This is a genomic window from Sinobacterium caligoides (genome assembly GCF_003752585.1).
GTDB lineage: Bacteria > Pseudomonadota > Gammaproteobacteria > Pseudomonadales > Sinobacteriaceae > Sinobacterium > Sinobacterium caligoides.
In genome coordinates, this window is the sequence record NZ_RKHR01000003.1 from 1,441,046 (window position 1) to 1,492,182 (window position 51,137).

Genomic DNA, 51,137 nt, shown 5'->3' on the forward strand with positions numbered 1-51,137 from the left:
CCCTGACGGTCTGCCGTCAACGCACTGTCCGGCTCAAAACGCACATCGCCCTCACTTAGGTGATGGTCGCCGTAGGCAATATAGGGGGGGTTGCTGATAATTAACTCGAAGCGCCTCTCGGCCAGGGCACCAAACCAATCACTGTGCAGTATCTGTACTTGATTCAGCCCGTGACTATCACGGTTTTGCTTCGCCAAGGCAACGGCATCATCCGCCACATCGACCGCCGTCACTCGCCACTTCGGGCACTCGCTGGCGAGGGCGAGGGCGATAGCTCCGGTGCCAGTGCCGAGATCAAGCAGCTCGATCCGCTGCTCGGGATCAAACAGCTCCAGCGCTTGCTCGACGAGGGTCTCTGTATCCGGGCGAGGAATCAGCGTCGACGGATTCACCGCCAGGCGCAACGTCCAAAAATCGCGATAACCCAATATGTGGGCAATCGGTTCACCGGCAAGGCGACGCCGCATTGCTTGCTCAAACTGCTGCAACTGCGAATCACTCAACTGCCGCTCCGGCCAAGTGCGCAGATAGGTGCGGTCGCGCCCTAGGCTGTCAGCCAGTAACAGCTCGACATCGAGCCGAGCAGTGTCACTATGTGCCTCGAGCTCGGTACTGCGCCGCAGGCAACAGGCGATACTAGACACTAGTCGTCGCTGCTCAAGGCCGCGAGCTGATCAGCCTGATATTCATTGATCAGCGGCTGGATCACGTCGTCTAGACTACCCTGCATCACCTCATCAAGCTTATACAAGGTTAGATTAATGCGATGGTCGGTCACCCTCCCCTGTGGATAATTGTAGGTGCGAATACGCTCCGAACGGTCGCCGCTACCCACTAGCGACTTACGCTCGTCCGAGACCGCCTGATCCGCTTCCTGTTGCGCCGCATCCATCAAGCGAGAGGCCAACAGGCTCATCGCCTTGGCCTTATTCTTATGCTGCGAACGCTCATCCTGACACTCCACGACCACGCCGGTAGGTAGGTGTGTCAAGCGAATGGCCGAATCGGTCTTGTTGACGTGCTGACCACCAGAACCCGATGCCCGGAAGGTATCGATACGCAGGTCGCCCTTGTTGATTTCAATAGCATCGACCTCAGCCGCTTCCGCCATGATCGCCACAGTACAGGCTGAGGTGTGCACACGTCCCTGAGACTCGGTCTCGGGAACGCGCTGTACCCGGTGTGCTCCGGATTCGAATTTCAGCTGGGAATAAACCGCATTACCGACGATCCGAGTGACAATTTCTTTGTAGCCACCGTGTTCGCCCTGACGTTCACTCACCGTCTCTAGACGCCAACCGCATTTCTCGGCGTAGCGGCTGTACATGCGAAAGAGGTCTCCGGCAAAAATTGCCGCCTCATCACCGCCGGTGCCGGCGCGCACTTCCAAGAAGACGTTACTCTCGTCACGGGGATCTTTCGGCAGCAACAGTCGCTGCAATTCGACGCTGAGAGCGTCGCGCGTCACCTCACCCTCTTTGAACGCTTCCTGCGCCATCTCACGCATATCGGGGTCGCTGTCCTTGAGCATCAGCTTGGCTTCTTCGACCTCTTCACTGGCCGCTTGATAACTCGAGAAACACTCCACTACGGGCTGCAGCTCGGAGTACTCCCTGCCGAGCGCACGAAAACGATCCTGGTCGGCGATCACATCGGGATCACCCAGTAGCACACCGACCTCCTCGTGACGCTCAACCAATATTTCTAACTTACTGAGGATGGATGACTTCATGTGTTCTCACTATCTAAAGACTTGTACTCACCGAGAGCAAACAACTCATCGGCAAGGGGGATAACCTCGTCGCGACCGGCGGCACTCGCCCTTTTCAGGTTGGCACTCGGTGCATGCAATAACTTATTCGTTAACGAACGCGCTAGACTTTCCAACACCACCTCGGGCTGGTCGCCTCGCGCCAACAGCTTCAACGCCCGCTGCAACTCGCTCTGGCGAATATCATCGGCATGGCTACGCAGTGCCTTAACGGTATCCACAGCACGATACTCACGCTGCTTCTGCTCAAAACTCAGCACGCCCTGCTCGACCAGTTGCTCGGCGCTCACCGCCTCACTCTGACGACTGCGCTTATTTTCTTCGACAATCTCTTTCAGGTCGTCGACAGTATAGAGGTAGACATCACTCAGCTCCGCCACCTGCGGCTCAATGTCCCGGGGAACGGCAATATCGACCATAAATATCGGTTTGTGCTTACGCCGACGCAGCGCCGCTTCGACGGCGCCCTTGCCCAAAATTGCGATCGGCGCAGCGGTCGACGAGATCACAATATCCGCCGCCACCAGCTCTTCGGCAATGGCATCGAGCGACACCGAGCGCGCACCGACCTCAGCCGCCAGCGACTCGGAGCGACTCAAGGTGCGGTTGGCTATCGTCATGTTGGCGATACCGTTTTCACGCAGGTGACGTGCCACCAATTCAATCGTTTCGCCGGCACCGATCAACAGGGCATTACTACGGTCGAGGCGTGAAAAGATACGCTTCGACAGGCTCACTGCCGCGAATGCCACCGACACGGGGTTGGCGCCGATTGCCGTCTCTGTCCTAATCTGCTTCACCACCGTAAAACAGCTATCGAACATCTGATTAAGCTGACTACCAACAACATTCAGCTGCTGCGCTTGAGCATAGGCCGTTTTAATCTGCCCGAGTATCTGTGGCTCGCCCAGCACCATTGAATCGAGGCCTGCGCCGACCCGTGTCAGATGACGCACCGCCTCAAGATCAACATGTTGATAGCAATAAGGGGCTAAATCGTCCCACGCCAAACCGTGAAAGCGGGCAAGCCAGTGGCCTAGAGCCACACAGTCAACATCACCATCATAGGCAACAAATAATTCGGTGCGGTTACAGGTCGAGAGTATCACCAACTCACTGGCCCCCGAGCGAGCACAACCCTCCCGCAAAGCCTCTTCTAATCGAGACTCCGTAAAGGCAACCTTCTCTCTGATCTCAAGAGGGGCCGAGTTATGGTTCACACCTAAGGCCAGCAGGCTCATTGTCTAGTGTTCTACTCCATCGACAGTAACTACTTCACACCATTAATAATATAACGTGCTCTGCTTCTCACCGTAATATTGACCAGTCACCGCAACACGCTATGCCGTCACCGAAGATCGGCAGTAGCGACACTAGGCTAACAGGTCGAAAATACGAAGGCGGAGATTCTACCAGATCGCGCCCGAAAATAGGCAATCAAAGCGGACAATCAAGCTAAAGTTTTCCCCGGGAAGTATAAATCACCCTGCACTCTATAGGTTTGCGTGACAGTCTATGTCATTATTATTTCTCTCAACCCGTTCCGTAGCAATGTGAGCCATACATGAATCGTACGCTGTACCTGCTTACCGCTCTCTCTACCAGCCTGTTACTTTCCGCCTGTAGCGGCCTCACCGACAAGGCCGAGCCAACGGTCAGCGCCTCGAGCGTTGAGGTGAGTAACGACGTGCCAAGCCGCCCCTTCGAAGCCGACACCCTCTACGCGCTATTAGTTGCCGAGGTCGCGGGTGCCAGACAACAGTACGACATTGCCTTAGGTAACTACCTACAGCAAGCTCACAAAACCCGCGACCCACAAATTGCTGCTCGCGCCGCTCGCTTAGCGCAGTATCTCAACGCCCAACAGGTCGCCCTCGACGCGTCCCAGCTATGGGCGGAGATCGCACCCGACAGCAGCGAAGCCCACTACATGGCGGCGGTTAATCTCAGCCAGGCCGGTCAGGTCGACGCCGCCTTTGACCACATGCAACAGGTCGAGACCCTCGGCGGCACCACCAATTTCCCGCTGATCGCAGCCACCAGCCTCAAGCTCACCAAGACACAGACCAATCAATTGCTGGCGCGCTTCCAGCAAGCCCTCGAGCAGCAGCCGCACAGCGAGCAACTATTACTCGGCAAGGCCATTTTACAGCAGCAACACGACCCCGAGGTTGCCCTCGACACCGTGCAGGAAGTCCTCGACCGCAGCCCGGACAACCTACGCGCACTGAGCATCCAAACGGCAGTACTGTATCAACTAGGCCGAGGTGAAGCGGCAGCTGCCATCTTCGAACAGGCCCTGGCCGACAACCCCGATAACGTCCGACTACGACTACAATATGCTCGCCAGCTCACCAAAACTGACCTTGCACAGGCTCGGCAGCAGTTCACTATCTTGGCGCAACAGGCCCCCGAAGATAGCGATATTCTCTATTCCCTCGCATTGATTGACTACGAGCTAAAAGACTACAACAGCGCAGAGGCCCACTTCCAACAACTGCATAAGCTGCAGGTCCGTGCCGACGATGCCAACCTCTACCTAGGTTTAGTGCAAGAGCAGAAGAAGAACCCCGACGCCGCCATCGGCTTCTATCGCCAGGTTGTGCCTGGGCAGAACTACATGCAAGCACTGCAGTCGATCGCCCGGCTGTGGAACAAACAGGGAAAGAGTGAGCAATTTCATTCGCTGATGACCACGCAACGCCAACAATACCCCGAGCAAGCCGTGCCACTCTTCTTGCTCGAGGCCGACCTGTTACAGCGCCAAAAACATTATGCACAGGCGATCGAGCTATTAAACGACGCCCTCAGTCAGCGCCCCAAGGAGGCCAACCTGCTCTACAGTCGCTCCCTAATCAATGAGAAGCTGGGCAGGCTTGACGATATGGAGGCCGACCTACGCACGCTGATCGCACAAGACCCAGAGAATGCCGCCGCCTTAAACGCGCTCGGCTACGTCCTGATCAACTATACCAATCGCCTGAGTGAAGCCAGCGAACTCATCCACAAGGCGCTAAAACTGCAGCCCAACGACCCAGCCATTCTCGACAGCATGGGCTGGTTGCTGCTCAAACAGGGGAAGACCGAGCAATCACTAAGCTATCTCAAATCCGCCTATCAAGCCTACCCTGATGCCGAGGTTGCCGCTCACTTTGGCGAGGCGCTGTGGCAGGCCAACCTGCGGGCTGAGGCCAAGGCGGTCTGGCTGAACGCCCTCAAACGCCAACCCGACGACAGCACGCTGCTCAAAACCATCAAGCGCCTTGCACCCGATCTACTCAAGCCTTGATATAATGCAGCGTTATCACCGTCACTTTCGGCGATGCTGTCACCAGCATCGCCGAGCTAGCTCATCGTAACCACTGCACAAGAATAGAAGCCCCTGCATGAGACCACTCCTTCCCTGTTTATTACTGATTCTCCTCCTCAGCGGCTGTGTTAGCGGCCCTGCTTTTAAACCGGGCTTTGAACAACCCAAAGACCCCTTAAACGATTGGACGCTACGCGGGCGACTCGGTATCCGTACCGCCGACAACGCCGAGAGCGCCAGTCTCTATTGGCGCCAGACTGGCGAAGCATACAAGATAAAACTAAGCGGCCCCTTCGGTGCTGGCAGCATCGCCATCGACGGCACCCCCCTACACGTAGAGCTGCGCCAACACGGTCACGAAACACTGCAGGCCGACAACGCCGAACAACTGATCTACCAACAAACCGGCTGGCGACTACCCGTTTCCTCAATGCACTATTGGGTACAAGGCCTCGCCAGCCCCGAGCTCAGTGTCGACGACAGCCGTCGGCACACCGGTACAGGCATTGACAACAAGGGCGCACAGCAGCCTCTCGCCATGTTGCGCCAGCAGGACTGGTTGATCGAATATCAGCGCTACAGCTTGGTTGGCGACATCCTGCTGCCAAGTAAGATTGTTATCACCCACCCCGAGCTGCGCCTCACCCTGATCATCAATGAATGGCAGCCACACCAAGCCGGCATTGAAACCCAACTAACAGTGAGCCTATCCACACCATGAGTCTCAACACCCGCCAGAATGCTCCCGCGCATAGCAAGACCTTATGGGCGCTGTCGCTGCCCGCCCCCGCTAAGCTCAACTTGATGCTACACATCACTGGTCGCCGTACGGATGGCTATCACCAGCTGCAGACCGTGTTCCAATTTCTCGACTACAGCGACCAGCTGTACTTCAACCAACGCGATGACAATAGCCTCAACCTACTGACCGAGTTCCCCGGCTTAGCGGCGAGCGACAATCTGATTATCCGTGCCGCCCAGCTTCTCCAGCAGCACACCGGCTGCACATTAGGGGCCGACATTGCTATCGACAAACGCCTCCCCGCCGGTGGCGGCCTCGGTGGCGGCAGCTCCGACGCCGCCACCACCTTGGTGGCTCTTAACCGCCTGTGGCAATGTGGCCTAAACACTGAGCAGCTCGCCAACCTCGGCCTTACCCTCGGCGCCGATGTCCCCATCTTCATTCATGGCTTCGCCGCCTGGGCCGAAGGTGTCGGTGAGCAGCTGCAAGCCATCACACCGGTGGAGCACTACTTCCTGGTCATCCACCCCTGCGTCCACGTCTCTACCGGCGAGGTTTTTTCCCATAAAGATTTGACACGGGATAGTAAACCCATTAAATTTGCCACCGCATTAGTGGGTGAGCCGCGCAATGACTGTCAGTCACTGGTCAGCGAACTCTATCCCGAAGTTGGTCGAGCACTCACATGGGCTAGCCAGTTTGGGCCAACACTAATGACGGGGGCCGGAGCCTGTATTTTTAGCCATTTCGACGATCTATCGAAAGCAGAGGATATACAGCGCCAAGTACCCGGCAATTGGCAGTCGTTTGTCGCCAAGGGAACCAACCGTTCCGCTTTGTACCGTGCTCTTCATACATTAAATGAATGACACGCCAACAAGGTAGCGTACAACTCAGCTATTGCACTGAAATACTCTAGGGGTATCGCCAAGCGGTAAGGCACCAGGTTTTGATCCTGGCATGCGTTGGTTCGAATCCAGCTACCCCTGCCACTCTCTCTGCTTTCTTTCAAATAGGTATACACTATTAAAAGCAAGCATCAGCGTCAGACAGAACCCTCCGAACAGCAAGCCAAGGACCTACTCGTGTCTAAGTTAATGGTATTCACAGGGAACGCCAACCCTGATCTCGCCTATAAAGTCGTCGACAAGCTCAACATCCCAATGGGCGATGCCTCCGTGGGCAAGTTCTCTGACGGTGAAATTTCCGTTGAACTCAACGAGAATGTGCGTGGTAAAGACGTCTTCATCATCCAGTCGACCTGCGAACCTACTAACGACAACCTCATGGAGCTGATCTTCATGGTCGATGGCTTGCGTCGTGCCTCGGCACAGCGTATCACCGCAGTCGTCCCCTACTTCGGCTACGCTCGCCAGGATCGTCGCGTACGCTCTTCACGCGTGCCAATCAGCGCCAAGGCTGTTGCCGAGATGATGGAAAAGGCCGGTGTCGACCGCGTACTTACTGTCGATCTGCACGCTGAACAGATTCAGGGCTTCTTCGATGTTCCGGTCGACAACGTCTACGGCTCGCCAGTACTGCTCGACGACATCTCACGCCAGAACTATGAAAACCTCGTCGTTGTCTCGCCAGACATCGGCGGTGTCGTACGTGCCCGCGCCGTTGCCAAGAGCCTCGAGGTCGACCTCGCTATCATCGATAAGCGTCGCCCACAGGCCAACGTTGCCCAGGTAATGAACATCATCGGTGACGTTGACGGACGTACCTGCTTACTCGTCGACGACATGGTCGATACCGCCGGCACGCTCTGCAAGGCCGCCGAGGCGCTGAAAGAAAAAGGTGCTACTCGTGTTATCGCCTACTGCACCCATCCAGTGCTTTCCGGTAAGGCGCTCGACAACATCACCAACTCGGCTCTAGACGAATTAGTTGTCACAGATACCATTCCTCTTTCGCCTGCGGCGAAAAACTGTGTTAAAATCCGCCAGCTCACGATGGCACCGCTCATTGCAGAGGCTGTTCGTCGTGTATGCAATGAGGAATCCATTAGCGCCATGTTCAGATAAACACCTGAATATTAAGCTAAAGTTGATTCCTCTGTAGAATCTCTAAGTAAACCCATCGGGTCGAACGATGGGTTTACTTTTTTATATCACTCCCAAATTTGGAGTTAGACCATGTCTACTATCACAATTAATGCTGAAGCCCGTACTGATTCAGGGAAAGGTTCGAGCCGCCGCCTGCGTCGCCTAGCGGGCCTTATCCCCGGTGTCGTTTACGGTGCAGGTAAAGAGTCACAGTCTCTGACCCTAATCCACAAGGACCTGCACAAGCAAGTACAAGACGAGAGCGTATTCAGCTCAACTCTGACCCTAAACGTCGCTGGCAAAGAAGAGCTTGTCGTCATCAAGGACCTGCAGCGTCACCCTGCTAAAGACATCCTGATGCACGTCGACTTCCTACGTGTCGATGCCAACGCTGCCCTTAAGGTCAACGTGCCACTACACTTCATCAACGAAGAAGCTTGTGTCGGTGTTAAGACCCAAGGTGGTCGTATCACCCACACCGCCACTACCGTTGAAGTGAGCTGTCTACCAGGCCTACTGCCTGAGTTCATCGAAATCGACATGACTGACGTCGAAGCGGGCTCTAGCGTACACCTTTCAGACATTAAGTTTGCCGAAGGTATCACCAGCGTGGCACTAGCACTGGGTGCTGATCACGATGCCAGCATCGCAACTGTTGTCGTATCAAAGGGTAAGGATGACGAAGACGAAGACGGCGCAGCAGCAGAAGAAGCTCCTGCCGAAGCCTAAGTCTCGGTCGCAAGCACTCTAGTACAAAAGCCAGCATCACGCTGGCTTTTGTCTTTTTTGCAGACAGACAATTATTGTCTCGGGTAGAATACCCAGCCAGATTTCGCGTTAACGCTGACAGAGCAACATCGGCGGTAACCACGTTTCATATTAAGGTGTCGATTTTGAGCATTAAACTAATTGTCGGCCTCGGCAACCCAGGCGCCGATTACGAAGGCACGCGCCACAACGCCGGCGCGATGCTGGTCGAGGAACTTGCTCGACAATATCACGGCAGCCTGCAACCTGAGGCCAAGTTTTTCGGCCTCGCTTGCCGCATCAGTCTCGAGGGGCGCGATGTACGCCTGCTGATTCCGACAACGTTTATGAACCTGAGCGGTAAGTCCATCGCCGCTTTGGCACAGTTCTACAAGATTGACGCAGAAGAGATTCTCGTCGTCCATGACGAGCTCGATATCCCTCCCGGAACCGCCCGCTTCAAACAGGGCGGCGGCCACGGCGGCCACAACGGCCTGCGCGACACCATTAGCGCCCTTGGCAACAACAAAAACTTTCACCGCCTTCGTCTCGGCATCGGCCACCCCGGCAACGCCAAGCTGGTGAGCAGCTTCGTGCTCAAAAAGCCTTCGCTAGCCGAACGCCAACAGCTTGAGGACGTCATCGCCGAGGCGCTGCGTCTGATGCCGCTAGCCATCAACAAAGACTGGGGCAGCGCGATGAACAAATTACACAGTTTCAAAGCCTAAGCGATAGCCTGGTAGAAACGTAAGCAACTTCGACTTTGCCTAAGCGACAGCCTAGGCACACTGTAACAAGAGAGAAAGATTATGGGTATTAACTGCGGCATCGTCGGCCTGCCTAACGTCGGCAAATCCACACTGTTCAACGCACTAACCAAGAACGGCATTGCAGCGGAAAACTTCCCGTTTTGCACCATCGAGCCCAACGAAGGAACCGTCACCGTCCCCGACCCTCGCCAAGATCGTCTCGCCGAGATCGTCAAACCACAAAAGTGTCTCTCCGCCACCATTGAGTTCGTCGACATCGCCGGCCTTGTCGCCGGCGCCTCCAAGGGTGAAGGTCTCGGCAATAAGTTCCTCGCGAATATCCGTGAGACCGATGCGATCGCCCACGTCGTGCGCTGCTTCGAGGACCCGAACGTTATTCACGTCGCCAACAAAATCGACCCCGCCGCCGACATCGACATCATCAACACCGAGCTGGCCATGGCCGACCTAGACAGCCTAGAGAAACAGGCACAACGTCTAAAGCGCTCGGTTAAAGGTGGTGACAAGGTCGCCGTCGCCCAAATGGCACTCATTGAGAAAATGATCCCCCATCTCGAGCAGGCGCTGCCCATTCGCTCTCTCGAGCTCAGCGACGACGAACGCAAGATTTTACCCGGCCTGCATATGCTGACGGGTAAGCCCACCATGTATATCGCCAACGTCGCCGAAGACGGTTTCGACAACAATCCACACCTCGATACCGTACGCGCGATCGCCGAGTCAGAAGGTTCCATGGTGGTTCCCGTCTGCAATGCCCTAGAAGCTGACATCGCCGAGCTCGATGATGAAGACGACATCACCATGTTCCTCGAGGAAATGGGCATGGAGGAGCCCGGCCTAAACCGTGTCATCCGTGCAGGCTATGCGCTGCTAAACCTACAGACATACTTCACCGCCGGCGTGAAGGAAGTGCGTGCTTGGACCATTCCTGTCGGCGCCACCGCACCTCAGGCCGCCGGTGTCATTCACACCGACTTCGAGCGCGGCTTCATTCGTGCCGAGACCATGGCCTATGACGACTTCATCCAATACCAGGGAGAGTCGGGCTGCAAAGAAGCCGGCAAGTTGCGCTCAGAGGGTAAAGACTACATCGTTAAAGACGGTGACGTACTCAACTTCCTGTTCAACGTCTAGCGCGTTTTTTAGCCAATTTAGATCGCAGTCAAGTAACACATCGGCTTTCGTGAAAAACACGAAGTAAAACTCCGATTCAGCGCTTGACTCTTATTATCTAACAGGTAAAATGCGCGACAGATTAACGGGGTAGCCCAGGCTACGATTACCGTTTAGTGGCAAGATAGCTCAGTTGGTTAGAGCACATCACTCATAATGATGGGGTCGGCGGTTCAAATCCGCCTCTTGCTACCATTAATACTAAAAGCCTGAACAGCACGCTGTTCAGGCTTTTTTTATGTCAGGCTATTTCTGCCTACAGCTTTTCCTCTGCTGACAGCGATTATCGCCACGCCCCTGAGGCCGACATTAGAACAACTAACTCTGCAGCTGCTGCACGAGCTCACGCATCACTTCATCATCGGCGGGATCCTCCGGCAGCGGTAGCGTCAAGCGCGTCGCCAGCCCCGCATAGCGCGAACGAATAACCTCCGCAAGCTGTTCATAACGACCGCTGGGGACGAAAGTATCGAGCATCTCATCATCAACCAACCGCGCCATCTGCTGCCAGTCCCCCGCACGCGTACATTGCAGCAGCTGCTCACCTCGCTCCTGCCAACCAAATAGCTCCAGGCTCGGCCAGTAAGCCGGCGTCGAATAAAGGAAGGCCAACAGCTGCCGCTGCTTCTCACGTTGCTGTTGCACCGCCGCATCGTCACGTCCCACCGCCACAATCCCCCCCAACGTCAACTTGAACGCTGCCAGACTGCGGTCGCCCAGCTGCGCCCCCCGCTCGAGCCGAGGTAGGCACACCTCACGCAGATAGCGTGGCGGCGTATTGGTCGGGTGCGTGATCATGCCATCGGCAACACGCGCCGCTAATTGTGTCATCTTCGGTCCAATCGCCCCCATCGAGATTTCAATCTCAGGTTGATCGATCGGGCCCGGATTAAAGAAGGGCTGCAGACGGGTGAAACGATAGTGCTCACCCTCGAAGCTCAGTCGCTCTCCAGTCTGGAAACTGTGAAAGATCGCCTGCAAGGCTTGGATATACTCGCGCATTCTCGGCACCGGTGCTGTCCACGGCACCGAATAACGCTGCTCCATATTCTGCTTAATTTGACTGCCCAGCCCCAGCTCGAAACGCCCCGCCGACATTGCCTGCAACCCCCACGCCGCCACCGCCACGGTCATCGGGCTACGGGGAAAAGCCAGCAATACCGCCGTACCAACGCGCAGGCGCGTCGTCGCCAGCAACGCATTATTGGCCAGTAATAAACCATCGTGGATCGCATCGGGAACATGCAGACCAGTGAAGCCCATCGCCTCTGCCCGTTGTGCGTGGCGACCAATCTCTGCCGGCGACATTCGCTCCGGCGTGGTGGCATACAGTTGAAACATCTCTAGGCCTATTAAGTTATTATTTTCGATGATGATTATAACGTAAACAGCTCCCCGGGTATGCCAAACTCCCCCTCCAAGGCCATCACACATCGCCACTCAGACAAACCGAGTGGTCAAAAAACGAGCAGAGATTAGCGGTAGATCAAAATTCCTTACACCAAGCTCTACTATAATCGCTAGTCATTCTCATCTTCGTAAGTATTATGCTCGACGCCAATACAGTGCAATCGACCGCTAGATCGAGCTATTCCATCGCTCGTACGCTCAGCTGTTGCGTCGCAATGATCATCTTACTCGGACTCGCTGGCTGCTCTTCAAGCCCTAGCACGCGCGTGCCGGTCGTTACCGCAGAAGCCTCGTCAGCCGTACCCCTGCCACATCCACCCAACGCTCAACCACCCTATCAAAATGTACTCAATCAATTGTACATACAGCATAAAGAGTGGCTCGGCGTACCCTACCGCTTCGGGGGCACCACCCGTAAGGGCATTGACTGCTCTGCCTTCGTGCAACGAACCTTTCAAGAGCGTCTACAACTGCCCCTGCCACGCACCACTAGACTGCAATCAACGCAGGGCAAGCAGATCTCTCGTAATGAGCTGGTCCCTGGTGACCTGGTGTTTTTCAAGACGGGGCGAAACAGGCGCCACGTCGGCATTTATATGGGCAGTGGTGAATTTCTACACGCCTCGAGTACCCACGGGGTGATGCGCTCCAAACTCAACAACAGCTACTGGCGAAGGCATTACTGGCAGGCGCGACGTGTCATTCAATAGACGAAAGAGCGCTGTTAAAGCCCATTCCCTGTTCAGGGCCGATAATACACTGACTTGCATCAAACGGATCCGACAGCTTCCGCGTAAACTCACTGCCTGCCGAGCAGCATCCCCCTTGCCAACCATCATCGAAGAGGACCTATTTTGACCGTTAAAGTGATTAAGAGTAGTGATATAGCAGCCGTTGGACTAATGACTTTCGCGCTATTTCTTGGCGCCGGTAACCTCATCTTTCCGCCCACGCTCGGCCAGATGGCTGGTGATCAACTCTGGGTATCAATGCTCGGCTTCTTAATCACCGGTGTCGGCTTACCTCTACTCGGCATCACCGCCTGCGCCATTCTCGGTGGCGGCCTTGGTCAGATCACTCAACACTTGCCCAAGTCCGTGGCTTTAATTTTTACCATCACTATCTACCTCGCCATTGGACCACTGTTCGGCACACCTCGTACCGGACTTGTCGCCTACGAATTCACCCTCGGCGCCGCACTCGGCGACCATGGCAATCACCTTACTCTCGGCCTATTCACCGCCGCCTTCTTCGGTGTCTCGCTGTGGCTGGCCCTCTACCCCGGCAAGTTGGTCGACACCATCGGTAAGGTTATCACCCCGTTACTGATCTTAGTGCTGACGGCCATCTCCTTCGTCACCATCGTCTTCCCCCAGGGTGAGCTCGCCCCCGCCAGCGCAAAGATGCAAGACGCCGCCTTCAGCCAAGGCTTCATCCAGGGTTACCAGACCATGGACACCCTCGCCGCCATCGTCTTCGGCCTCGTGATCATCAACGCCCTGCGCAGCAAAGGTATCGAGAAACGCTCAGAACTCACTCGCTACACCATCTACGCCGGCCTCATGGCCGCTGTTGGCCTGTCTTTTATCTATCTGATCCTTGGCTACTTAGGTGCCACCAGCGGTAACGTTGCTGAAGCGGGCATGAACGGCGCACAGATTATCAGCGCCTATATCGAGCCCACTCTTGGCACTACCGGTCACTGGCTCCTCGGCATCACCATGGCACTGGCCTGTCTGAGTACGGCTATTGGTCTAATCGTCGCCTGTGGTGAATACTTTGAGGAGATTGCGCCACGCTTTAGCTATCGCTTTTACGCTGTCTGCTTTGCCGTCCTCAGTGCAATCGTCGCCAATATCGGGCTGAACGAGCTACTGGCGATCACCATCCCTGCGCTGTTAATCTCCTACCCCGTTGCCATTTGTCTCATTGCATTAAGTTTCATTCAACACCGCTTTAGCAACCCTCAGCGAGCCTACTTGGTTGTGTTGATACCGATCACCCTACTCTCCTTCGTGGATGGCCTCTCCCACGCCAAGCTCAATTGGGCACTGGGTCTACAGAAAGAGTTGCAGCACCTGCCACTGCAAGCCGAGGGGCTCGGTTGGGTCGTTCCCGCCGCCATCTTGATTGTCTTCTGCCTTGTCTTTTTTCATCGTCAACGCCCTCAATAAGCATCGCTACATACAAATGCCTGAGCTCCAGCTCAGGCTTGCACGAAGCACTTCCCCGCTCCGTCGACAGAGTATATTGCCAGCCAGCGATCGGCGACGCATAATAGCGACCATATTCAATCGCGCTACTATTCGAGACCCCCATGGCAAACTCACTACAAGACCAGTTACTCAAGGCCGGACTGGTCGATGACAAACAGCTCAAAACGGCCCACAAGGCAAAGAAAAAACAGCAGAAAATAGACCGACGCGCCCGTACAGAGACTGTCGACGAGACCAAGCAGGCTGCCCTCGAGGCACTGGCCAAGAAGGCCGACAAAGATCGTGGTCTCAACCAACAGCTCAATGAAAAGGCGATGAAGAAAGCCATCAATGCCCAGATCAAACAGCTAATCAGCAGTAATGCACTACCAAAGAATAAGGGCGAAGTAAGCTTTAACTTTACCGATGGTAGCAAGATTAAGAAGCTCTATATCGACGAGAAAATGCAGCGCCAACTCAGCGCCGGCATCCTCTCCATCGTCAAGCAGGGCGACCAGTACGAGATCATCCCCACTCCCGTCGCCAATAAGATCGCCGAGCGCGATCCGCAACGCATCGTCCTGCAGAATACGATGAGCAGCACGGTAGAAGAAACAAGCACAGAGAGTAACGAAGAGGAAGATTGGTACGCTGACTACGAAATCCCCGACGACCTCATGTGGTAGCTGCTGCCATTGCTGCAATGGCAAGCACAACGCGGCTGGTAATGCAGCCGCCGATTAGCTCTATCACGGTTAACGTGTGCCGAAAATCTTATCCCCTGCGTCACCTAAGCCAGGTAGAATATAACCGTGCTCATTGAGTCGCTCATCGATCGAGGCCGTATAAATCTCCAGATCAGGGTGAATATCTAAAACCCGCTCGATCCCCTCCGGCGCCGCCACTAAAAACAAACCGACAATATCTTTACAACCAGCACGCTTAAGAATATTCACCGTCTCGATCAAGGTACCACCGGTGGCCAGCATCGGGTCGATAATGAGCGCCGTTCGTTGCTCGATATCGCTGACCAACTTCTCCAGGTAGACCGTTGGCTCCAATGTCTGCTCATCACGAGCAAGCCCGACCACACTCACCTTGGCGCTGGGTACCAGCTCGAGCACACCATCCATCATGCCAATACCGGCGCGCAGGATAGGCACTACTGTTAGCTTCTTACCCTTAATGCGCTCGACGGTACAGCGCCCCGCCCAAGTCTCTATCTCATATTCTTCCGTTTCAAAGTTGCGCGTCGCCTCGTAGGTGAGCAGCGTCCCCAGCTCACCGGTCAACTCGCGAAATCGCTTCGTACTAATATCACGTTCACGCAGCTTACCCAGCTTATGCTGCACCAGTGGATGACGCACCTCATGTACGGCCATGCGAGTCTCTCCCTCTTCAGGTTAGTGATGAATTTAACAGGTTAAGTATATCGCGAGTTGATGGTCGACCGCCCGCCAAAATCAACAAAGCCTCCTTAACCCGGGCAAAAAAAAGAGCGCCTCAGCGCTCTTCTCTTCTACTTCATTGTGATCACTACGCCGCATCCTCCTTCATCGGATCCTCGACATGCAGGCGCTTATGCATAATCGGACTGGTCGTAGTGTATTGAAGGTGCACCTTCTTGCCTGGCTCTAGCTGCTCTTTGATTGCGAAAGCCGCCAACGCCGTCTCATGAAAGCCACTGAGAATGAGCTTTTTCTTACCTGGATAGTAGTTAATATCACCCACAGCATAAATACCCGGGATAGAGGTCTGGAACTTCTCGGTGTCGACCTCAACCTGACGCTTGTGCAGTGTTAACCCCCAGCTCTGCAACGGTCCTAGATCCGGCACCAAGCCAAAGAACACCAACAAGTCATCCAACTCTAGCCGACGCGTCACTCCATCACTACCTGTGACTTTAAGATGAGTGAGCTTGCCATCCTGTTCGACCAGTTCGCTAACCTGGCCCTGCAAAAATTGCATCTCGAAGTCATCACACAGCTTGAGCATCTTATCCACAGAAGCCTTGGCCGCACGAAATTTCTGTGAGCGGTGGATAACCACCACCGAATTGGCGATCGGCTGTAGCGTTAACGCCCAGTCCAGGGCCGAGTCACCACCGCCGAGAATGACAATATCTTTGCCCCGATAGCGCTCCGGGTCGCGTACGCTATAACTGAGCTGCCTACCCTCGAGCGCCTCGGCACCGTCGACCTTCAACTTGACCGCCTGAAACGAGCCCATGCCTGCAGCGATGATGACTGCAGCAGCAAGAAATTGCTGTTCGCTCGAGGTGGTGACCAGAAAACGACCATCTTGCTGACGTTGCAGGTCTACCACCTCTTGCGAGAAGTGAAAGACCGGTTTGAACGGCTCGATTTGCTGTAGTAAGTTGTCGGTTAGCTGTTGGCCGGAGATCGCCGGGCAGGCGGGTATATCGAAGATCGGCTTATTCGGATAGAGTTCCGCACACTGCCCACCTGGCTGAGCGAGGCTCTCCACCACGTGCGCTTTAATACCGAGCAGGCCAAGTTCGAAGACCTGAAATAGGCCGACTGGACCGGCACCAATGATTAATGCCTCGGTTTCAATAATGGCGGGGGATAACTGCTGTGTCATATGATCTCTCCGTATCAATAGCTTCAAAAGCCCCATAACGCACTCGGCATGCGCGGACTATGCTCTTCTCATCGCTTGTGTGTTCTATAGGCTACGTTACAGGGCGCCATTGAATAAGAGAAATAGGTAGTTTATATTTTATTAATCAAGAAAACTGATAAGCGAAGTCATGTCGATGAAAATTACCCTAAAGCAACTGCGTGTTTTCGATGCTATCGCCCGTCTCGGTAACGTCAGCCGAGCCGCCGAGCAGATCGCTCTCAGCCAGTCAGCGGCTAGCATGTCACTCGCCGACCTCGAGCAACACCTCGGCTCCCCCCTGTTTAATCGCCATGGCAAGAAGCTACAACTCAACGACTATGGACGCTGGCTGCACCCCAAGGTGCATCAGCTACTGCAACAGGCGGAGAACATCGAGCTAAGTGCGCACAGCGGCGAGCTGCACGGTCACCTCATCGTCGGCGCTAGCAGCACCATCGGTAACTATCTACTGGCTGCGATGGTCGCCGAGTTCGTCAAACTACACCCCGACATCCACATCCAACTGCGCGTCGCGAACAGCGAGCAGATCGTCGACGACATGATAAACCTGCGCATCGACCTCGGCCTCATCGAAGGCATCTGTCACAGCCACCAACTCATCGCCCAACCCTGGCGTAGCGATGAGCTCATCACCTTCTGCAGCCCCAGCCACCCCCTCGCACAGCTAGACAGTGTCAGCCTCGCGGAGCTCGAGCAACAGCAATGGATATTACGTGAGAGCGGCTCTGGTACCCGCGAAATCTTTACTCTAGCCACACAACACAAGCTCAAACACCTGATGGTGGCGCTCGAACTTGGCAATAGTATGGCTATCAAACAGGCAGTCAAAACCGGGCTGGGACTAGGCTGCATGTCGCGGCTGACGCTTGCCTCAGAACTGCGTCATGGCGAGCTGGTTGCCCTGCCGACACCGGAACTACAGATCGAGCGTCAGTTCTACCTATTGACCGGAAAACATCAACACCAGAGCGAGCTCAGCCTAAGCCTGCAGCACTTTATTGCCTAATTGAGCGACTATCGGCCGCATCATCCTCAAGCTTGATCAACGGCTCCTCCATCAACGACTGGGTCACCGAGGTGGGCATCTCTTTTTTGGTACGTACTCCAAGCTCCTTAAACTTCTCAGCCTGAGCCACCAAGTTACCACGGCCGCTATACAAGCTCCGCCAGGCGGTATCGTAGGTGGCTTGCGCGGTATTGATCTGACCTCCTAACTTCTCCATTTTCTCAACAAATACCCGAAGACGGTCGTACACTTTGGCCGCCTGATCTGCCAACTGCTCGGTACTGTTATTCTGTTTATCAATGGTCCATAGACTGGCAACAGTACGTAGCATCGGCAATAGCGTGGTCGGTGTAACTACGGCAATGCGCTTATCATAGGCCTTATTAAACAGCCCTGGAGACGCCTCTAGGGCTGCCAAAAACGCCGGTTCGATCGGCATAAACATGAAAACAAAATCCGGCGACTGCATGCCCTCTAACTTCGGATAATCCTTCTCGCTGAGACTGTTAATATGCGCTTCGATACACCCAACATGGGCCTTTAGCTGACGCTGGCGTTCGCCCTCATCCTCGGCGCTAACAAAGGCCGCATAGGCATTCAGCGACACCTTCGAGTCGATGATGATGTGCTTGCCATCGGGAAGGTCAATAATAAAGTCCGGGCGACGGTTCTGCTGCTCCGCATCCTTAAAATTAGCCTCACGACGGTACTCGATGTCGCGGCGCAAGCCCGACTGCTGCAACAATAACTCCGCCTGTTGTTCACCGAAGTTACCCTGCAGTTTCTTATCCCCCTTCAGTGCCCGCGTCAGATTGGCCGCCTCATCGGTAATCTGCTGATTCAAGCGGCGTAAGTTATCGAGCTCATTACGCAGGCCTGCCTGCCCCTGCAGCTGCTCACTGTGCACGTTATCCACACGCTTTCTAAAGCTCTCCAGCTGCGTTTTTAACGGCGCCAACACGCCATCTAAACTCTTGATACTATTACTATCAAACTGTTGGCGCTTGTCCTCAAAAATACGCTGTGAGATATGTTCAAACTCGACCTTCAGCTGCTCCCGGTTCTCCTTCAGTAGGGCAAACTGCTCGCGATAGCGCCGCTCCCCCTGCTCCACGGCAAATTTGAGCTGTGCCACCTCCGCCTGTGCCTCAGCTTCAGCCTGACGACTGTGCCGCAATGCTTGTTCAGCCTCGTCTAGACGCTCCTTCACTTCTTTAAATTGCTCAAGCTGACCGCTGTAGACACCTAGACGCTGGCTTTGCCCCTGTAGCTTCGACCAGAGGTTTTCCGCCGTCGCCTGCTGCTGCTTATACTGCTGCATCAGTGCCTCAAGCTGTTGCTCCAGGTGTTGGCGCTGCTGCTCAGACTGTGAGCCCTGCTGCTGTAAGGCTATCGCCCGACGCCGATACTGTTTTTCTCGAGCCATAAACAGCAATAAAAGTACGAGGGCAATAAGCGCTATTGCACCACCCAACCAATAATAAGACTGTAAATCGATGCTCATATTGCCCCATGCCATCTGCGAAACGCGCCGAGAAATTCTGCGCACACTTAATATATTCTCCACCTAATCCAGCGACACCACAAACAACCAGGTCAAAAACTGTTCGGGCATACGGTGCAACAGGTCACATAACGTCTTTTTAGCGCCATAAAAAAGGCGCCCATAGGCGCCTTTTTCTACTTCAGCCCAGTCCCCTAACGCGGTGGACGGCTGTCGTAAACCTCTGGCTCATCACGACCAAGTAAACCCAGTGTTAAACGTGAGAATAGTGTCGGCTTAGCGCCCTCTTTATTATAGAGCGGCTTGAACTCACCTTCTTTGGTAATGTATGGGCTCTCTGGGTAATTACTCTTCAGTATCGTCAAGCTATCCGCCGCGAGCTCAGGCATATCCAGCAGCTGATATGCCTGCACCATCACCGCTAGGGCGTCGGCAACCGCCGGCGTCTGCTGGAAGTTTTCTACCACAAAACGACCACGATTAGCTGCTGCTAGGAAGGCCCGGCGCTTGAAATAATAGTTCGCCACATTGACCTCATAACGAGCCAGCAGGTTACGCAGATAGATCATCCTTACCCGGGCATCCGCCGCATACTCGCTTTTAGGGAAGCGCGATAATAGTTGCGAAAAATCGTAGAACGACTGTCGTGCCGCACCGGGGTCGCGCTTAGTAACGTCGGTGTCAGTAAAGCGGTCGAAGATACTCTTGCCCGCATTAAAGTTAGCTAAACCCTTCATATAATAGGCATAATCGACATTAGGGTGCCCCGGATGCAGACGAATAAAACGCGCAGCAGCCTCGACAGCAGCCTCGGTCTCATAGGCTTTATAGTGAGCATAGATCAGCTCTAACTGTGCCTGCTCTGCGTAGGGGCCGAAGGGGTAACGAGATTCCAGCAACTGCAGGCTCGATACTGCAGCGCTATAGTTAGAATTCTTTAGCTGTTCCTTAGCACGGCTGTATATCTGCTGCTCTGAAAGGTCTTCTCTTGGCTTTTCATCATTGCCTGAACAACCCGCTAAAATAGTCGTGGCGACAATGATCAGAATGTAAATCAAACGCATGAATGGCTTTCCCAGTGTTACTGCACGTATAATAGAATGTATCAGTTTAACGCTATTCTCTCACAGCCCAAAGAGATATCCACCCAAACAGCCTCTCTTATTTTGCAAAAGTACCTACTATGGCCGAAAAAATTACCCTCCACGCTGTCGCTCCCGTCGACCTTACCGGCAAACGCTGTGATCAAGTGGCTCACTTGTTGTTCCCGGATTACTCTCGGTCTCGCCTGCAGGCATGGATCAAGAGCGGTGAGCTCACCGTCGACGGTAAGCAGTTCCGCGCCAAAGATAAGGTTTACGCAGACATGGTACTGGACATCAGTGCTACCGTCGCCGATGAAGAGGAGTGGAGCGGTGAGGACATCCCTCTGGATATTGTCCATGAAGATGACAGCGTCATCGTCATCAACAAGCCCGTCGGCCTCGTCGTTCACCCCGCCGCCGGTCACGCCAACGGCACGCTGCTGAACGCCTTATTAAATCACTACCCCGACCTAGCCAGCGTACCGCGCGCAGGAATTGTGCACCGCCTCGATAAGGATACCAGCGGCCTGATGGTCGTCGCCAAGACGCTCAGTGCCCACACCGATCTTGTCAACCAGCTACAAGAGCGTAGCGTCAGCCGCACCTATCAAGCCGTGGCCTGCGGTGCGATGACCGGTGGCGGCACGGTAGAAACCATGATGGACCGCCACCCCCGCGACCGTAAGAAGATGGCCGTCGCCCTCGTCGGCGGCAAAGAGGCCATTACCCACTACCGCCTGATGGAGCGTTTTAACGACTTTACCCACATCAAAGTCAACCTCGAAACCGGTCGTACCCACCAGATTCGCGTACACATGGCCCACATCCGTAAACCCTTGGTCGGCGACCAAGTCTATCGTGGCCGCCTACAACTCCCTAAGGGGGCAACACCCGGGCTAATCGAGGTGCTACGTAACTTCAAACGACAGGCACTGCACGCCTACCAGCTGGAACTCTGGCACCCAGAGACCGGCGACCGCGTACTCTGGGAGGCGCAACCGCCCGCTGACTTCCTCAGCTTAATTGCCGCCTTGCGCCTCGACAAAAAAGAGCGCGAGCAGTTATAAGTGGCCTTCTTGCGACCTGATTGGCCTGCCCCTGCGGGCATCCACAGCCTCGTCAGTTTACGATCAGGAGGAGAGAGTCTGCCGCCCTACGACAGCCTCAACCCTGCCCTGCATGTCGGTGACAATAGTGCCCATGTCATCGCCAACCGCAGCCTGATCGAGCAAGAGATTGCAACGATCAGTCGGGCCGCCGACATCCAGTGGCTCAACCAGACCCACTCCACAACCGTAGTCGAAGCACGGCCACAGGCTGACCCCGGTAGCAAAGACTATCGTGACTACCCTGATGCCGACGCCTGTTTTACTCGACAACCGCTAACCGCCTGCGCGGTAATGACGGCTGACTGCCTACCACTACTTTTCTGTCGCCTCGACGGTTCCGCCGTCGCCGCCACCCACGCCGGCTGGAAGGGCCTCGCTAACGGCATCATCGAACAGACTATGCTGAAATTAGGAGGGCAAGGCGAGGCTCTGATGGTGTGGTTAGGCCCCGCCATCGGGCCCGCACGGTTCGAGGTTGGCCCCGAGGTGAAAACCCTGTTTACCGACCGCAGCACGTACGAGCAATACAGCGCTACTGCCGCTTGCTTTCAAGCCAAGAATAACGGCAAGTTTCTCGCCGACATCTATCAGCTTGCCAAGCTTCGCCTGCAGCGCTGTGGTATACAGCAAATTTACGGTGGCGGGCTCTGTACCGTCAGCGACCGTCAGCGCTTCTTCTCCTATCGCCGTGACGGTGTGACTGGCAGGCTCGCCAGCCTCATCTGGATCGATCGATAACCCCCCCTGCTCGACAGCCTCCCTTGAAATACGTCACAGCGCCCGCATCTTTTAAGTATCCAACAGAAACATAGTCAGCGTCACTCAGCTAACCATCGAGGTTTACGGCCGACTACTTCGCGATATGATGATGAGGAATTACGTATGCAACCCGATAAATTTACCCACTCACTGAAACAGGCTCTGGCCGATGCCCAGTCCCTTGCCGTGCGCGGCGACAATAACTTTATCGAGCCCGGCCACCTACTGCTTGCCCTACTGCAGCAGCAAGGCGGTAGCGTGCGCCCGATTCTCGCCCAGGCAGGTACCAACACCGAGCAGCTCAGCGGCAAATTAAAAGAGAAGATAGAGCAGTACGCTAAGGTCGCCGAAAGCAATGGCGACGTTCATCTATCTAACCACAGTGGCCGTCTGTTCAACATTGCCGAACGTATCTCGCACAAGAACCAAGACAGTTTCCTCTCCAGTGAACTACTGTTACTCGCCGCGTTAGAAGACAAAGAGATGTCCGCATTAATCACCAGCTGCGGCGCCAATAAACAACAGATTCAGCAGGCAATAGAGGGCGTCCGTAATGGCGCCACCGTCGATAGTGCCGAGGCGGAGGAAAACCGTCAGGCTCTCGACAAATACACACAGGACCTCACCGCCCTCGCCGAACAGGGCAAGCTAGACCCAGTTATCGGCCGTGATAACGAGATACGCCGTACCATTCAGGTATTGCAGCGTCGCACCAAGAATAATCCCGTATTAATCGGTCAGCCCGGTGTCGGTAAGACAGCCATCCTCGAGGGGCTCGCCCAGCGTATCATTGCCGGCGAGGTCCCTGAAGGATTGAAGCATAAGCGTGTGCTCAGCCTCGACTTAGGTGCACTGCTCGCCGGCGCCAAGTTCCGCGGTGACTTCGAGGAGCGTTTAAAGGCCGTACTCAATGAACTCGACAAGCAAGAGGGTAATATCATCCTCTTCATCGACGAGATTCATACCCTCGTCGGCGCCGGTAAGAGCGAAGGCTCGATGGATGCCGGTAACATGCTCAAGCCCGCGCTAGCCCGCGGCGAGCTGCACTGTGTCGGCGCCACCACACTCGACGAATATCGCCAAAACATAGAAAAAGATGCCGCGTTAGAGCGCCGCTTCCAGAAGGTGTTGGTTGACGAGCCGACTGAAGAGGACACCATCGCCATCCTCCGAGGGCTGAAGGAACGCTACGAGATCCACCACGGCGTTGCCATCACCGACTCGGCCATCATCGCCGCGACCAAGCTGTCGATGCGTTATATCACTGACCGTCAGCTGCCTGACAAGGCGATCGACTTGATCGATGAGGCCGCCAGCCACATTCGCATGGAGATTGACTCGAAGCCAGAGTCGATGGATCGCCTGGAACGCCGCCTTATCCAACTGAAAATCGAACGAGAGGCGATTAAGAAAGATAGCGACCAAGCAGCCATCACACGGCTCGATAGCCTCAATCAGCAGATCGATAAAATCGAGCGAGCCTACAGCGACCTCGACGAGATCTGGAAGGCAGAAAAAGCCAGTCTACAGGGCTCTAAGAAGAGCAAAATTGAGCTCGACAACGCCCGCATTCAACTGGAGGCGGCGCAGCGTAGTGGAGACCTGAGCCTGATGTCCGAGCTGCAGTACGGCGTGATCCCAGCACTGATCAAACAGATCGAAGCCGAGGAAAACAACCCCAAAGTCGAGCACAAACTACTGCGCAACAAAGTCAGCGAAGAGGAGATTGCCGATATCGTCAGCCGCTGGACCGGCATCCCCGTCAGCAAGATGCTGGAGGGTGAACGCAGTAAGTTGCTACGCATGGAGGAGGATTTACACGATAGGGTCGTCGGTCAAGATGAAGCTGTACGCTCTGTTTGCAACGCCGTGCGTCGCTCCCGTGCCGGCCTCTCCGACCCGAATAGACCGAATGGCTCTTTCCTCTTCTTAGGCCCCACCGGCGTCGGTAAAACCGAACTCTGTAAGGCGCTATCCGGCTTCCTATTCGATACCGAAGACGCTATCGTGCGTCTCGATATGTCCGAGTACATGGAGAAACACTCGGTGGCTCGCCTCATCGGCGCACCGCCAGGCTACGTCGGTTATGACGAGGGCGGCTACCTCACTGAAGCTGTTCGTCGCAAACCTTACGCCCTCGTATTACTCGATGAAATCGAGAAGGCGCACCCCGATGTCTTTAATATCCTGTTACAGGTATTAGAGGACGGTCGACTCACCGACAGCCAGGGCCGCACCGTCGACTTCAAAAATACGGTGATCGTGATGACTTCAAATCTCGGTTCCGACCGCATCCAACAGCTCGCCGCCGACAAGTCGTTTGACACCATTAGTTTCAATGACCAGGAAGATCAAAACTTACTCAATGAGCATCGTAATGCAGCAATCAAGAGTGCTGTCATGGACGTCGTCGGCCAGCACTTTAGGCCTGAGTTTATCAACCGGATCGACGAATGCGTGGTCTTCCACCCGCTGGAAATGCAACAGATCAGTCGCATCGCCAAGATTCAAATCGAGCAGCTAAATCAACGCCTCAACGAACGCGGACTCAAACTTGAGCTCAATGAGCAAGCGGCCCAGCAAGTACTAGAAGCGGGCTACGATCCCGTCTACGGTGCTAGGCCGCTAAAGCGTGCTATTCAAACACTGATTGAAAACCCGTTGGCCAGTGCGATCTTAAACGGTGATTTCAGCGATGGCGATAGCATTATTGCCGGAGTCAACGACCATCAGCAACTGACGTTCAGCAAAGGGAAATAATTATCTAACCACTAAAAAAGCCCCGCTCGAAATCAATCGAGCGGGGCTTTTTAATGGCAACAATAAAACTATTTACAATAAGTCTTGATCGCCTCATTAGCCTTGTCGACTTGCCTTTGCTTTGCCTCGGCATCTAACACAACAGGCTCACCCTCGTCGTTTTTCATGCGAATCAAGCCGGCTCTTTCCATCAATGCCAAGTTCTTCTTGGCCATTTCACAGAGTCGTTTCGCCTCCCCTGGCTCCAGCTGACTCTCCATTTCCGGCAAGCCACTTTGGTCGTTATTGGCGACTTTCTCCTCAGCCGGCTTCGCCGGTGCCGGTATCGACCGCCCCGTATGAACATCAATCATCGTAGCGTCAATTCCTGCCGGGGGGGTCTTGCCGTAAGTTACATTCCCTTTAGCATCTGTCCAGCGATAATAGCTTTGCTTCGCCGCATAGGCGCTCGAAAAAGACAGGGAAAGGAGTGCAAACAAGAGCGCGGTGACGACAACGGGTCTATTCATCATTACTACCGTAACAAAAAGGTTATTATTTTATAGGGGGAAAATGTGCATGGAGACAATGTCATTAGGCACGGCCCTGATCATCTCCCCTACTCACCTTACCGCAGGCCCTATTTATTTACAAATCCCCCGCCTTTTGATTGCACAATGTTTGACAGGCCACACAGCTTAACGGACAATTCCCAAAGCTTGATGTTAACGTTTCCAGCGCGAACCGCGCGATAACGAGTTGGACTCGGTGAAAATAGCACTAACAACTTAAAACACAGGCATCCCAACTGAAAAGTAAGCACCCACCACGTGCCAATGCTTAGGTGGCGATTACCCCTCGCGCCTGGGTAAAGTTCGAACAGAGGCCTATTTGAAAATACAGCACTGAGCCTCTGTTGTAGCGCTGCAGCTATTATAGGACAAATTACGGACCGTATCGCCACAAGCATTACGGTAGATAACAAACACCATCCACCCCCTCTTGTTGGCTGGATGACTGTACCAAAGGTGCAACACTGTGACTGACGAAAAACAAACGGAAATACTTTCCGGCGGTCAGATGATCGCTCGCGCGCTTGAAGATGAAGGCGTGGAATTTATATTTGGCTACCCTGGTGGTGCCGTTCTACATATTTATGACGCACTGCATACCCACTCTAAAATCCCGCATATTTTAGTGCGCCACGAGCAAGCTGCCACCCACGCTGCCGATGGCTATACACGTGCGACCGGCAAGACAGGACTGGTGCTCGTGACCTCGGGGCCTGGAGCCACCAACGCTATTACCGGTATTGCGACCGCCTATATGGATTCTATTCCAATGGTCGTTCTATCTGGGCAGGTGCAGAGCCACCTCATCGGTGGAGATGCCTTCCAAGAAACAGACATGGTCGGCATCTCTCGCCCCATCGTCAAACACAGCTTCCTCGTGCAGTCGACGGAGGAAATACCCGAGACCATTAAGAAGGCCTTCTATCTTGCCGCTAGCGGTCGTCCTGGGCCCGTCGTCATCGACCTGCCGAAAGACATTACCAACCCTACCGACAAGTACGAGTACAACTACCCGAAGAAGATTAAGCTACGCTCTTACACGCCGGCCGCCCGAGGCCATTCCGGGCAGATTCGCAAGGCTGTTAACCTGATCAAGGAGGCCAAGCGTCCAGTATTATATGCCGGCGGCGGCGTCATTCAAGGTAATGGCTCTGAGCTACTTACCGAGCTCGCACATGAACTGAAATTCCCCGTAACGACCACGTTAATGGGGCTAGGTGGTTTCCCGAGTAGCGACCCGCAGTGGCTCGGTATGCTCGGCATGCACGGCACCTTCGAAGCAAACAACGCCATGCACCACAGCGACCTCATTGTCTGCATCGGTGCGCGTTTTGACGACCGGACGACCAATACGCCGAGCAAGTACTGCCCTACGGCGAAGATCGTTCACATCGACATCGACCCCGCCTCGATCTCCAAGACCATCAAGGCTGACATCCCCATCGTCGGGCCAGTCGATAACGTCTTGAAGGAAATGCTGACACAGATTAGCGAACTCAAGGCTAAAGAACAGTTTAATCTCGATACTGACGCCCTCGATAACTGGTGGCAGATGATCGACCAGTGGCGCGATGAGTTTGGCATCTACACCAAGGACCGCTTCACGATTAATGAAAACGGCCTGCTCAAGCAGCAACAGGTGATTCAGTGCCTGCATAAACTCACCAAGGATGACGACTTCTATCTCGCCTCCGACGTGGGTCAGCACCAGATGTTTGCCGCCCAGTACTACAAGTTCGATAAACCTCGTCGCTGGCTCAATTCCGGCGGCCTTGGCACCATGGGCTTCGGTCTACCCGCCGCGATGGGCGCGAAGCTCGCCTTCCCCGACGCCACCGTCGGCTGCGTCACCGGTGAAGGTAGTATTCAGATGAATATTCAGGAGCTGTCGACCTGTACTCAGTACAACCTGCCAGTGAAGATCTTCAACCTCAACAACCAATCCCTCGGCATGGTTCGACAGTGGCAGGAGATGATGTACGACAGTCGCCTCAGTGCCTCCGTCAGCTATAAGGACTCCCTGCCCGACTTCGTCAAACTGGTTGAGGCTTACGGTCACGTTGGTATCGTGGTCAAGCACGCCAATGAGTTAGAGGAGAAGATGAAGGAGGCGCTCAGCCTGAAAGATCGCCTGGTGTTCATGGATATTTACTGCGACACCAAGGAGCACGTCTATCCCATGCTTAGCACACCGGGCTCTATGCGCGATATGCAGCTTAGTAAGACGGAGTGGACTAAATAATGAAACGTATTATCTCTCTTCTAATGGAAAACGAGGCCGGTGCACTATCACGCGTGGTCGGGCTCTTCTCCCAGCGCGGTTACAACATTGAGACACTCACAGTCGCACCGACAGAGGACCCAACACTATCGCGCCTCACCTTAACCACCGACGGTGATGATCACAAGACCGAGCAGATCACTAAGCACCTAAACCGCCTGATCGAAGTGGTCAAGCTGGTCGACCTTAGTGAAGGAGCCCACATCGCTCGCGAGATCATGCTGGTAAAGGTGAAGGCTTCTGGTGCTCAACGCGCCGAGATTAAACGCTGCTGCGATATCTTTCGCGGCCAGATCGTCGATGTCACGCCCTCGGTTTTCACCATTCAGGTCACCGGCGCCCCAGACAAACACGACGCCTTCATTCAGGCCGTTGGCGACGCCAACATCTTGGAAGTGGTGCGCAGCGGTGTCTCGGGGATGGCACGCGGCGAGAAGGTGTTATCGCTATAAGTACCAGCTCTAGCTAGAGGCATTACATAGCTGCTGCTATCACCATAGACAGCAGCTTAATCCAAAAGAAAAAAACCCGCTAAATAGCGGGTTTTTTCATCAAAAAATGACCTAAGTCTTAGGGAGAGTCACGCCAGTCTGGCCCTGATATTTACCGGCACGGTCAGCGTAGCTGGTGTCACACACCTCATCAGATTCAAAGAACAGCATCTGCGCCACACCTTCGTTGGCGTAAATTTTTGCCGGCAGTGTGGTGGTGTTAGAGAATTCCAGCGTAACATGGCCTTCCCACTCTGGCTCAAGCGGCGTCACGTTAACGATAATGCCGCAGCGCGCATAGGTTGATTTGCCCAGACAAATAGTCAGAACACTACGCGGTATTTTGAAGTACTCCACCGTCCGCGCCAGTGCAAATGAGTTTGGCGGGATAATGCAATAATCGCCCTTAACGTCGACAAAGCTATTCTCATCGAAGTTCTTTGGATCGACAGTCGCCGAATGAATATTGGTAAAAACCTTAAACTCATTCGAGCAACGCACATCGTAGCCGTAGCTCGAAGTACCATAGGAGATTAGTCTTTCACCTGCCTCGTTGTGACGCACCTGACCTGGCTCAAACGGGTTGAGCATATCGTGCTCTTCGGACATGCGACGGATCCACTTGTCGGACTTGATACTCATAACGCACTCTCTGTCATCAAAGCCAGGCACCTATCGCTGCTGGCAGGGTAAAATTTGCGCAAATAATAGCGCTTTCAATCGTGGTTGGCTAGTCGTCACTCATCTGGATATCGGGGAACATCGCCGCCTGCCCTTCGGCTCGCAGCGAAACCTGCGCCGCCATCTTACGAGCAATATCACGATAGATCGCCGTGACCTCACCTTCCGGCTCAGCCACTACTGTAGGCAGCCCCTGATCAGTCTGCTGACGGATAGAGAGTGCCAACGGTAGCGCTCCCATCATCTCGACGCCATAGTCTTGCGCAATACGGCTACCGCCGCCATCGCCGAAAATATGTTCGCTGTGGCCACACTCGCTGCAGGTATGCACCGCCATATTCTCTACCACCCCCAGCACCGGCACACCCACCTTGTGAAACATCTCGATGCCCTTCTTAGCATCTAACAGAGCAATATCTTGTGGGGTCGTCACAATTAACGCCCCCGTGACTGGCACCTTCTGCGCCAGCGTGAGCTGAATATCACCGGTGCCCGGCGGCATGTCGATAATCAAGTAGTCGAGGTCATCCCAGGCAGTTTGGGTAAGTAACTGAATCAAGGCGCCACTGGCCATTGGCCCACGCCAAACCATTGGCGTTTTATCCGTCACCAGGTAGGCCATCGACATACTTTGAATGCCGTGCGCTGAGACCGGGCGCATGAACTGCATGCCATGCTGAGCCGGTCGAGTGCCTTCCTTAATGCCCAGCATCAACTGTTGACTAGGGCCGTAGATATCGGCATCGAGTATACCCACCTTGGCCCCCTCCGCCGCCAGTGCCAAGGCAATATTAACCGAGGTCGTCGACTTGCCAACCCCGCCCTTGCCCGAGGCAACGGCAACCACGTTCTTAACGCCATCGATGCGTTGTATATCAGCTTGAACCTGAGCACTCGGGATCTGCCAATCAAGACTGACATTCGCTTTGGCTACAGAGGCTAAGCTCTCAAGTGTTTCACTGACACGTCGACAGAAAGCCAGTTTGATACCAGCGGCTGGATACGCAAGCACAATAGCGACATCCACTTGGTCCCCGCGAATAGCAATATTTTTAACCACGCCGGAAGTGATCAACCCCTGGCTTAAGCAGGGCTCTGCAATCTGTTCGAGTACTTCCTCAATATCACCACGATTCACTTCACTCATTACACCTTCTCTCCCTTCGACGGCATCGCCTGTGCCTGTAAACACTCAATTTCAACCGCTAACTCGCTTAATAATGTGGGGCACTATGGGAAAACCCCGCGGCACTGTCAACTATATCAAGACCATAACGCCTTCACCTAACGGCAACGGGTGCATTTTCACCTCAGTACCGTTAAAATGGCGGGCTATTTTCAGTAGCTCCTGCTTCTCCATTGACGCCTCGCACCTTTATCGGGCGTATCAGTGCTGAGTGGCTGCCCACACAATTGCGATTATCGAGAGTTTTCATGGCCGACAGCAGAAACATACTAGTGACCAGCGCCCTTCCCTACGCCAACGGTTCGCTCCACTTGGGACACTTTCTCGAGACGATCCAAACGGATATTTGGGTACGTTTCCAGAAGGCACGCGCCAATAACTGTATGTATGTCTGCGCCGACGATGCCCACGGTACCGCCATCATGCTCAAAGCCGAGCAGCAGGGCATCACGCCCGAGCAGCAAATCGACAACATCCGCGCCGAGCACATGGCCGATCTCGACGGCTTTCTAATCGAGTTTGATAACTATCACTCCACGCACAGCGAGGAGAACCGTGAGATTAGCGCCGAGATATACAAGACGCTGCGCGCCAACGGTCACATCGCCAATCGAGAGATCACCCAGCTCTTCGACCCGGAGAAGGAGATCTTCCTCGCCGACCGCTACGTTAAAGGCACCTGCCCAAAGTGTAAGGCTGAAGATCAGTACGGCGATAACTGTGAAGTTTGCTCGGCCACCTACACCCCGCACGAGCTGCTCAACCCCTTCTCCACTATTTCAGGTGCGACCCCGGTCGAGAAAGCCTCCACTCACTTCTTCTTTAAGCTGCCGGAATTTACCGACATGCTAAAGCAGTGGACCACCAGCGGTAGCCTGCAGCCGCAGATCGCCAACAAGCTCAACGAGTGGCTAGAAAGTGGCTTACAGGAGTGGGACATCTCTCGCGACGCCCCTTACTTCGGCTTTGAGATTCCCGATGAGCCGGGTAAGTACTTCTATGTCTGGCTCGACGCCCCCATCGGCTACATGGCGAGTTTCAAAAACTACTGTGATAAAAACGATGTCGACTTCGATCAATACTGGGGCAAAGATTCCACCGCCGAACTGCATCACTTCATCGGCAAGGATATCATTAACTTCCATGGTTTGTTCTGGCCGGCGATGCTCGAGTCGAGCGGTTACCGCAAGCCGACCGCCGTCCACACCCACGGTTTTCTTACCGTCAACGGTGCCAAGATGTCAAAGTCACGGGGCACCTTTATCACCGGGCGCACCTATCTCGACCACCTCAACCCCGAATACCTGCGCTACTACTTCGCGGCCAAGCTAACCAATCAAGTTGATGACATCGACCTCAACCTCGAAGACTTCATTGCCCGAGTGAACTCCGACCTAATCGGCAAGGTCGTCAATATCGCCAGCCGCAGCGCCAAGTTCATCACCAAAGGCAACGACGGCATCATGGCCGACGCCCTACACCGCCCGGAGCTGTGGCACGAAGCCGTCGCGAAGAGCAGCGTCATTGCCGCATTTTTTGAAAATCGCGAGTACAGCAAAGCATCCCGCGAGATCATGGCCATCGCCGACGCGACAAATGAGTACTTCGATAGCTGCGAGCCTTGGAAGCTCGCCAAGACCGAAGGCAAAGAGGCGGAAGTGATCGCCGTCGCCAGCCAGTGCATCAACCTCTTTAAGTTGATTATCACCTACCTGCAGCCGATTCTGCCGCAGACAGCGCTCAAGGCTGCCGCCTTCCTCAACGCACCACTGCAGTGGGACGACGAGATACAGCCACTGCTCAGTCATCAGATCAATAAGTTTAAGCCGCTGATGACCCGTGTTGATAAAGACAAGGTCGATGCTATGGTCGATGCCCAGGCAAAAGCCATCGCCAAGGAACAAAAAAGTACGGCCAAGAGCAAGCCCGCCGCTAAAGCTGCGAGCGCTATCGAACCACTCGCTAAAGAGATCGGCTTCGACGACTTCATTAAGACCGACCTGCGTATCGCCAAGATCATCAAAGCTGAGCATGTAGAGGGGGCAAAGAAACTGCTTAAGCTCACCCTCGACATCGGCCTAGAGCAGCCACGTCAGGTGTTTTCCGGTATCAAATCGCAATATGCTCCGGAACAACTCGAGGGCAAGCTCACCGTCATGGTCGCTAACCTCGCTCCACGCAAGATGAAGTTCGGCCTCTCCGAGGGCATGGTGCTAGCCGCCGCCGATGGCAATGGCATCTACTTGCTAGAACCACATGATGGCGCCATTCCCGGGCTACGTGTTTCGTAGCGCCGGTAAGACCGTTATAATCGCCACTGGCCGAGGCTGTTAGGTCTCGCTAGTATTTCAAACTGTTATGCGCCCTAACTAAGGCGCCTATCTTGTCTCTTCATGCTTATAGGCGAGGCAAGTAGGGACAACAAACGATAAACTAATGGTTGTTAGTTAAACCAATTTTAGGTGGATACGATGATTGCTGATTACGCCATGCTGCTTGTAGGCGCTGTGCTGGTAAACAACTTCGTCTTGGTGCAGTTCCTCGGGCTATGCCCCTTCATGGGCGTGTCAAATAAACTCGAGACCGCCACTGGCATGTCGGCGGCCACTACGTTCGTATTAACCCTCGCCTCCGTTTGTAGTTATCTCACCTATAACTACATACTGGTTCCGCTCGGACTTGAATACCTGCGCACCATCGCCTTCATCTTGGTCATCGCCGTCGTCGTGCAATTCACCGAAATGGTGGTACGCAAGACCAGCCCACTACTGCACAAGGTACTGGGAGTATTCCTACCGCTGATCACCACTAACTGTGCGGTATTGGGTGTGGCACTGCTAAACATCAACAAGCAACACAGCTTCCTTGAGTCGGCACTCTATGGCTTCGGAGCGGCCGTCGGCTTCTCGCTGGTACTGGTACTGTTCGCCGCAATGCGTGAACGTCTCGCGGTTGCCGATGTCCCACAACCCTTCCAAGGCGCCTCGATCGGCATGATCACTGCCGGCCTCATGTCTCTGGCTTTCATGGGGTTTGCCGGCCTGGTTTAGGCCCGCGCTCAAGTATTAGGAGTAAACATGATTGAGCTGATCAGCCAACACCCGTTCATCGCAGCACTGGTAGCCCTCGTGTCGCTGGGGATTATCTTCGGCGCTATTCTCGGTTTCGCCTCAGTAAAATTTGCCACCGAAGGCAACCCTATCTCTGACCAGATCAACGAGATTCTACCGCAGACGCAGTGTGGCCAGTGCGGTTTCCCCGGCTGCCGCCCCTATGCCGAAGCCATCGCCGATGGCGAGCCCATTAACAAGTGCCCCCCCGGCGGCGAAGGTGTGATCGCCGAGCTAGCGACACTACTCGATGTTGAGCCATTACCCCTCGACGCCGAGCACGGTACTGAGTCGGTCAAGACCTACGCATTCATCCGCGAGGACGAATGTATCGGCTGTACTAAATGCATACAAGCATGCCCGGTCGACGCCATCCTAGGCGCAGCCAAGCAGATGCATACCGTCATCACCAGTGAGTGTACCGGCTGCGACCTCTGCGTCGAACCCTGCCCCGTCGACTGTATCGATATGGTGCCCTTACCGATCACCACACAGAGCTGGACCTGGCAGAAACCAGTCGACGGTTACCAGATCATCGCCACCGATAAACAGACGCCCACTCATGGAGATGTAAGCGCATGAGCCGACGTATTTACGACATCCCCGGCGGCATCCATCCCGCCGAGAATAAACAGCAATCGCTCAAGCGCCCCATACAGTCTGCCTGTATACCGAAGCAACTGATTCTGCCGGTCGCGCAACACATCGGTGCTCCTGCCAAGCCCATTGTTAGCGTTGGCGACACCGTGCTAAAAGGCCAGAAAATTGCTGAGGCCAATGGCTTCGTCTCGGTGCCGATTCACGCTCCAAGCTCTGGCACTGTTACAGCCATCGAGCCCCGCCCCGTCACCCATTTCTCCGGCCTCGACGCCCTCTGTATCATCATCGAAACCGACGGTGAAGATCGTTGGCTCGAACACCAGGGCTGTGCAGACTATCGAGCACTCGACAAGCGTGAATTATTAGCCATTATTCGCGATGCCGGCATTGCCGGTATGGGGGGCGCAGGCTTCCCATCTGCCGTCAAACTCAGTGGCCATCCCGACAAACCTATCGCGACACTGATCATCAACGCCACCGAGTGCGAGCCTTATATCACGGCCGATGACATGCTCATCCGTGAACGAGCAGAGCAGATCGTCGAAGGGGTGCAGATTCTACAACACCTTATTTCACCGACGGTTGAGACCTTAATCGGTATTGAAGACAACAAACCCGAAGCCACAGAGGTTTTACGTGACGCCTGTGCCGGTAGTGATATCGAGGTGGTAAGCTTTCCGACCAAATACCCTTCCGGCGGTGAAAAACAACTCATTCAGATCCTTACTGGTAAGGAAGTCCCCAGCGGTCGTCTGCCTTCGGATATCGGCGTAGTACTACAAAATATCGGTACTGCCCACGCCATTTACAATGCCATCGCCCTCGGTGAACCGCTGATTTCACGCATCACGACGGTTACCGGCGAAGCCGTAGAACAAGCGCAAAACTATGAGGTTCTCATCGGTACCCCGAGTAGCCACCTGCTCAACCTAAGCGGCTTCCGTGCCAAACAAGCCGCAAAGTTGATCATGGGCGGGCCGATGATGGGTATCGCCGTCGATAATACCGATGTCCCCATCGTCAAGACCAGTAACTGTGTGCTGGTGCCCAGTAACGCCGAACTCGCACCGCCGGTGCCTGCACAGGCCTGTATCCGCTGCGGCACCTGCGCCAATGCCTGCCCCGCTGGACTATTGCCACAGCAAATGTATTGGTTTGCCAAAGCCGGTGAACTCGACAAGCTAGAGGCGCACAACATCGCCGACTGTATCGAGTGCGGCTGCTGTACCTATGTCTGCCCCAGTAACATCCCCTTGGTACAATACTATCGCGCCGGTAAGGCCGACATCCGCACTAAGAAGGCCGAGGCCGATAAGTCTGAGCACGCCAAGCAGCGCTTTGAGTTCCGTGAGGAACGTCTGGCTCGCGCCGCCGCCGAGAAAGAGGCGAAACGAGCTGCCCGCGCGCAAGCGGCCAAGGACGCCGCAGCCAAGAAGGCTGCTGCCGCGACAGCAAGTGATGACAAAACCGCAGGCAGTGACGACAAGGCCGACATTATCAAGGCCGCCCTCGCTCGCAGCCAGGCAAAGAAAGCGGCCGCAACCAGCGGCGACCCGGTACAAGACGCCATCGCCAAAGCCCAGGCCAAACGCTCAGGTGGTGCCAGCGAGGATTCACCAGAAGAGAAGCTCGCCAAGCTCGAGCAGCGACTCAGCAAAGCGCAACAGAAGCTCGAGGCCGCCATCGCCGCGGGCAATGACAACATCGACGCTTTCCGCAGCGCCGTTGAGAAAACACAGGCCAAGGTCGACGAAGCAAAGTTACAACTTAACAAGCAACCCGCGGCCGTCGATCTCAGCGACCCCGTCGCCGCCGCCATCGCTAGGGCTCAGGCTAAGCGCAGCGGCGGTGCCAACGAAGAGTCTGCCGAAGAGAAAGTCGCCAAGCTCGAGCAGCGACTCGCCAAGGCCCAGCAGAAGCTAGACGCCGCCATCGAAGCCGGCAACGACAACATCGACGCCTTCCGTGCCGGCGTGGAGAAATCGCAGCAAAAACTCGCTGCCGCGAAGGCCGAGCTGCCTGTCAAAGCCACCCCTTCTGAAGCAGCCCCCGTTGAGGCTACCTCCTCTGCGCCCGAGGTGGATCTCAGCGACCCTGTCGCTGCCGCCATCGCCAAGGCGCAAGCCAAACGCGCAGGAGCTGACAGCGAAGTGTCGGCCGAAGAGAAAGTTGCCAAGCTCGAGCAACGACTCGCCAAGGCGCAACAGAAGCTTGATATGGCAATCGAATCTGGCAACGATAACATTGACGCCTTCCGTACTGGTGTAGAAAAGTCTCAACAGAAACTCGCTGCCGCGAAGGCCGAGCTGCCCGCTACAGTTGAACCCCCTGCCGAAACAAGCCCTGCTAAAGCCCCTCTCGTTGAAGCAACTCCCGCTGAAACCGAGATGGATCTCAGTGATCCTGTCGCCGCCGCCATCGCTAAGGCGCAAGCCAAACGCGCTGGTGGCGGCGGAGATGAGACGCCAGAGCAGCAGATCGCTAAACTGCAGAAGCGCCTCAACATGGCCAAAGAGAAGCTCGCCATCGCCAAGGACGAGGGCTCCGACAAGCTCGAAGCCTTCCAAGCAGGCGTCGATAAACTGCAGACCAAGCTGGCAGAGGCGGAAGCCCTGCTGGCCGCATCAGAATAATTAGCGAGTATTGCAATGGCATTTTTAAAAGCAAGTTCACCACACGGTCACGCCGCTAACAGCACCAACCAGTTCATGCGCCTCGTTATGCTAGCGACGCTGCCCGGCGTCGCGGCACTGACCTATTTCTTCGGTTTCGGCACCCTCGTGAATATCGCCTGGGCCTGCCTCGTTGCGATTAGTTGCGAGGCTCTGGTACTTGCGATCCGCAAGCGCCCCATTGCCTTCTACCTGAAGGATGGCAGCGCCCTAGTCACCGCGATCCTGCTGGCCATTGCACTGCCACCCTACGCACCGTGGTGGATGATACTCATCGGCACCGCCTTCGCGATCATCGTCTGTAAGCAGCTCTACGGCGGCATGGGCTATAACCCCTTCAACCCTGCGATGGCCGCCTATGTACTACTATTGATCTCACTCCCCGTGCAGATGACGTCTTGGGCAGCGCCGGTCTCTCTGCTCCATAGCCCGGTGCCCGACCTCTGGCAAGCCTTTCAGCTCAACTTCGGCCTTATCACCCCCGTCGACGGCCTCACCATGGCAACACCGCTGGATGTCATGAAGCAGAATAACGGCCTCGATATGCAAGAGTTATGGGCCGCCAACGGGCAGCTCGGCGCCTTCGGTGGCCTCGGTTGGGAATGGGTCAATCTCGGCTTCCTACTCGGCGGATTGTATCTGCTCTACAAGAAGGTGTTTACCTGGCACGCCCCAGTTAGCATGCTCGCCGCTCTAGCCCTTATGTCGGTAATTTTCTACGACGGCGGCAGCTCCAACTCCGGTGGCTCACCACTGTTCCACCTATTCAGTGGCGCCACCATGTTCGCCGCCTTCTTCATCATCACTGACCCTATAACCTCAGCAGTGAGCATACGTGGCCGCCTGATCTACGGCGCCCTAATCGGCTTAATGGTCTACATCATCCGCACCTGGGGCAACTACCCCGACGCCTTTGCCTTCTCCGTACTGTTAATGAACTTCGCCGCCCCGTTTATCGATACCGTCAGCCAGCCCAGAGTTTACGGCCATGCTGCACGCAATAAGCAATAGAGGAGCCTGACCATTATGTTAGCTCAGGTCATCGCAAAAAACGCACTCGCACTTGGCGCCTTCGCCATCATCACCACCGGCGCCATCTCCGCCACTTACTTGGGCACCAAAGATCGTATCGAGCTTGAGCAACGCGCTGCTCAGGCCCGCGCACTCACCGAAATCATCCACGACGACCAGCACGACAACTCGATGCTAGACGACACCATTCTCATCGATGATCAAGAGCTGCTCGGTTTGGATCACCCCAAACAAGCCTTCATTGCCCGCCAGCAGGGCCAGTTCGTGGCCACTATCATCCCCGCTACCGCACACGATGGCTACAGCGGCGATATTCAACTGATCACAGGCGTCTACGCCGACGGCACAATTGCCGGCGTACGAGTCTTAGTGCACAACGAAACACCTGGCCTCGGCGATAAAGCCGATCGCAAAAAAAGTGATTGGGTGGACGGTTTCGTCGGCCGCTCACTCAGTAACCCCAGCATAGAGCGCTGGAGCGTGAAGAAGGACAAAGGGGAATTTGATCAATTCACCGGCGCCACCATCACTCCGCGCGCCATCACCCACGCCGTCGCCCGCAGCCTGCAATACTTCGAGGCCCACCGGGAACAGTTTACCGCCGATTCGGCCACTGTTAAGGAACAACCATAATGAGCGCTAACTACAAAGAGATCAGCGTTAACGGCTTATGGAAGAACAACCCCGCGCTAGTGCAACTACTGGGCCTCTGCCCGCTGCTTGCCGTCACCGGCTCGGTCGTCAACGCACTAGGTTTAGGCCTCGCCACTATGGCAGTGCTGATCTGCTCCAACATCGCCGTCTCACTGATCCGCAACATGGTTTCAGACGCGATCCGTCTCCCCGCCTTCGTGATGATCATCGCCTCGTTTACCACCTGTATCGAACTACTCATGAAGGCCTACGCCTTCGAGCTATACCAGATACTCGGTATCTTTATCCCGCTGATCATCACCAACTGCTCGATTCTCGGCCGTGCCGACGCCTTTGCCAGTAAGAACAGCCTACTGCCCTCTGCCCTAGACGGTCTCACCATGGGCGCCGGCTTCGCCATCGTCCTCGTCGTACTCGGCGGCATGCGTGAAATTGTTGGCTCTGGCACTTTATTCGCTAACATGGACCTATTATTTGGTTCTGCCGCCGCCAGCTGGCGCATTGATGTATTCACCAATTACCCCGGCTTTTTAGTCGCGATTCTGCCACCCGGCGCTTTCCTCTTCACCGGCCTACTCATTGCGCTGAAAAACCTCATCGACCAACGTCTGAAGGAGCGAGCTGAACAAGCCAAGGAGCCTGTCATCGCCGGCAGCAAAAGGGCGAGGGTAACCGGTAAAATAAGTTAACTAAGCCAACAAAAAAAGCCCTCGTTTGCTTGCAAACGAGGGCTTTTTAGCTGTCTGTTATCGCTTAAAACGGCGCCTCAGTTGGCCCCTCTGCTTCCGTTTCCTCTAGACTCAAGCTAAAGGCCGCATCACCGTCATCACTTCCCTTACCAATTTCACCAGAAGCCAGCTTAATTTTCAGACGCAGATTATTCGCTGAATCGGCATTTTTCAGTGCCTCTTCTAGCGATATCCTCCCCTCCTGGTAGAGTTTAAGCAATGCACCATCGAAAGTTTGCATGCCCATGTTGGCTGACTTTTCCATCGTCTCTTTAATGTTCTCAAACTCTCCCTTGAGTATCTGGTCCGCAATGGTCGGGCTGCCTATCATGACCTCTACCGCCGCGCATCGCTTGCCATCCTTCGTCGGTACCAGGCGCTGCGAGATAAAGCCACGCACGTTGCTCGACAAATCCATCAACAGCTGATTACGCCGCTCCTCAGGGAAGAAGTTAATAATGCGGTCCAGTGCCTGGTTGGCACTGTTCGCATGCAGTGTCGATATGGCTAAGTGACCGGTCTCCGCAAACGCTAATGCATGCTCCATGGTCTCCCGATCACGAATCTCACCGATAAGAATAACATCCGGGGCCTGGCGTAACGTTTGTTTCAACGCAGCATGAAAACTATGCGTGTCGACACCCACCTCACGCTGGTTAATGATGCTCTTCTTATGACGGTGCACATATTCAATTGGGTCCTCGATGGTAATGATATGACCACCACTGTTGCTATTACGATGGTCGATCAGCGCCGCCAGTGAGGTCGACTTTCCCGAACCCGTACCACCAACAAACAACACCAGCCCTCGCTTCATCATCACCAAGTCTTTCAACACTGCTGGTAATTTTAATTCGTCAAAACGGGGGATTTCAGCCTTGATATTACGAGCGACAATAGAGAATTCATTGCGCTGACGAAAGATGTTAATACGAAAACGCGCCACCCCGGGCAGCGAGATCGCTAGATTCATTTCTAAGCTCTGCTCAAACTCTTCAACTTGCTCAGGGTTCATCACCTCGTAGGCGATCTCTTTGATCTCCCCTGGGCCCATAACCTTCTTCTCTATCGGTTTTAGAACGCCTTGAAACTTTGCGCAAGGAGGAGCCCCTGTGCTTAGATAAAGATCTGAACCATCATTCTTGGCTAGCAGAGTGAGGTAATCATAAAAAGTCATACACGTGCATCCCAGATTAGAAACAAGCACCTTTGCATTAATTATTATTGGCTGTTCACAGCTTGGTGCAATAATTCACTAACGTCAAAATATTTGACGGACGAATTATTTATCTTATTTCATTGAAGGGACAAGTAAAAGCGTTAGTAGTCGCGATGTAATATCTTACGCAAAAAACTCTTATCTCGCGCCGTCAATCGATCAATGCCTCGATACAAGAAATAAAAGCGCATCCGCTGAGTTTGCGAAAGAAAACCTCGGGCACTGGCGTCCAGGCAAGCCAAATCTTTGATAATACGATAGGTCAGCACCGGACCGAAGTATCGCATTCCCTTGGGACAGTCGATTAGGAACAACTGCGGCCCCTTATCTGTGCGTTGTACCAATACATTACGCCAGTGAAAGTCATTATGGCAAAACCGGCGCCGATGTAACTCTGCAACAATAGCAGCGAGCTGTACTGAAACAGCCTCATACCAGCGTTTATCCGCAAAGAGTTGCGGCTGCTGCATTTTTAACGCCATGAGATCGTCGGTATCCGGTACCCCACGTAGAATAATGGCTGCACGTAACGGCTTCAAGCACAGTGATTTTTCACCGAACCCCACCACTTCCGCTGCCTGCAAACCTATCTGCCGAAACCAACGTTGGTTCTTCAATTCCAAATGGTAACGCGATAAACCTAACCAGCTCCCCAACCCCTTGGTCTTAAAGTAGCGTTTGATATAAAAGGTCTGTCCCTCAACAGATAGACTAAACACCTCACTCTGTTTACCAAGAGAGATAATCGGTCGCTGCAACGAAAAGACACTCTCAAGGCTCAAGAATTGTGATTTGACACGCTCATCAAGTTCATCGCTGAGTGACCATTTATTATAAAAGAGCATACTGCTACATCGTCAGACTAAATAAGGGACTTATTATAAGCGAAGCCAATGCCAACACAAGATCGACTACTGACTATACTTTATTTGCTTGACGGAATTGGCGGAAGTCGGGAGCGCGGCTCTCTAGCATCGCAGTCACGGCCTCGATATTTTCTGGCTGACCAAGCATCTGCCGAAACTTTCGGCCCTCTCTCTCTAGCGCCGCCAGCATCGGTTCCCTCGTCACATCTTTGAGTAACTTCTTCGTAGCCACCAAACTACTGACCGGCCATTGAGCCATCTCCAGCGCCTTGCGCATTGTCTGTTCAAGCAGCTGCTCACTGGTAAACTGGGCGGTAGCAATACCCAACTCGACACAGCGATCAGCATCAATCCACTCACTGGTCAGCAATATCTCTGAAGCCTGGCGAGCACCAATCATCTGCGGCAACAGATAGCTGCTACCCAGCTCGGGGCTAAGACCGATACGAGTAAATGGGAAGTTCATCCGCAGTGCTCCCCCAACATAGATAATATCGGCATGCAGCGCCAGTGTTGCACCACCACCGACGGCTACACCGTCAATCGCACACAGCAGCGGCTTATTAAATAGGGCCAATGCCAGTGCCGTCTTATCGAAGGGGTGCTCAGCCGCTGTCTCAACGGAGAAGTCAGCCAAATCGGCACCCGCAGAGAAGTTGCCCCCCTGACCGGTCAAGACCACCACGGCTACCATCGGGTCCTCATTCGCCACCAACAAGGCTTGCTCTAAAGCCAACCAGCCAGCAATATTCAGTGCATTCTTCTTCTCAGGGCGGTTAAAAGTCAGCGTCAGCACACCATCGTTTAACTCTTTCAACAGGCATTCATCCATGCTTATCTCCTCGGCTAATCATCGAAAGTATTCGGTGATAACAATATTAACAACAGCCCAAAGATAAAGCCCAGTAAAAAATATCTAGTATGCACTAAAGCTGTTAAGCACGGATAACGCCTGCCGCGATCGCTTCGCTGGTCAGCTGTTCACGAAAATCGGGATGAGCTATGGATATCATAGCTTTGGCCCGATCCTCGATGGCGAGGTGGCGCAGCCTGACCACACCATACTCCGTCGCAATATACTCAACATCGCTACGCGGTGTTGTCACCGGTGTACCGATAGGCAGCCCCAGACAAATATTCGAAACAGCATCAGCCCCTTGACCACGTGTAGAAGCAAGGGCAATGAACGACTTCCCCCCTTTAGAGAGGCGTGCTGCACGCACCAAATCTAGCTGCCCACCCGTCGCCGATATCTGTTGGTAACCAACCCCCTCCGCTGCCACCTGACCGGTCAGGTCGACCAGCAAACAGGTGTTAATCGAAATAAAATTATTATTCTTAGCGACTAGATTACTGTTCACCGCTAGGTGCATAGGCTCCGCCTCTAACTGCTCATTATTGTCGCAGAAAGCCATCAACATCTCTCCACCGGCAGCAAAGCTGAAGTTTATCTTCCCTGGGTTAATATTTTTTCTCGCCCCAGTGACGACACCCTGCTGCGACAAATAAACGATCGAATCGGTAAGCATCTCAGTATGCACACCGAGGTCTTTCTTATTCTTTAAGCTATATGCTAGCGCATTAGTAATACCTCCAATTCCGATCTGAATGGTATCGCCGTCGTCGATATAAGGAACAATCTGTGCAGCAACCGCCCTATCTGTTGCACTCGCTTCAGCACTAGGTAGCAGCGGGATATCACTATCGTCTTCAATAATATGGCTCACTTTTGTCACGTGAATCATATTGAAATCGCCCGGTACATGCGGCAGTTTCGAGTTAACCGTCACAATGATCTTCTCCGCCACCTCGCTGGCCCCCCAATTACCAACCCCCCCGCAGGGGCCAAAGCTCATATAGCCATCGGCATCCGGTGCACTGACATGCACAGCCATAACGTTTGGCTGTATGCTGTAGCGAGTGGCATCATCTATCTCAGACAGGTGCGCCGACATAGGTTTAATATTACCCTGCCCATAAAGGCTCTTCTCAATGGGGCCATTAAAAAAACTGCAGTAATTAATATGCCCCCGATACTCACCCGTTAAGATATCAAAGGGCTGTAAAACAATACCGCCATAGACCTCAACATTGCATAGTTCGCTCTTTCGTCTCGCCAGCGCCTGCAGGAAGGCGATTGGCTGAGAGCTGAGGCCACAACTCCAAATCGTATCATTAGACTCTACAAGAGCAGCCGCCTCATCCACGCCAATCAGCTTGGTACGGTAGGCTGCCTGCCAATCTGTTGGAGTAATCTTCGATTTATCTGTCATAGGAAACCTCTACCAAATTCCTGTTAACATCGGCCGGGAGCTAGCAGGTCTAGCGTCAGGGCGCAGCTACTTAAAGCCTATGTCTCAGGCAGTAACTTCGCGGCCTCCCCCTCTTATTAACATAGCAGCTCATAACCCTGATCAAATTTTAGCCAAAAAAAATCGCCTCACGGCGACTTCTCAGCGTACATTCTGGAATGATTAGCATTAATTAAAATAACGGTATTAATTAAAGTTATTAACCAATCAAGATAGCGGCCAGCCACCCACCGGCAAGCAGCGGTATATTATAGTGTAGGAAGGTGGGAATAACCGTATCCCGTATATGATCGTGCTGACCATCAACATTCAGCCCCGCCGTTGGCCCCAAAGTAGAATCCGAGGCAGGAGACCCGGCATCGCCCAACGCACCCGCCGTCCCCACTAAGGCAACGATAGCTAACGGGGAAAACCCAAGCCCAGTAGCAACCGGCACATAAATCGTCGCAATAATCGGTACTGTCGAAAATGATGAGCCGATACCCATGGTAATCAACAGCCCTACGATCAGCATTACCATTGCACCAACCATCTTGCTATTCCCCACTAACACCGCAGAGTCGTGCACTAAGGCCGGCACATCGCCCGTCGATTTCACCACCTCGGCAAAACCCGCGGCTGATATCATAATAAAACCAATCGTCGCCATCATCTTCATGCCATCGACGAACAGGCCGTCGGACTCACGCCAGTCGACGACACCGCTGCACATGAAAATAACAAAGCCGACCAAGCCACCCAAGACCATAGAGTCAAAGCTCAACTGAACGACGAAGGTTGCTACAATCGACACCAGCGCACAGATCACAACCTTAGGCTGAACCTCAACAACATCAGATTCCAGCTGTGTAATCGCCTCTAAATCATAATGACGTCGACCACGGTATGTAATGAGTACAGCAGTTAATAAGCCCAAGATCATTCCCGAGGCCGGCAGCCACAACGCCGCCATCACCGACAACCCCTCGATGGGAAGTCCTGCCTGCTCAAGGCTGCCCAACAATATGTTATGCAGATAGATCGCGCCAAAACCAACCGGTAAGAACATGTATGTTGAAACCATGCCTCCGCATAAAATGCAGGCCACTGCACGACGATCCAAACCTATTTTTGCCATCATATAAAGTAACGGCGGCACTAATAGTGGAATGAAGGCAATATGGATAGGGACAATGTTCTGTGAAGCCATCGCCGCTAAGAATAATAACAAGCAAATAACAATCTTACCGCCCAGCTGTCGCTGATCGTCGATACCCACCATCGTGAGCGCTTTCTCCGACAACAGGTGGGGCAGCCCCGACTTTGCCAGCGCTGCCGCAAAGGCCCCAAGCAAGGCATAACTCAAGGCAACGTTGGCTCCATTACCTATGCCATCATTAAAATGTGATAGTGTCTCCGTCACCCCCATACCGGAAGCGAGGCCGGCTGCAACCGCCGCGATAATGATCGCCACAACTACTGGCAGACGAGCAAGACTCAGCCCCAGCATTAGTAGCACCCCTAAAACAACTGCATTCACCTAGCTCTACCCCGCTTCACGATCATTGGCCCATAGTCTATGCTCGCGAGATTGTTTTATTTTGCGAAAGATCAACCGAACAACCGGTAATGACAGAATTATTACATCCCTGCAACAATTAAAGCACAGCATTCCCAATGAGCAGAAGGTAAGTGAGCCCTCGCTTATTGATTATGACTGCTGAATCAACTCAATCATATAACCATCAGGGTCACGAACAAACGCGATCACCGTGCTACCGTGCTGCATAGGACCAGCCTCCCTGACAACATCCCCCCCTTGCCGCTTTATTTCCGCACAAGTGGTATAGGCATCATCGACACCGATCGCCAAGTGACCAAAGCCTGATCCCAGCTCATAATGGTCCGTATCCCAGTTATAGGTCAACTCGATCACTGTATTGTCAGCTTCTGCACCATAGCCAAGAAAGGCTAGCGTAAAGCGTCCCCCGGGGTAATCTTTACGGCGCAGCAGTTGCATGGCGAAGATATCACGATAAAAAGCAATGGAGCGTTCTAAATCGCCCACACGCAACATCGTATGTAATAAACGCATAATTAGTCGTCGTCGGACTCACTCACGGCCTCTGGATAAAGGCGCAAAGAAGCAAGTATCTCGCTAATCGCTGCGTCATCCATGCCCTTGTTAGACTCATCACAAGCATAGCTAATCAACATCAGAATAGGACCGCAGCAAATGAACCAGTCACGGCAGGCGAAGCCATCATCTAAATACTCAAAACAGGTCGCTGGATACTCGCCGCAATCGCCATCGACACCGCTGATACCGCGTTCGATCAGATCGGCCGAGAAGGCCTCAACATCATCGTCATCCGTTTCACCGTCCGCCTTAATCAACGTCGAAATACCAATTTCACTGACGCCGTCTTCATCGCTGATAACTGTTACATCATCTTCTAACTCAACATCCCACTCTTCTGGTATATCCAGAGACCACCATTTGGTTTCATATAGTTCGACTGACATTGATTGATAGCTCCCGTTTCATGACCAGCGCATGCTCGCGCCCATCTTCTAGTTGATAATAATTTTTACGCACACCGACCTGTGTAAAGCCGCTACTAAGGTACAAAGCAATGGCCGGCTGATTCGACTCTCGTACTTCTAAGAAGCACACCAGGGCACCGTTATCGCTAGCCTGCTCAAGTAAGTGTTCAAGCAGCCCTCTACCGAGTCCCTGCCCCTGCTGCTTCGGACAAATCGTAATGTTCAGCAAGCTGGCCTCATCGAGCACGATACTGGAAATAGCGCTGCCAACCACCTCTACACCTTGCATCAACAACCAGCATTGGTCTTCCGCATTAAGGCTGTCACGAAAGTTCTGCACACTCCATGCCGTCGGCGTCGCCTCTCTATCTAGTCGTGCCATAACATCCGCGTCTTGTAACGTCGCACGCCTTAGCTGATAGCCAGCAATTAACATTCTACTCCCTCTACACCGCATTAATGCCGGCCAGTGATACCTTGCAGTTGCTGCCAGAGTAGGGCTTTGTGTTTCCCGCTTTCGAACAAGCTCTTCAGTGAATGGCTCTGATACAGACTCGACGATGTACCCTCAAGCAGTTTAGCCATAAAGTACCGTGCTCGCCCTCCCATCGCGACAACGTCGCTCAAAGCCTGTTCACTCTCTACCCGCCGCATAAAGCCAGAAAGTGCCTGTACAGCTTCTGCTTCGCCTGCCGGTAGATGGCGGCTAATCGGCCAACGAAAGTCTTCTGTACCTATAATTCGAGAGTGTCGGTTAATCGCGAACAACACCTCACTGATAAACTGCCGACCATTATCAGCCCACAGCTTGCCGGAGCGCCCCCGCGGAACATCAGCGACAAACAACAAGCCACTATCAGTGGTGACAAATAACAGACAAAACGGTGGAATCGTCATCTCCGCTGGCTTTGCTATCTGCAATGCCGCCGGCGACAAATCAGAGCTTGGCGTCACATCCGCAATTACCTGCAGCTCATCTTGCGGAGACAAGTTGATCTCAGCCGCCTGTGTCACCTGCTCCAGCGCTGATCTAGAGGTTACGCTCTTCGATTCTAATGACACCGTAGGTACCGTACAGAGCACCGATGCCTTTGCAGCAGGCAGCACGACGCGAGGGGCATAACTAGTGACACCCATCGACTGAAGATAATGAAGCCGTGCAAGCTCCTGCATAATTACTTAAACACCTTGATGTTGTGGGTGTGCCTTGAGTAGCCCAGAACTCATTAAGTTAAGCGCATCTAAATAAGCCTCCGCGGAAGCGACAATGATATCGGTATTAGCACCTTGACCGTTAACGATATAACCATCTTTTTCCAGTCTGACACTCACACCACCGATCGAATCCGTACCCTCTGTTACCGCGTTCACCGAATATAATGTCAACTCACAACCACTATTCGCAACCGCCTCGATCGCCTTAAAGGCTGCATCGACAAGACCGCTACCTTGTGCTGTCGTCGATTGCTCCTGGCCATTAACATTAATCACAAGCTCCGCGCTGGGTTCTTCACCAGTACGGCTACTGGCATCCAAGTAGACTAACTTATAACGTTGCTCTATCTCCGACTCACAGCCCTCGTTCATCAGCGCATGCAAGTCTTCATCAAAGATCTCGTGCTTCTTATCTGCCAGCTTCTTGAAACGATCAAACACCTCATTAACTTCGGCCTGCTCACTAAAACTATAGCCGAGTTCCTCAAGGCGAGACTTAAACGCCGCCCTACCAGAGTGCTTACCTAGCACAAGCTTGTTTGTTGCCCAGCCGACCGACTCAGCACTCATAATCTCGTAAGTCTCACGATGCTTCAGCACGCCGTCTTGATGGATACCCGACTCATGTGCAAAGGCATTAGCCCCCACAATCGCCTTATTCGGCTGTACCGGAAAACCAGTAATCGATGATACGAGGCGAGAGGTAGGTACAATAAAGCTGCTATCGATAGCTGTTTCAACGGGATAGACGTCGTGACGGGTCTTTAGCGCCATCACCACCTCCTCTAATGAAGCATTTCCCGCTCGTTCGCCAAGGCCGTTGATCGTACATTCGACTTGACGAGCCCCCTGCAACACAGCCGAGAGCGAGTTAGCAACCGCTAGACCGAGGTCATTATGACAGTGCACAGAGAAAATGGCTTTATCGGCATTGGCAATATTCTGTATTAGCCGCCCAATGGTATCACCGTATTGGTTCGGCTCACCGTAACCTACTGTATCCGGAATATTGATCGTCGTTGCTCCCGCATCGATGACTCGTTCAATGATCCGGCACATAAAATCAAACTCACTGCGGCTAGCATCTTCACACGAGAACTCAATGTTATCGGTGTAACGCGATGCCCGTTGAATAGCCGCAACTGCACGCTCAACCACCGTTTCCGGCTCCATACGCAGCTTATGCTTCATATGAATAGGCGATGTCGCAATAAAGGTGTGAATACGAGCAGATTTTGCCTGCGCAAGCGCCTCACCTGCAGCGTCAATATCTTTATCATTGGCCCGTGCAAGGCTACAAACGGTCGAGTCTTTAACTGTCTCAGCCACTGCTTTAACAGAGGCAAAATCACCAGGGCTGGCAATAGCAAAACCCGCCTCAATAACATCGACCTTCATCTTTTCCAACATCTTGGCGATATGAACCTTCTCATCACGCGTCATCGAAGCACCAGGGCTCTGCTCACCATCTCGCAATGTGGTGTCAAAAATGATCAGCTGGTCTTTGCTCATTGTTACTACTCCGTGGAAGGTCGGCTGTTCTGGCCATATAGATGATATGCTCGGGCACCAAGCCTAGTTAATAATATCTTCTGCTAAATACATGGGCTCGTAGAGGTTGCCTAAGTTCTAATACTAAGCACTTATATAATTGAGGCAATCATATAGTTAACCACTATAGCTAGCAACATCTCAAAATGCTTTAAGCACAGCAGAAAACCTGCTTTATGTTGTCATAAGCTGTATACCGCGACCGACATCTCCTAGCCTTATTAACAGGTGTTACGATCAAACGCTTCTTTCTAATGCTCGACCAATATATTTAGCCGCTATGTCACTAACTCACCTTACGGCCCCCATAGTAACTTACCGTCTTAAACATTTTTGCTTCAAAGAGCTAAACTAGCGTCAGAGCTCAAACTCTATTTATATCAATATATTTTCGTTCCTGTTTGTCGTGCTTTTTTGTTACATTGAGCGTCCTAAATTAGCTTTTTTCCGGATGACTTACATAATGAAGAAAATACTCCTTGCAGCCTTGATCGCCTCAACTGCCGCTTGTTCACAATTAAACGGTGTTACTGACATGATGAGCTCAGATAGCCTAGTCGGCAAATGGGATATCTCATCTATTAACAACGAAGCCGTAAACGAAGACAGCAAGGCCTACATAGAATTTGGTAAAGACGGTAAGGTTCATGGCAACTCTAGCTGTAATAACTTCACCGGCGGCTTTGATATCGCAAAAATGGGCTTAGACTTTGGTCCGATCGCAGGCACTCGAAAGCTCTGCGACAATGCCGCTAACCTACAAGAAACTAAACTGTTACAAGCGCTACCTAAAGTATCTGACTATGGGATTGAAGATGGCGGCCTCGTACTAAAAGATGCTGAAGGCAACACCCTTGTAAAGGCTCAACGCCAGTAGAGCCATAGTAAGTCGACGGCGACAAACGGCGCCGTCTCAAACTCCCCCCACTTTCAGCACTGGAGCCACCACCGATGAAGCCTAACAAATTACTCATTACCGCTGCTATCATTATCCTTGCAGCTGTTGCTCTTAGTATATTTATCACAATGACTGATAAGAGCGAGTTTATTAGACAGCAAATCGAAATCAAGGCCAGCGAGGCCCTTGGCACAGAAGTCAGCTTAGGTGGGCTTAATATAAGTTTAAGCGATGGACGCGGAGACTTGCAGCAATTAAAGATCCGCAACCCGCAAAAGTACAATAGTGAGTACGCGCTAGAAATAGATGATGCAACGATTCAATTTGATTTGAGCTCACTTACTAAAGATGTCTATATTATCGATAACATAACAATCTACGGTGCAAGGTTTACTGCTGAGCAGCTCGGCATGCAAACAAATTTAGGCGACCTAAGGAAAAACCTAAAAAACCACGAAGGCACGCAAGAGGATGAAAAAGGGAACAATCTTGATGGCCTCACTGAAGACGACCCTACTTCTGATATAAAGCTAGCGATTAGACGCATTACGTTAACCAATACCGTAGCCACCGTTATTACCGAAGGCTACGGCAGTAGCGAGGTAGAGATAGCCAATATTACGCTCACCAATGTTGGCTCCGCACAAAGAGGCCTTACCCCCCAGCAGCTCACTCAGGCTGTTATGCAGCAACTATTTAGTAATGTTAATGACAAGGCTGAGGATAAAATCAAAGATGTTGTTATCGACAAGGTGAAGGATAAGATCACTGACGGCTTTGATAAACTCTTTGGTAAAGATAAGTAAGAGATTTATTCGCATTACTCTAGGGTGCCCTGACAGAAAAGTGGGGCGCCCGATCTATCAACTCTACATTGCCTTCAACTCCCCTCTCTTGAACCACTAGCTACTTTTGGGCTATAACGAAACCTCTGCTCAATAGCTCATCGCAGATATAAACACACTGACAACTACTCGCATCAGTAGAAAAAACACTTGCTCACACTTCACCAGCGTCGACGCGATAGCTAATACTTACGGCGCGCAACGCATCGTACAAGTCTTCGAGTACATAGACTAAACTCCCTTGCTATTCCGCCAGCCATGCTGGCGCGTCTTTTCTTCGCTTTACTCAGAACCACTTCCCCTCAGGCATAAAAAAACCCCGTAAGCGTTAGCTTACGGGGTTTTAGCATAAGAGCCTGACAATGACCTACTCTCACATGGGGAAGCCCCACACTACCATCGGCGATGAGTCGTTTCACTACTGAGTTCGATATGGGATCAGGTGGTTCCAACTCTCTATGGTCGTCAGACAAACTGGTTGAAGTCGTAAGGTAAAACCTCACACTTCGAATAAGAAAATAATCTCAGCCTCGTTCTCAATCACGCGATGTTCAGCGTTTTAATCCAATATCGATTCAGTCGCTCAACAATAACCCAAGCACTTGGGTTATATGGTCAAGCCTCACGGGCAATTAGTATCAGTTAGCTCAATGCCTCACAGCACTTACACACCTGACCTATCAA

The 51,137-nt window shown here is 53.4% G+C and carries 46 protein-coding genes, 2 tRNA genes and 1 rRNA gene (1 of these 49 cut by a window edge); 27 read left to right on the forward strand and 22 right to left on the reverse strand.

Annotated features, from left to right (window positions below):
* The 3 genes in view from prmC to hemA are tightly spaced (each overlapping or abutting the next) and all read right to left on the reverse strand, a layout consistent with a single transcriptional unit that may run on beyond the window.
* Nucleotides 1–644 carry the 5' portion of a peptide chain release factor N(5)-glutamine methyltransferase gene (gene prmC / locus EDC56_RS06525; RefSeq protein WP_123711668.1) on the reverse strand. 235 nt of this gene lie to the left of the window's left edge, so 644 of the gene's 879 nt are visible here — the first part of the coding sequence; its start codon is at nt 642–644; its stop codon lies beyond the left edge, outside the window.
* On the reverse strand, nt 644–1,732 hold the full coding sequence (gene prfA, locus EDC56_RS06530; protein WP_123711669.1) for a peptide chain release factor 1: 1,089 nt from the start codon (nt 1,730–1,732) through the stop codon (nt 644–646). The genes prmC and prfA overlap by 1 nt, the downstream gene beginning before the upstream one ends.
* Entirely contained in the window at nt 1,729–2,991 is a 1,263-nt protein-coding gene (gene hemA / locus EDC56_RS06535; protein WP_245980650.1) for a glutamyl-tRNA reductase, read from the reverse strand. Before hemA ends, prfA begins: the two co-directional genes overlap by 4 nt.
* 344 nt (nt 2,992–3,335) lie before the next feature.
* On the opposite strand from hemA, the gene EDC56_RS06540 reads away from it, so the two are divergent.
* The 9 genes from EDC56_RS06540 to EDC56_RS06580 all read left to right on the forward strand — a co-directional run bounded on the left by EDC56_RS06540 (nt 3,336) and on the right by EDC56_RS06580 (nt 10,756).
* Nucleotides 3,336–5,060 carry a tetratricopeptide repeat protein gene (locus EDC56_RS06540; RefSeq protein WP_123711671.1) on the forward strand — a complete coding sequence of 575 codons (1,725 nt, stop codon included), beginning with the start codon at nt 3,336–3,338 and terminating at the stop codon, nt 5,058–5,060.
* A 97-nt stretch (nt 5,061–5,157) separates the two neighbouring features.
* Nucleotides 5,158–5,802: a lipoprotein insertase outer membrane protein LolB gene (gene lolB / locus EDC56_RS06545; protein ID WP_123711672.1), complete on the forward strand. Its 645-nt coding sequence runs from the start codon at nt 5,158–5,160 to the stop codon at nt 5,800–5,802.
* Nucleotides 5,799–6,692, forward strand: coding sequence for a 4-(cytidine 5'-diphospho)-2-C-methyl-D-erythritol kinase (gene ispE / locus EDC56_RS06550; RefSeq protein WP_123711673.1), 894 nt, complete (start codon nt 5,799–5,801; stop codon nt 6,690–6,692). The genes lolB and ispE overlap by 4 nt, the downstream gene beginning before the upstream one ends.
* A 48-nt stretch (nt 6,693–6,740) precedes the next feature.
* Nucleotides 6,741–6,815, forward strand: a tRNA-Gln gene (locus tag EDC56_RS06555).
* Between the two features lie 105 nt (nt 6,816–6,920).
* On the forward strand, nt 6,921–7,850 hold the full coding sequence (locus EDC56_RS06560) for a ribose-phosphate pyrophosphokinase (RefSeq protein ID WP_281273341.1): 930 nt from the start codon (nt 6,921–6,923) through the stop codon (nt 7,848–7,850).
* A gap of 111 nt (nt 7,851–7,961) precedes the next feature.
* On the forward strand, nt 7,962–8,600 hold the full coding sequence (locus tag EDC56_RS06565) for a 50S ribosomal protein L25/general stress protein Ctc (RefSeq protein ID WP_123711675.1): 639 nt from the start codon (nt 7,962–7,964) through the stop codon (nt 8,598–8,600).
* A 161-nt stretch (nt 8,601–8,761) separates the two neighbouring features.
* Nucleotides 8,762–9,346: an aminoacyl-tRNA hydrolase gene (gene pth / locus EDC56_RS06570; protein ID WP_123711801.1), complete on the forward strand. Its 585-nt coding sequence runs from the start codon at nt 8,762–8,764 to the stop codon at nt 9,344–9,346.
* Nucleotides 9,347–9,427: 81 nt separating this feature from the next.
* On the forward strand, nt 9,428–10,522 hold the full coding sequence (gene ychF / locus EDC56_RS06575) for a redox-regulated ATPase YchF (protein ID WP_123711676.1): 1,095 nt from the start codon (nt 9,428–9,430) through the stop codon (nt 10,520–10,522).
* 157 nt (nt 10,523–10,679) lie between these two features.
* Nucleotides 10,680–10,756, forward strand: a tRNA-Met gene (locus tag EDC56_RS06580).
* Between the two features lie 123 nt (nt 10,757–10,879).
* Here EDC56_RS06580 and EDC56_RS06585 read toward each other — a convergent pair.
* On the reverse strand, nt 10,880–11,902 hold the full coding sequence (locus EDC56_RS06585) for a TIGR03617 family F420-dependent LLM class oxidoreductase (protein ID WP_123711677.1): 1,023 nt from the start codon (nt 11,900–11,902) through the stop codon (nt 10,880–10,882).
* 206 nt (nt 11,903–12,108) lie between these two features.
* Between EDC56_RS06585 and EDC56_RS06590 the strand changes: the two genes are divergently transcribed.
* From EDC56_RS06590 to EDC56_RS06600, 3 genes are all read left to right on the forward strand, one after another.
* Nucleotides 12,109–12,681 (forward strand): NlpC/P60 family protein, encoded by a 573-nt coding sequence (locus EDC56_RS06590; RefSeq protein WP_123711678.1) that lies wholly within the window; start codon nt 12,109–12,111, stop codon nt 12,679–12,681.
* Nucleotides 12,682–12,825: 144 nt separating this feature from the next.
* On the forward strand, nt 12,826–14,145 hold the full coding sequence (gene brnQ, locus EDC56_RS06595; protein WP_148059339.1) for a branched-chain amino acid transport system II carrier protein: 1,320 nt from the start codon (nt 12,826–12,828) through the stop codon (nt 14,143–14,145).
* A 143-nt stretch (nt 14,146–14,288) separates the two neighbouring features.
* Nucleotides 14,289–14,852: a DUF2058 domain-containing protein gene (locus EDC56_RS06600; RefSeq protein ID WP_123711680.1), complete on the forward strand. Its 564-nt coding sequence runs from the start codon at nt 14,289–14,291 to the stop codon at nt 14,850–14,852.
* A 69-nt stretch (nt 14,853–14,921) separates the two neighbouring features.
* On the opposite strand, the gene upp is transcribed toward EDC56_RS06600, so the two are convergent.
* Together upp and EDC56_RS06610 are read right to left on the reverse strand one after the other, a co-directional pair.
* Complete coding sequence (gene upp, locus EDC56_RS06605; RefSeq protein WP_123711681.1) at nt 14,922–15,548, reverse strand: uracil phosphoribosyltransferase; 627 nt, start codon at nt 15,546–15,548, stop codon at nt 14,922–14,924.
* Between the two features lie 154 nt (nt 15,549–15,702).
* Nucleotides 15,703–16,770 (reverse strand): NAD(P)/FAD-dependent oxidoreductase, encoded by a 1,068-nt coding sequence (locus tag EDC56_RS06610; RefSeq protein ID WP_123711682.1) that lies wholly within the window; start codon nt 16,768–16,770, stop codon nt 15,703–15,705.
* Between the two features lie 169 nt (nt 16,771–16,939).
* On the opposite strand from EDC56_RS06610, the gene EDC56_RS06615 reads away from it, so the two are divergent.
* Nucleotides 16,940–17,818, forward strand: coding sequence for a LysR family transcriptional regulator (locus EDC56_RS06615; RefSeq protein ID WP_123711683.1), 879 nt, complete (start codon nt 16,940–16,942; stop codon nt 17,816–17,818).
* Here the strand turns inward: EDC56_RS06615 and EDC56_RS06620 are convergent.
* Nucleotides 17,808–19,322 carry a DNA recombination protein RmuC gene (locus EDC56_RS06620; protein ID WP_162844103.1) on the reverse strand — a complete coding sequence of 505 codons (1,515 nt, stop codon included), beginning with the start codon at nt 19,320–19,322 and terminating at the stop codon, nt 17,808–17,810. The two genes, EDC56_RS06615 and EDC56_RS06620, sit on opposite strands and share 11 nt — an antisense overlap.
* 194 nt (nt 19,323–19,516) lie before the next feature.
* Nucleotides 19,517–20,386, reverse strand: coding sequence for an outer membrane protein assembly factor BamD (locus EDC56_RS06625; RefSeq protein ID WP_123711685.1), 870 nt, complete (start codon nt 20,384–20,386; stop codon nt 19,517–19,519).
* 119 nt (nt 20,387–20,505) lie between these two features.
* Here EDC56_RS06625 and rluD point away from each other — a divergent pair, with 119 nt between their 5' ends.
* From rluD to clpB, 3 genes are all read left to right on the forward strand, one after another.
* Nucleotides 20,506–21,474: a 23S rRNA pseudouridine(1911/1915/1917) synthase RluD gene (gene rluD, locus EDC56_RS06630; protein WP_123711686.1), complete on the forward strand. Its 969-nt coding sequence runs from the start codon at nt 20,506–20,508 to the stop codon at nt 21,472–21,474.
* Nucleotides 21,475–22,254: a peptidoglycan editing factor PgeF gene (gene pgeF, locus EDC56_RS06635; RefSeq protein WP_123711687.1), complete on the forward strand. Its 780-nt coding sequence runs from the start codon at nt 21,475–21,477 to the stop codon at nt 22,252–22,254.
* Between the two features lie 144 nt (nt 22,255–22,398).
* Nucleotides 22,399–25,035 carry an ATP-dependent chaperone ClpB gene (gene clpB, locus EDC56_RS06640; RefSeq protein WP_123711688.1) on the forward strand — a complete coding sequence of 879 codons (2,637 nt, stop codon included), beginning with the start codon at nt 22,399–22,401 and terminating at the stop codon, nt 25,033–25,035.
* 68 nt (nt 25,036–25,103) lie between these two features.
* Here clpB and EDC56_RS06645 read toward each other — a convergent pair whose 3' ends face one another.
* Nucleotides 25,104–25,547, reverse strand: a complete 444-nt coding sequence (locus EDC56_RS06645) for a DUF4124 domain-containing protein (RefSeq protein WP_123711689.1) — start codon at nt 25,545–25,547, stop codon at nt 25,104–25,106.
* Between the two features lie 505 nt (nt 25,548–26,052).
* Between EDC56_RS06645 and EDC56_RS06650 the strand changes: the two genes are divergently transcribed.
* Both EDC56_RS06650 and ilvN read left to right on the forward strand, forming a co-directional pair.
* Nucleotides 26,053–27,828, forward strand: a complete 1,776-nt coding sequence (locus EDC56_RS06650; protein ID WP_281273337.1) for an acetolactate synthase 3 large subunit — start codon at nt 26,053–26,055, stop codon at nt 27,826–27,828.
* Complete coding sequence (ilvN, locus tag EDC56_RS06655) at nt 27,828–28,319, forward strand: acetolactate synthase small subunit (protein WP_123711691.1); 492 nt, start codon at nt 27,828–27,830, stop codon at nt 28,317–28,319. The genes EDC56_RS06650 and ilvN overlap by 1 nt, the downstream gene beginning before the upstream one ends.
* 111 nt (nt 28,320–28,430) lie before the next feature.
* Here the strand turns inward: ilvN and dcd are convergent, their stop codons facing one another.
* Both dcd and apbC read right to left on the reverse strand, forming a co-directional pair.
* Nucleotides 28,431–29,000, reverse strand: coding sequence for a dCTP deaminase (dcd, locus tag EDC56_RS06660; protein ID WP_123711692.1), 570 nt, complete (start codon nt 28,998–29,000; stop codon nt 28,431–28,433).
* A gap of 88 nt (nt 29,001–29,088) precedes the next feature.
* Entirely contained in the window at nt 29,089–30,186 is a 1,098-nt protein-coding gene (gene apbC, locus EDC56_RS06665) for an iron-sulfur cluster carrier protein ApbC (RefSeq protein WP_123711802.1), read from the reverse strand.
* Between the two features lie 287 nt (nt 30,187–30,473).
* Between apbC and metG the strand changes: the two genes are divergently transcribed.
* The 7 genes from metG (at nt 30,474) to EDC56_RS06700 (ending at nt 38,982) form a co-directional block, all read left to right on the forward strand.
* Entirely contained in the window at nt 30,474–32,516 is a 2,043-nt protein-coding gene (gene metG, locus EDC56_RS06670) for a methionine--tRNA ligase (RefSeq protein ID WP_123711803.1), read from the forward strand.
* 180 nt (nt 32,517–32,696) lie between these two features.
* The gene (rsxA, locus tag EDC56_RS06675) at nt 32,697–33,275 is read left to right on the forward strand and encodes an electron transport complex subunit RsxA (RefSeq protein ID WP_123711804.1); all 579 of its coding nucleotides are present in this window, start codon (nt 32,697–32,699) and stop codon (nt 33,273–33,275) included.
* 27 nt (nt 33,276–33,302) lie between these two features.
* Nucleotides 33,303–33,917 (forward strand): electron transport complex subunit RsxB, encoded by a 615-nt coding sequence (rsxB, locus tag EDC56_RS06680; protein WP_123711693.1) that lies wholly within the window; start codon nt 33,303–33,305, stop codon nt 33,915–33,917.
* Nucleotides 33,914–36,568, forward strand: coding sequence for an electron transport complex subunit RsxC (gene rsxC / locus EDC56_RS06685; protein ID WP_123711694.1), 2,655 nt, complete (start codon nt 33,914–33,916; stop codon nt 36,566–36,568). The genes rsxB and rsxC overlap by 4 nt, the downstream gene beginning before the upstream one ends.
* Before the next feature lie 15 nt (nt 36,569–36,583).
* The gene (rsxD, locus tag EDC56_RS06690; protein ID WP_123711695.1) at nt 36,584–37,618 is read left to right on the forward strand and encodes an electron transport complex subunit RsxD; all 1,035 of its coding nucleotides are present in this window, start codon (nt 36,584–36,586) and stop codon (nt 37,616–37,618) included.
* Nucleotides 37,619–37,633: 15 nt separating this feature from the next.
* The gene (rsxG, locus tag EDC56_RS06695; protein WP_123711696.1) at nt 37,634–38,272 is read left to right on the forward strand and encodes an electron transport complex subunit RsxG; all 639 of its coding nucleotides are present in this window, start codon (nt 37,634–37,636) and stop codon (nt 38,270–38,272) included.
* Nucleotides 38,272–38,982 carry an electron transport complex subunit E gene (locus EDC56_RS06700; RefSeq protein WP_123711697.1) on the forward strand — a complete coding sequence of 237 codons (711 nt, stop codon included), beginning with the start codon at nt 38,272–38,274 and terminating at the stop codon, nt 38,980–38,982. The genes rsxG and EDC56_RS06700 overlap by 1 nt, the downstream gene beginning before the upstream one ends.
* Nucleotides 38,983–39,046: 64 nt before the next feature.
* On the opposite strand, the gene EDC56_RS06705 is transcribed toward EDC56_RS06700, so the two are convergent.
* The 10 genes from EDC56_RS06705 to EDC56_RS06750 all read right to left on the reverse strand — a co-directional run bounded on the left by EDC56_RS06705 (nt 39,047) and on the right by EDC56_RS06750 (nt 48,671).
* On the reverse strand, nt 39,047–40,198 hold the full coding sequence (locus EDC56_RS06705) for a PilT/PilU family type 4a pilus ATPase (RefSeq protein WP_123711698.1): 1,152 nt from the start codon (nt 40,196–40,198) through the stop codon (nt 39,047–39,049).
* Between the two features lie 143 nt (nt 40,199–40,341).
* Entirely contained in the window at nt 40,342–41,085 is a 744-nt protein-coding gene (locus EDC56_RS06710; RefSeq protein ID WP_123711699.1) for a lipopolysaccharide kinase InaA family protein, read from the reverse strand.
* Nucleotides 41,086–41,158: 73 nt separating this feature from the next.
* Nucleotides 41,159–41,938 carry an enoyl-CoA hydratase/isomerase family protein gene (locus tag EDC56_RS06715; protein ID WP_123711700.1) on the reverse strand — a complete coding sequence of 260 codons (780 nt, stop codon included), beginning with the start codon at nt 41,936–41,938 and terminating at the stop codon, nt 41,159–41,161.
* Nucleotides 41,939–42,041: 103 nt separating this feature from the next.
* Complete coding sequence (locus tag EDC56_RS06720) at nt 42,042–43,379, reverse strand: acetyl-CoA hydrolase/transferase family protein (protein ID WP_123711701.1); 1,338 nt, start codon at nt 43,377–43,379, stop codon at nt 42,042–42,044.
* 238 nt (nt 43,380–43,617) lie between these two features.
* The gene (locus tag EDC56_RS06725) at nt 43,618–44,937 is read right to left on the reverse strand and encodes a Na+/H+ antiporter family protein (RefSeq protein ID WP_123711702.1); all 1,320 of its coding nucleotides are present in this window, start codon (nt 44,935–44,937) and stop codon (nt 43,618–43,620) included.
* A 171-nt stretch (nt 44,938–45,108) separates the two neighbouring features.
* Nucleotides 45,109–45,492, reverse strand: coding sequence for a lactoylglutathione lyase (gene gloA / locus EDC56_RS06730; RefSeq protein ID WP_123711703.1), 384 nt, complete (start codon nt 45,490–45,492; stop codon nt 45,109–45,111).
* A 2-nt stretch (nt 45,493–45,494) separates the two neighbouring features.
* The gene (locus EDC56_RS06735) at nt 45,495–45,923 is read right to left on the reverse strand and encodes a hypothetical protein (RefSeq protein WP_123711704.1); all 429 of its coding nucleotides are present in this window, start codon (nt 45,921–45,923) and stop codon (nt 45,495–45,497) included.
* Complete coding sequence (gene rimI, locus EDC56_RS06740; RefSeq protein WP_211333573.1) at nt 45,904–46,380, reverse strand: ribosomal protein S18-alanine N-acetyltransferase; 477 nt, start codon at nt 46,378–46,380, stop codon at nt 45,904–45,906. The genes EDC56_RS06735 and rimI overlap by 20 nt, the downstream gene beginning before the upstream one ends.
* 20 nt (nt 46,381–46,400) lie before the next feature.
* The gene (locus EDC56_RS06745; protein ID WP_123711705.1) at nt 46,401–47,117 is read right to left on the reverse strand and encodes a hypothetical protein; all 717 of its coding nucleotides are present in this window, start codon (nt 47,115–47,117) and stop codon (nt 46,401–46,403) included.
* Between the two features lie 6 nt (nt 47,118–47,123).
* Nucleotides 47,124–48,671 carry a 2-isopropylmalate synthase gene (locus EDC56_RS06750; RefSeq protein WP_123711706.1) on the reverse strand — a complete coding sequence of 516 codons (1,548 nt, stop codon included), beginning with the start codon at nt 48,669–48,671 and terminating at the stop codon, nt 47,124–47,126.
* 502 nt (nt 48,672–49,173) lie between these two features.
* Here EDC56_RS06750 and EDC56_RS06755 point away from each other — a divergent pair.
* Complete coding sequence (locus EDC56_RS06755) at nt 49,174–49,587, forward strand: META domain-containing protein (RefSeq protein ID WP_162844104.1); 414 nt, start codon at nt 49,174–49,176, stop codon at nt 49,585–49,587.
* A gap of 74 nt (nt 49,588–49,661) precedes the next feature.
* Nucleotides 49,662–50,414 carry a hypothetical protein gene (locus EDC56_RS06760; RefSeq protein ID WP_123711708.1) on the forward strand — a complete coding sequence of 251 codons (753 nt, stop codon included), beginning with the start codon at nt 49,662–49,664 and terminating at the stop codon, nt 50,412–50,414.
* 393 nt (nt 50,415–50,807) lie between these two features.
* Here the strand turns inward: EDC56_RS06760 and rrf are convergent.
* Nucleotides 50,808–50,923, reverse strand: a 5S ribosomal RNA gene (gene rrf / locus EDC56_RS06765).
* Nucleotides 50,924–51,137: the final 214 nt, after the last annotated feature.

Excerpts from the sequence above, each read along its gene's own strand:
- prfA (WP_123711669.1), bottom strand. The coding sequence starts at position 1,732 with ATGAAGTCATCCATCCTCAGTAAGTTAGAAATATTGGTTGAGCGTCAC.
- EDC56_RS06540 (WP_123711671.1), top strand. The coding sequence starts at position 3,336 with ATGAATCGTACGCTGTACCTGCTTACCGCTCTCTCTACCAGCCTGTTA.
- lolB (WP_123711672.1), top strand. The coding sequence starts at position 5,158 with ATGAGACCACTCCTTCCCTGTTTATTACTGATTCTCCTCCTCAGCGGC.
- ispE (WP_123711673.1), top strand. The coding sequence starts at position 5,799 with ATGAGTCTCAACACCCGCCAGAATGCTCCCGCGCATAGCAAGACCTTA.
- EDC56_RS06560 (WP_281273341.1), top strand. The coding sequence starts at position 6,921 with ATGGTATTCACAGGGAACGCCAACCCTGATCTCGCCTATAAAGTCGTC.
- EDC56_RS06565 (WP_123711675.1), top strand. The coding sequence starts at position 7,962 with ATGTCTACTATCACAATTAATGCTGAAGCCCGTACTGATTCAGGGAAA.
- ychF (WP_123711676.1), top strand. The coding sequence starts at position 9,428 with ATGGGTATTAACTGCGGCATCGTCGGCCTGCCTAACGTCGGCAAATCC.
- EDC56_RS06585 (WP_123711677.1), bottom strand. The coding sequence starts at position 11,902 with ATGTTTCAACTGTATGCCACCACGCCGGAGCGAATGTCGCCGGCAGAG.
- EDC56_RS06590 (WP_123711678.1), top strand. The coding sequence starts at position 12,109 with ATGCTCGACGCCAATACAGTGCAATCGACCGCTAGATCGAGCTATTCC.
- EDC56_RS06600 (WP_123711680.1), top strand. The coding sequence starts at position 14,289 with ATGGCAAACTCACTACAAGACCAGTTACTCAAGGCCGGACTGGTCGAT.
- upp (WP_123711681.1), bottom strand. The coding sequence starts at position 15,548 with ATGGCCGTACATGAGGTGCGTCATCCACTGGTGCAGCATAAGCTGGGT.
- EDC56_RS06610 (WP_123711682.1), bottom strand. The coding sequence starts at position 16,770 with ATGACACAGCAGTTATCCCCCGCCATTATTGAAACCGAGGCATTAATC.
- EDC56_RS06615 (WP_123711683.1), top strand. The coding sequence starts at position 16,940 with ATGTCGATGAAAATTACCCTAAAGCAACTGCGTGTTTTCGATGCTATC.
- EDC56_RS06620 (WP_162844103.1), bottom strand. The coding sequence starts at position 19,322 with ATGAGCATCGATTTACAGTCTTATTATTGGTTGGGTGGTGCAATAGCG.
- EDC56_RS06625 (WP_123711685.1), bottom strand. The coding sequence starts at position 20,386 with ATGCGTTTGATTTACATTCTGATCATTGTCGCCACGACTATTTTAGCG.
- rluD (WP_123711686.1), top strand. The coding sequence starts at position 20,506 with ATGGCCGAAAAAATTACCCTCCACGCTGTCGCTCCCGTCGACCTTACC.
- clpB (WP_123711688.1), top strand. The coding sequence starts at position 22,399 with ATGCAACCCGATAAATTTACCCACTCACTGAAACAGGCTCTGGCCGAT.
- EDC56_RS06645 (WP_123711689.1), bottom strand. The coding sequence starts at position 25,547 with ATGATGAATAGACCCGTTGTCGTCACCGCGCTCTTGTTTGCACTCCTT.
- ilvN (WP_123711691.1), top strand. The coding sequence starts at position 27,828 with ATGAAACGTATTATCTCTCTTCTAATGGAAAACGAGGCCGGTGCACTA.
- dcd (WP_123711692.1), bottom strand. The coding sequence starts at position 29,000 with ATGAGTATCAAGTCCGACAAGTGGATCCGTCGCATGTCCGAAGAGCAC.
- apbC (WP_123711802.1), bottom strand. The coding sequence starts at position 30,186 with ATGAGTGAAGTGAATCGTGGTGATATTGAGGAAGTACTCGAACAGATT.
- metG (WP_123711803.1), top strand. The coding sequence starts at position 30,474 with ATGGCCGACAGCAGAAACATACTAGTGACCAGCGCCCTTCCCTACGCC.
- rsxA (WP_123711804.1), top strand. The coding sequence starts at position 32,697 with ATGATTGCTGATTACGCCATGCTGCTTGTAGGCGCTGTGCTGGTAAAC.
- rsxB (WP_123711693.1), top strand. The coding sequence starts at position 33,303 with ATGATTGAGCTGATCAGCCAACACCCGTTCATCGCAGCACTGGTAGCC.
- rsxC (WP_123711694.1), top strand. The coding sequence starts at position 33,914 with ATGAGCCGACGTATTTACGACATCCCCGGCGGCATCCATCCCGCCGAG.
- rsxD (WP_123711695.1), top strand. The coding sequence starts at position 36,584 with ATGGCATTTTTAAAAGCAAGTTCACCACACGGTCACGCCGCTAACAGC.
- rsxG (WP_123711696.1), top strand. The coding sequence starts at position 37,634 with ATGTTAGCTCAGGTCATCGCAAAAAACGCACTCGCACTTGGCGCCTTC.
- EDC56_RS06700 (WP_123711697.1), top strand. The coding sequence starts at position 38,272 with ATGAGCGCTAACTACAAAGAGATCAGCGTTAACGGCTTATGGAAGAAC.
- EDC56_RS06705 (WP_123711698.1), bottom strand. The coding sequence starts at position 40,198 with ATGACTTTTTATGATTACCTCACTCTGCTAGCCAAGAATGATGGTTCA.
- EDC56_RS06710 (WP_123711699.1), bottom strand. The coding sequence starts at position 41,085 with ATGCTCTTTTATAATAAATGGTCACTCAGCGATGAACTTGATGAGCGT.
- EDC56_RS06715 (WP_123711700.1), bottom strand. The coding sequence starts at position 41,938 with ATGGATGAATGCCTGTTGAAAGAGTTAAACGATGGTGTGCTGACGCTG.
- EDC56_RS06720 (WP_123711701.1), bottom strand. The coding sequence starts at position 43,379 with ATGACAGATAAATCGAAGATTACTCCAACAGATTGGCAGGCAGCCTAC.
- gloA (WP_123711703.1), bottom strand. The coding sequence starts at position 45,492 with ATGCGTTTATTACATACGATGTTGCGTGTGGGCGATTTAGAACGCTCC.
- EDC56_RS06735 (WP_123711704.1), bottom strand. The coding sequence starts at position 45,923 with ATGTCAGTCGAACTATATGAAACCAAATGGTGGTCTCTGGATATACCA.
- rimI (WP_211333573.1), bottom strand. The coding sequence starts at position 46,380 with ATGTTAATTGCTGGCTATCAGCTAAGGCGTGCGACGTTACAAGACGCG.
- EDC56_RS06745 (WP_123711705.1), bottom strand. The coding sequence starts at position 47,117 with ATGCAGGAGCTTGCACGGCTTCATTATCTTCAGTCGATGGGTGTCACT.
- EDC56_RS06750 (WP_123711706.1), bottom strand. The coding sequence starts at position 48,671 with ATGAGCAAAGACCAGCTGATCATTTTTGACACCACATTGCGAGATGGT.
- EDC56_RS06755 (WP_162844104.1), top strand. The coding sequence starts at position 49,174 with ATGAAGAAAATACTCCTTGCAGCCTTGATCGCCTCAACTGCCGCTTGT.
- EDC56_RS06760 (WP_123711708.1), top strand. The coding sequence starts at position 49,662 with ATGAAGCCTAACAAATTACTCATTACCGCTGCTATCATTATCCTTGCA.